This is a genomic window from Vibrio satsumensis, assembly GCF_050337435.1.
Lineage (GTDB): Bacteria > Pseudomonadota > Gammaproteobacteria > Enterobacterales > Vibrionaceae > Vibrio > Vibrio satsumensis.
In genome coordinates this window covers 1-57,671 of record NZ_JAKJSX010000009.1, presented here as the reverse complement: position 1 = coordinate 57,671, position 57,671 = coordinate 1, and the positions used below count along the sequence as shown (strand labels likewise).

General features: G+C 43.4%; 47 protein-coding genes, 1 tRNA gene and 1 pseudogene (1 of these 49 running past the window's edge). 16 read left to right on the top strand and 33 right to left on the bottom strand.

The window, feature by feature from the left end; translation table 11 throughout:
- The 5 genes from L4C44_RS12795 to L4C44_RS12775 all read left to right on the top strand — a co-directional run.
- Positions 1 to 161 carry the 3' end of a response regulator transcription factor gene (locus L4C44_RS12795; protein WP_428805174.1) on the top strand. 517 nt of this gene lie to the left of the window's left edge, so the window shows 161 of its 678 coding nt (coding positions 518-678); its start codon lies off the left edge, out of view; its stop codon occupies positions 159 to 161.
- Positions 158 to 1,456: a sensor histidine kinase gene (locus L4C44_RS12790; protein WP_285953253.1), complete on the top strand. Its 1,299-nt coding sequence runs from the start codon at positions 158 to 160 to the stop codon at positions 1,454 to 1,456. The genes L4C44_RS12795 and L4C44_RS12790 overlap by 4 nt, the downstream gene beginning before the upstream one ends.
- 127 nt (positions 1,457 to 1,583) lie before the next feature.
- Positions 1,584 to 2,528 carry a 1-aminocyclopropane-1-carboxylate deaminase/D-cysteine desulfhydrase gene (locus L4C44_RS12785; RefSeq protein WP_428805173.1) on the top strand — a complete coding sequence of 315 codons (945 nt, stop codon included), beginning with the start codon at positions 1,584 to 1,586 and terminating at the stop codon, positions 2,526 to 2,528.
- A gap of 190 nt (positions 2,529 to 2,718) precedes the next feature.
- The gene (locus L4C44_RS12780) at positions 2,719 to 3,456 is read left to right on the top strand and encodes a dienelactone hydrolase family protein (RefSeq protein ID WP_428805172.1); all 738 of its coding nucleotides are present in this window, start codon (positions 2,719 to 2,721) and stop codon (positions 3,454 to 3,456) included.
- Positions 3,457 to 3,632: 176 nt separating this feature from the next.
- On the top strand, positions 3,633 to 4,538 hold the full coding sequence (locus tag L4C44_RS12775; RefSeq protein WP_146492159.1) for a MalM family protein: 906 nt from the start codon (positions 3,633 to 3,635) through the stop codon (positions 4,536 to 4,538).
- An 87-nt stretch (positions 4,539 to 4,625) separates the two neighbouring features.
- Here the strand turns inward: L4C44_RS12775 and L4C44_RS12770 are convergent, their stop codons facing one another.
- The gene (locus L4C44_RS12770; RefSeq protein WP_428805171.1) at positions 4,626 to 7,439 is read right to left on the bottom strand and encodes a glycoside hydrolase family 3 protein; all 2,814 of its coding nucleotides are present in this window, start codon (positions 7,437 to 7,439) and stop codon (positions 4,626 to 4,628) included.
- Between the two features lie 142 nt (positions 7,440 to 7,581).
- Here L4C44_RS12770 and L4C44_RS12765 point away from each other — a divergent pair, with 142 nt between their 5' ends.
- Entirely contained in the window at positions 7,582 to 8,460 is an 879-nt protein-coding gene (locus L4C44_RS12765; RefSeq protein ID WP_428805170.1) for a helix-turn-helix domain-containing protein, read from the top strand.
- 314 nt (positions 8,461 to 8,774) lie between these two features.
- Here L4C44_RS12765 and L4C44_RS12760 read toward each other — a convergent pair whose 3' ends face one another.
- On the bottom strand, positions 8,775 to 10,106 hold the full coding sequence (locus L4C44_RS12760; RefSeq protein ID WP_019821079.1) for a carbohydrate porin: 1,332 nt from the start codon (positions 10,104 to 10,106) through the stop codon (positions 8,775 to 8,777).
- A 456-nt stretch (positions 10,107 to 10,562) separates the two neighbouring features.
- Positions 10,563 to 12,161 carry a glycoside hydrolase family 16 protein gene (locus L4C44_RS12755; protein ID WP_428805169.1) on the bottom strand — a complete coding sequence of 533 codons (1,599 nt, stop codon included), beginning with the start codon at positions 12,159 to 12,161 and terminating at the stop codon, positions 10,563 to 10,565.
- A gap of 547 nt (positions 12,162 to 12,708) precedes the next feature.
- On the opposite strand from L4C44_RS12755, the gene L4C44_RS12750 reads away from it, so the two are divergent.
- Positions 12,709 to 13,704, top strand: a complete 996-nt coding sequence (locus tag L4C44_RS12750; RefSeq protein WP_019821076.1) for a LacI family DNA-binding transcriptional regulator — start codon at positions 12,709 to 12,711, stop codon at positions 13,702 to 13,704.
- 90 nt (positions 13,705 to 13,794) lie between these two features.
- Here the strand turns inward: L4C44_RS12750 and L4C44_RS12745 are convergent, their stop codons facing one another.
- The 6 genes from L4C44_RS12745 to L4C44_RS12720 form a co-directional block, all read right to left on the bottom strand.
- Positions 13,795 to 17,238: a hypothetical protein gene (locus L4C44_RS12745; RefSeq protein WP_146492162.1), complete on the bottom strand. Its 3,444-nt coding sequence runs from the start codon at positions 17,236 to 17,238 to the stop codon at positions 13,795 to 13,797.
- 73 nt (positions 17,239 to 17,311) lie between these two features.
- Entirely contained in the window at positions 17,312 to 18,301 is a 990-nt protein-coding gene (locus L4C44_RS12740; RefSeq protein ID WP_017071889.1) for an ABC transporter ATP-binding protein, read from the bottom strand.
- Positions 18,302 to 18,311: 10 nt separating this feature from the next.
- Positions 18,312 to 19,265 carry an ABC transporter ATP-binding protein gene (locus L4C44_RS12735; RefSeq protein WP_019821072.1) on the bottom strand — a complete coding sequence of 318 codons (954 nt, stop codon included), beginning with the start codon at positions 19,263 to 19,265 and terminating at the stop codon, positions 18,312 to 18,314.
- On the bottom strand, positions 19,265 to 20,242 hold the full coding sequence (locus tag L4C44_RS12730; RefSeq protein WP_019821070.1) for an ABC transporter permease: 978 nt from the start codon (positions 20,240 to 20,242) through the stop codon (positions 19,265 to 19,267). The genes L4C44_RS12735 and L4C44_RS12730 overlap by 1 nt, the downstream gene beginning before the upstream one ends.
- A gap of 20 nt (positions 20,243 to 20,262) precedes the next feature.
- Positions 20,263 to 21,237 carry an ABC transporter permease gene (locus L4C44_RS12725; RefSeq protein WP_017071753.1) on the bottom strand — a complete coding sequence of 325 codons (975 nt, stop codon included), beginning with the start codon at positions 21,235 to 21,237 and terminating at the stop codon, positions 20,263 to 20,265.
- A gap of 55 nt (positions 21,238 to 21,292) precedes the next feature.
- On the bottom strand, positions 21,293 to 22,927 hold the full coding sequence (locus L4C44_RS12720; protein ID WP_017071752.1) for an ABC transporter substrate-binding protein: 1,635 nt from the start codon (positions 22,925 to 22,927) through the stop codon (positions 21,293 to 21,295).
- A 499-nt stretch (positions 22,928 to 23,426) separates the two neighbouring features.
- Between L4C44_RS12720 and L4C44_RS12715 the strand changes: the two genes are divergently transcribed.
- Positions 23,427 to 24,206, top strand: coding sequence for a type 2 periplasmic-binding domain-containing protein (locus L4C44_RS12715; RefSeq protein WP_146492163.1), 780 nt, complete (start codon positions 23,427 to 23,429; stop codon positions 24,204 to 24,206).
- A 117-nt stretch (positions 24,207 to 24,323) separates the two neighbouring features.
- Here the strand turns inward: L4C44_RS12715 and L4C44_RS12710 are convergent, their stop codons facing one another.
- The 6 genes from L4C44_RS12710 to L4C44_RS12685 form a co-directional block, all read right to left on the bottom strand.
- A complete protein-coding gene (locus tag L4C44_RS12710) occupies positions 24,324 to 25,577 on the bottom strand; it encodes a D-amino acid dehydrogenase (RefSeq protein WP_428805168.1) in 1,254 nt (417 codons plus the stop codon).
- Positions 25,578 to 25,802: 225 nt separating this feature from the next.
- Positions 25,803 to 26,729 carry a LysR family transcriptional regulator gene (locus tag L4C44_RS12705; RefSeq protein WP_428805167.1) on the bottom strand — a complete coding sequence of 309 codons (927 nt, stop codon included), beginning with the start codon at positions 26,727 to 26,729 and terminating at the stop codon, positions 25,803 to 25,805.
- Between the two features lie 255 nt (positions 26,730 to 26,984).
- Positions 26,985 to 28,199, bottom strand: a complete 1,215-nt coding sequence (gltS, locus tag L4C44_RS12700; protein ID WP_146492166.1) for a sodium/glutamate symporter — start codon at positions 28,197 to 28,199, stop codon at positions 26,985 to 26,987.
- 254 nt (positions 28,200 to 28,453) lie between these two features.
- Positions 28,454 to 28,544 (bottom strand) — tRNA-Ser (locus tag L4C44_RS12695).
- 180 nt (positions 28,545 to 28,724) lie between these two features.
- Positions 28,725 to 29,174: an L-alanine exporter AlaE gene (locus L4C44_RS12690; protein ID WP_048616306.1), complete on the bottom strand. Its 450-nt coding sequence runs from the start codon at positions 29,172 to 29,174 to the stop codon at positions 28,725 to 28,727.
- Between the two features lie 248 nt (positions 29,175 to 29,422).
- Positions 29,423 to 31,909, bottom strand: a complete 2,487-nt coding sequence (locus tag L4C44_RS12685) for a hybrid sensor histidine kinase/response regulator (RefSeq protein WP_489686895.1) — start codon at positions 31,907 to 31,909, stop codon at positions 29,423 to 29,425.
- A gap of 138 nt (positions 31,910 to 32,047) precedes the next feature.
- Between L4C44_RS12685 and L4C44_RS12680 the strand changes: the two genes are divergently transcribed.
- Positions 32,048 to 32,617 (top strand): UPF0149 family protein, encoded by a 570-nt coding sequence (locus L4C44_RS12680; RefSeq protein ID WP_017062064.1) that lies wholly within the window; start codon positions 32,048 to 32,050, stop codon positions 32,615 to 32,617.
- Between the two features lie 76 nt (positions 32,618 to 32,693).
- Here L4C44_RS12680 and L4C44_RS12675 read toward each other — a convergent pair whose 3' ends face one another.
- From L4C44_RS12675 to aspS, 18 genes are all read right to left on the bottom strand, one after another.
- Complete coding sequence (locus tag L4C44_RS12675) at positions 32,694 to 33,725, bottom strand: potassium channel family protein (protein ID WP_210442996.1); 1,032 nt, start codon at positions 33,723 to 33,725, stop codon at positions 32,694 to 32,696.
- 175 nt (positions 33,726 to 33,900) lie between these two features.
- Complete coding sequence (nadA, locus tag L4C44_RS12670) at positions 33,901 to 34,962, bottom strand: quinolinate synthase NadA (protein WP_017062067.1); 1,062 nt, start codon at positions 34,960 to 34,962, stop codon at positions 33,901 to 33,903.
- 210 nt (positions 34,963 to 35,172) lie between these two features.
- On the bottom strand, positions 35,173 to 35,955 hold the full coding sequence (gene ybgF / locus L4C44_RS12665) for a tol-pal system protein YbgF (RefSeq protein WP_146492168.1): 783 nt from the start codon (positions 35,953 to 35,955) through the stop codon (positions 35,173 to 35,175).
- Positions 35,956 to 35,988: 33 nt separating this feature from the next.
- Positions 35,989 to 36,531 carry a peptidoglycan-associated lipoprotein Pal gene (pal, locus tag L4C44_RS12660; protein WP_017062069.1) on the bottom strand — a complete coding sequence of 181 codons (543 nt, stop codon included), beginning with the start codon at positions 36,529 to 36,531 and terminating at the stop codon, positions 35,989 to 35,991.
- A gap of 111 nt (positions 36,532 to 36,642) precedes the next feature.
- Positions 36,643 to 37,995, bottom strand: a complete 1,353-nt coding sequence (gene tolB, locus L4C44_RS12655; RefSeq protein ID WP_060982374.1) for a Tol-Pal system beta propeller repeat protein TolB — start codon at positions 37,993 to 37,995, stop codon at positions 36,643 to 36,645.
- A 12-nt stretch (positions 37,996 to 38,007) separates the two neighbouring features.
- Entirely contained in the window at positions 38,008 to 39,075 is a 1,068-nt protein-coding gene (tolA, locus tag L4C44_RS12650; protein ID WP_146492170.1) for a cell envelope integrity protein TolA, read from the bottom strand.
- 13 nt (positions 39,076 to 39,088) lie between these two features.
- Positions 39,089 to 39,532: a protein TolR gene (gene tolR, locus L4C44_RS12645; protein ID WP_428805166.1), complete on the bottom strand. Its 444-nt coding sequence runs from the start codon at positions 39,530 to 39,532 to the stop codon at positions 39,089 to 39,091.
- A 3-nt stretch (positions 39,533 to 39,535) separates the two neighbouring features.
- Complete coding sequence (tolQ, locus tag L4C44_RS12640) at positions 39,536 to 40,219, bottom strand: protein TolQ (protein ID WP_010437896.1); 684 nt, start codon at positions 40,217 to 40,219, stop codon at positions 39,536 to 39,538.
- Entirely contained in the window at positions 40,209 to 40,646 is a 438-nt protein-coding gene (gene ybgC / locus L4C44_RS12635) for a tol-pal system-associated acyl-CoA thioesterase (protein WP_017104273.1), read from the bottom strand. Before ybgC ends, tolQ begins: the two co-directional genes overlap by 11 nt.
- Before the next feature lie 172 nt (positions 40,647 to 40,818).
- The gene (ybgE, locus tag L4C44_RS12630; RefSeq protein WP_060982372.1) at positions 40,819 to 41,121 is read right to left on the bottom strand and encodes a cyd operon protein YbgE; all 303 of its coding nucleotides are present in this window, start codon (positions 41,119 to 41,121) and stop codon (positions 40,819 to 40,821) included.
- Entirely contained in the window at positions 41,114 to 41,221 is a 108-nt protein-coding gene (gene cydX, locus L4C44_RS12625) for a cytochrome bd-I oxidase subunit CydX (RefSeq protein ID WP_000270284.1), read from the bottom strand. The genes ybgE and cydX overlap by 8 nt, the downstream gene beginning before the upstream one ends.
- A gap of 31 nt (positions 41,222 to 41,252) precedes the next feature.
- The gene (cydB, locus tag L4C44_RS12620; RefSeq protein ID WP_146492171.1) at positions 41,253 to 42,389 is read right to left on the bottom strand and encodes a cytochrome d ubiquinol oxidase subunit II; all 1,137 of its coding nucleotides are present in this window, start codon (positions 42,387 to 42,389) and stop codon (positions 41,253 to 41,255) included.
- Positions 42,390 to 42,403: 14 nt separating this feature from the next.
- Entirely contained in the window at positions 42,404 to 43,990 is a 1,587-nt protein-coding gene (gene cydA / locus L4C44_RS12615; protein ID WP_017630634.1) for a cytochrome ubiquinol oxidase subunit I, read from the bottom strand.
- Positions 43,991 to 44,541: 551 nt separating this feature from the next.
- Entirely contained in the window at positions 44,542 to 45,558 is a 1,017-nt protein-coding gene (gene ruvB / locus L4C44_RS12610) for a Holliday junction branch migration DNA helicase RuvB (RefSeq protein ID WP_017062078.1), read from the bottom strand.
- A gap of 103 nt (positions 45,559 to 45,661) precedes the next feature.
- Positions 45,662 to 46,273 (bottom strand): Holliday junction branch migration protein RuvA, encoded by a 612-nt coding sequence (gene ruvA / locus L4C44_RS12605; protein WP_017062079.1) that lies wholly within the window; start codon positions 46,271 to 46,273, stop codon positions 45,662 to 45,664.
- 92 nt (positions 46,274 to 46,365) lie between these two features.
- Positions 46,366 to 47,826 (bottom strand): methyl-accepting chemotaxis protein, encoded by a 1,461-nt coding sequence (locus L4C44_RS12600; protein ID WP_372383992.1) that lies wholly within the window; start codon positions 47,824 to 47,826, stop codon positions 46,366 to 46,368.
- A 191-nt stretch (positions 47,827 to 48,017) separates the two neighbouring features.
- Positions 48,018 to 48,539, bottom strand: coding sequence for a crossover junction endodeoxyribonuclease RuvC (ruvC, locus tag L4C44_RS12595; RefSeq protein WP_008219936.1), 522 nt, complete (start codon positions 48,537 to 48,539; stop codon positions 48,018 to 48,020).
- A 170-nt stretch (positions 48,540 to 48,709) separates the two neighbouring features.
- Positions 48,710 to 50,488, bottom strand: coding sequence for an aspartate--tRNA ligase (gene aspS, locus L4C44_RS12590; protein ID WP_146492174.1), 1,779 nt, complete (start codon positions 50,486 to 50,488; stop codon positions 48,710 to 48,712).
- A gap of 314 nt (positions 50,489 to 50,802) precedes the next feature.
- Between aspS and L4C44_RS12585 the strand changes: the two genes are divergently transcribed.
- From L4C44_RS12585 to L4C44_RS12555, 7 genes and pseudogenes are all read left to right on the top strand, one after another.
- Positions 50,803 to 51,708, top strand: a complete 906-nt coding sequence (locus L4C44_RS12585) for a DUF72 domain-containing protein (RefSeq protein ID WP_428805165.1) — start codon at positions 50,803 to 50,805, stop codon at positions 51,706 to 51,708.
- Positions 51,709 to 51,847: 139 nt separating this feature from the next.
- Positions 51,848 to 52,576, top strand: a complete 729-nt coding sequence (cmoA, locus tag L4C44_RS12580) for a carboxy-S-adenosyl-L-methionine synthase CmoA (protein ID WP_017062083.1) — start codon at positions 51,848 to 51,850, stop codon at positions 52,574 to 52,576.
- 186 nt (positions 52,577 to 52,762) lie between these two features.
- Positions 52,763 to 53,734, top strand: coding sequence for a tRNA 5-methoxyuridine(34)/uridine 5-oxyacetic acid(34) synthase CmoB (gene cmoB / locus L4C44_RS12575; protein WP_146492176.1), 972 nt, complete (start codon positions 52,763 to 52,765; stop codon positions 53,732 to 53,734).
- A 315-nt stretch (positions 53,735 to 54,049) separates the two neighbouring features.
- Positions 54,050 to 54,790, top strand: a complete 741-nt coding sequence (locus L4C44_RS12570; RefSeq protein ID WP_146492177.1) for an ATP-dependent zinc protease family protein — start codon at positions 54,050 to 54,052, stop codon at positions 54,788 to 54,790.
- A gap of 17 nt (positions 54,791 to 54,807) precedes the next feature.
- Positions 54,808 to 56,313, top strand: a complete 1,506-nt coding sequence (locus tag L4C44_RS12565; protein WP_248368991.1) for an inactive transglutaminase family protein — start codon at positions 54,808 to 54,810, stop codon at positions 56,311 to 56,313.
- Between the two features lie 3 nt (positions 56,314 to 56,316).
- Positions 56,317 to 57,297 carry an alpha-L-glutamate ligase-like protein gene (locus tag L4C44_RS12560; RefSeq protein ID WP_060982365.1) on the top strand — a complete coding sequence of 327 codons (981 nt, stop codon included), beginning with the start codon at positions 56,317 to 56,319 and terminating at the stop codon, positions 57,295 to 57,297.
- A gap of 121 nt (positions 57,298 to 57,418) precedes the next feature.
- Positions 57,419 to 57,671: pseudogene (locus tag L4C44_RS12555) on the top strand (helix-turn-helix domain-containing protein); the annotation flags it as partial.

Sequence of the window (57,671 nt, the reverse complement as noted above, 5' to 3'; positions counted from 1 at the left end):
GCGAAGATATCTCATACAAGCTATGGGAAGAAGACGAGCCCAACAACGATGTGTTACGTAGCCACATCTATCAACTGCGTAATCAACTCGACAAACCTTTTGACACCCCAATGTTGATTACCGTACCTAAAGTTGGATTCCGTTTGGAGCCATCGAATTGATCTTAAATGTTCTCACAAGCACCAAAACCTTAACTGGCCGCTTAGCGCTTTTCTTTGGGTTAATGGCCGTGATCGTATCTGCATTCGTCTATGTCGTTTTTGTTGCCGCGCTTTACATGTCAGAAGATCGGGTCGGTGAAAGACGCATCCTGATTGACCGAAATTATGCGGTAAGGTTATTTCAAGCAGGAGAAAGTGGTGAGTTAAGGATAGATGATCTGACAATCGCCTATAACGATCCTTCATTCATTCCTGCCAAATATTACAAGTTTATTAAAGATAAAGAGAGCTTCATTGGTGAAGTCGGCGAAGAGCCAGAATCTCGTATGGTGTATGTGGGAGAATACACTGACGAAGGAGAAACCTTTCCAATTATCCTGCTTTCCGAGATAGACCTTGTTGAGTTTGATGTTTCTGAACTCATGTACGCAACCACCTTTGTACTCACACTGCTTTCTATCTTGATTTTTGGCTTTGGTGCGTTGCTCTATCGCCTGTCTAAGAGGCTGATCGAGCCCTTCAACTCTCTTTCTGAACAGCTTGAGTCGAATAAGCTCAACCTCAATGAAGAGTTTGGTGTAAGCGATGATGCGGCAGTTGAGTTTCGTCAGTTAACAGACCAACTCAATCAATACCGTAGAGAGATCAACTCCTTGCTCAAGCGCGAACAAGCATTTGCTCGCTATTCAAGCCATGAGTTAAGAACCCCACTAACGGTCGCTCGTGGTGCGAATAAATTACTTTTAAGAAGCGAAACCACGGAATTTCAATCTCGCCAGGTTGAACGTATTGATGATGCTATTGTTCAGATGTCAGAGATGGTCGACGCCCTGCTCGGTTTAGTCCGTTATGAGAGAGACAGTGACGACGCACCTCTGCGCTTGTTTAGCCAGCAAGAGCTAGAAGCCATCATTTCCAAGAACTCATTACAAGCGGATGAAAAGGAAATCGAGATATCCTTACACGTTCAATCAGAACCAACTATTCAAGCCACCAGCGCAATAATGAATATGTTGATCGGCAACTTGTTGAGGAACGCCATTGCAGCGACTAATAGTGGTACTGTCACTATTAACCTGTCCCAAGAAAGTATCGTAATAGAAGACCAAGGCGAAGGCCTTCAGGAGCAATATAACCCGAATGGTCATGGATTAGGTTTATTGATTGTCGATGACTTGTGCCAACGCTTCCATTGGGGCTTTGAATTAGTCAACCGTAGTTCTGGTGGGTGCACTGCAAAAATCAGCTTGCAAACCGATTCAACCTCACCAATTATCGAGCGAACAAACTCGTAACGCAGAGCTCAATATCCAATGAAAACTTGATTTAGTTGGTTTACAGCACTCGCTCGCTACTAGATACTTACTAATCCTATTTGATATAAAAATGCTGGCTCTTTAGTCAGCATTTTATCTAAGTGCGATGAAACTAAATAATAGCCCTGTAACTCAGCATCAATACAATGAGCGCACCTTTTTCTTAAAGCGTGACGATCAGCTTCATTCCCATTTCTGCGGCAACAAAGCGCGTAAATTCATGAAGCTATTGGAAGACGAACATCCTGAAATAACAACCTTGATCAGCTATGGCTCTGCGCAGGCTAATTCTCTGTTCTCACTCGCGGCACTGGCAAAGATCAAAGGTTGGACGCTTGAGTTTTACGTCGACCACCTTCCCCAGTGGCTACAAGAACGCCCAATAGGCAACTACCGTGGCGCTATTGATCTTGGGGCTAAGGTTATTTCCGTTAAAGAGCTAGGCTCTGAACTTCATCCACAAAAGTACATTGAGCAAGTAAGACAACCAGGCGCCCACTGTATTGTTTTGCCAGAAGGTGGCCGCTCTCAGCTTGCTGAGTATGGTGTTAAGCAACTGGCGATGGAGATACTGAGTTGGACTCGCTTCGAAAACAAGCACGATTTTGTGGTTGCACTGCCCGCTGGTACAGGTAGCACAGCACTGTATCTTCATAAGCACTTAAAGTTGCACAACATCCCAGTCCTAACCTGCGCTTGTGTCGGCGGCGATGATTACCTAACACAGCAATTCAATGAACTTGGTGAAACCGATCACCCGCAGATCTTACCGCTCAAAACCAAGCACCACTTTGGAAAATTGTATCAACAGGATTATCAAACTTGGTTGGATCTACAAGAGCAAACCGACATCGAGTTTGACCTGCTTTACGACCCATTAATGTGGCAATGCTTAGAACAATGGCAAGCAGATAACCCGACCCAAACCATTATCTATATCCATCAAGGTGGCATCTTAGGTAATGAATCCATGTTGCCACGCTATCAGCGTAAGTATCCCGATATCAAAACCAGCAATTCCAACAGTGATAACACCAGTACAACTTGGTAATTTCTCTGATGCCCTAACCTTGCCCCCCCGAACAACCATAATGCTCTGCCACTGTGGTTGTTTATGCTCAAATTAGCCTAGCGACCCTTTCATTACTTCATCTATCAAAGCCAACCTAGCAATCTGGCGAGAATCGTCGTGTTATCTATACTTTCGATTGGAACGTCATTGTCATCGAAAGGAATAACGTATGCGAACACTCACTACGCTAGGTCTGTTTTCGGTTTTACTTCCCTTTTCAGCACTGTCTGGAGAAAACGTCATCTACCAGGTTGATGGCATGGAATATGAAGGTTATTGGAGTGAAGCCAGCGATCAAGCGCCCTTAGTACTTTTAATACACGATTGGGATGGTTTAACCGACTACGAGAAGAAGCGCTCTGAGATGCTTAATGAACTCGGTTACAACGTATTCGCCATCGACCTGTTTGGTAAAGGCATCCGCCCAACCGAAGTGAAAGACAAAAAACAACACACAGGCGAGCTGTATAGAGACAGAGAAAAAATGCGCGCGCTCCTCAATGCAGGAGCCTTGGAAGCACAAAGGCTTGGCGGTAACTTAGATAACAATGTGATGATGGGTTACTGTTTTGGTGGGGCTGCCGTATTGGAAGCCGCGAGAGCAGGAATTCCATCCAAAGCTTATGTCACCTTCCACGGTGGTCTATCGACACCAAAAGGACAAGACTACTCACAAACCAAAGCACCTGTTGTCGTGTTCCATGGAACGGCAGACGCTATGATCTCAATGCAAGATTTTGGCAACCTCGCAGCTGAACTTGAAACGGCCAAAGTTCCGCATGAAATGATCACCTACAGTGGTGCGCCGCATGCCTTTACTGTATTCGACTCAAACAACTATCAACAAGAAGCTGACCAAAAATCGTGGGAACGCTTTACTCAGTTGTTAAGTTCGGTATCTCGTTAACTTTCAATCTAAGTAACAGCTCAACTGAAGCCTGTTACCTAATTCGTACTAATTATTAGCGACTATTTCTTTAAATTTGGCGTTCGTCACTCAAAAAGAAAGCGCTTTCTTGTAATGTATCTCTATTATCAATTAGGCACTCTGAATCAGATATGCTTTTTTAACTGTGAGAAATTATGAAATATTTAGCAATACTACCAGCGGTATTCGCACTCAGCGCCTGTTCAACAGTGACAGAGTCACCGGTTAGCTACCACAAAACTTCTCCGGGGCTAGAGTCACTAAAAAATAACGAAAACTGCTGCGAAAATCTGAGTACCATTCAATATCAAAGCATTACGAACCCAGAAGAAATATCTGTTTCGATCACCACAGCAAGCCCTAAAATCGAGTTCAAATCTGGCCGATCCTTTGCTGGAGGGCTAAAGCTTCCTACAACACTAGATGCTATTCGTTTTTCAGTGACTTCAAATGCTAATTATTCAGCATTCGTTCCGTCACTTTTGGTCTTAGACAAAAATTACCAGCCGCTAGATGTTATTGGTAAAGAAAGCATCACATACCAGCCACTTAGCCTGCTTGATGGTGCACAATATGGCGCACAAATAGAACTGCAAGAACGTTACTTAAACGGCGAGGCTCCTGCTTACTTGGTCGTATTCACAACCAGCGAAGCACTCGCGGAAACAACTCCTGTCGAAAAACCAAGTGATATGGCGATACGCTCTGGCGATATCCAGGCAAACATCGCTCATAACACGGACTACGCCATCCCCCACGCTGCAATCGGGAAAGTCTCCTTTGATTTTAAATTCACAGCGGTAACCACCGTTGTTGAAGAACAAAACCGTCAAAATCGAGTTCAACAAATTATTCCAGAATCAACCGTAGCCCAATCAGATTTATTAACGGAAAATACACTGAATAAGAAAGAGGTTTATCAAACTCTTATAGAAAACTCGGTTTCATCTGGAGATTTTAGTGCAGCACTGACTTACGTTGAAGAATCTGAGCGATTAGGAATCGAAGGGATGCGAAACTCCTTTGTTGACGCGATGAAGCAATATCAAAAAGCACAATAACTCAGCCTCAAAGTAGTCGTTTATTTTCTCTCACTTTACCTCTTTTTGAGCAACGAGAGTTAAATAAACGACTGTTATCCCTCAGCCCTATTCAGGTATAAACGAAAATTCTAATTGCTCCAATTCTAAGCCTAATTTGATAAATTCAATATCCAAAGAATAAAAGCCTTTATCAAGCTTAACGGAGAGCCCCTCAACTGAAACTGTCTCGCCATTAGTACCATTCACTGATAGAGACATCGCGTACACGTTATTGAAACTCAAACTACACGCAGATTGAGCCAAAGTGCCGCTATCGTAATTAACAATACCTGCACATCGATACACACCAGCCTGTTTAACTTCCAAAACAATGCTACGGTTTTCTCTGATATTAAGTGGTAATACTATTGCACGTTGCTCTGCCGTCAGAGAGCAAAAGTCTCCATCAGCTTTACTCTGTTGTTTATTAAGATTTTGGGTCGCCTCAAAGCTCTTAACTGGATCAAAAGCGACTAATGGGCGCCCCATTGCTGGAGAGTCCATAATAAAACGACAAATATTCATCGCGCTTCGTTGCAACTCCCCTAAGCTCAACGTTCCGTTTTCAAGCGCCTGTAACGTATCGTCATTCGACACGTTATTTTCCGCACCATCATGCTCAACAACCATATACAGATCATTTTGAGAGCGAAGCATAAAGGATGTGTAACTTCGACTTTCAGAACCACCTTTGATTGGGTCATTCATTTTTGCCCACCAATCCGTCATCACTATCCCTTTATAACCCCACTCCCCACGAAGAATCGTAGTATTGAGGTCGTAATTGGATGCAGCCCAGTGACCATTAATAGGATTGTAGGAGGTCATAACACTCGAAGCTCCTCCTTGTTTTACCGCTATTTCAAAAGGCTTCAGATGAATCTCACGAAGCGCTCTCTGTGATACAACACTATCAACATCAAACCGTGACGTTTCTTGATCATTCGCCACCAAATGCTTGATTGTGCCAGACACTCCTGCAGCTTTAAGACCAAGAGTTTGAGATGCAGCTATTACCCCTGAGAGAAATGGATCTTCTGAGAAATACTCAAAATTTCGACCATTCAAAGGGTGGCGATGGATGTTAATCCCAGGACCAAGCAACGTATCAATATGATTGGCTTGCATCTCTTTCCCCACTAAATGAAATAGTTTCTCATTCAGCTCCGGGTTCCATGTACAGCCTAATAATGTACCAATTGGGACTTGAGATGCTTTATGTCCGCTGTCCATTCGGATACCAGACGGACCATCTGCAGCAGCAACGACAGGGATGCCTAAATCAAACAAGCTCGGCGAAACACCACCAAAAGCAGCAGCAGTACCAGGCGTCACCTTAGGACTGCACATACCTTCACCACGAACAATTGTCGCTAACTGCTTTACGGTCATTTGCGAGATAAATTCGTCAATGTCCGCTCGCCCCTGCTTAACATCCAGTAAACGAATGCCCGTATCTTCACTAAGAGGAATAGAACTTGGAAGCTCACTCAGAATACGTTTACTCAAATCTATAGTTCGTAGCGGCACAGATTCGTAATCGTAACTGTAAACACCATTTTCCACGTTGCCTTTGGGGATCAATCTCTTAAATCCGGTGACAGGAGCAAGTGCTTCCGTTAATTGCTCAACAACCAACAGCTCTTCTATTTTAACGCTCTCACTAACAAGCTTTGCTTGGCGAACACTTCCTCCTAGATAAAAGTGATATTCTCCAGCTTCAAGTACGTAACTATTTGGGTGTCCCGTTTTACCGCAGTCATCAAATGATGCGAAGGAAGATAGAGGACATGAAATTGTCAAACACACCGTTTCTTGCGGGTCCAAGGTCGGTGTTTTCACAAACCCGATCAGTGCTCGTGTTGGCTTACCAAGATGACCTTGAGGCGCTTCAACATACAATTGAACAACATCCTTGCCACTGTATTTCTCACCTATGTTTTTAACTTCAATGTCAAATACCAACTCTTGTTCAGAGCCAGAACCAAGAATCGTTAGCGCATTTAATTGATTGGAAAAGCGGGTGTAGGACAGCCCAAAACCAAACTCAAATTGAACAGCTTTAGGATTGAAAGTTTCAAAATACCGATACCCGACATAGATATCTTCTTGGTACAGATTACGCTCTTTATTTCCGAAGCTAGCGCTGGAAGGATAATCAGATAAAGAGTGCGCAATAGTGTCGGTCAAACGTCCACTCGGGCTAACATCACCTGATAAAACATCAGCTAAAGCATGCCCACCTTCCATACCTGCGGCCCAACTATACAGAACAGCCTTAATCGCAGCAGCACCTTTAAGTGAACTTGTCCATGACATATCGATTATGTTGGTCACGTTCAGTATCACAATGACATCATCAAAATATTCTGTCACTTTCTCCAACATTTGTATTTCTAGCGCGGTTAAATTGTAACTGCCTTGCTGCTGTGCATTATCTTGATCTTCACCCGCCGTTCGACCGATAAAAATAACGGCTTTGTTAGATTTGGCAACGGCATCCATCACAACTGAATTTGAAAGAGGCATTTCATCTTGAAACCAAGGTTCTGCTGCCCAACCACCTCCTCCGTCATTGAACGGGTTGTCCTTGACCCAACGTTTGTATACCTCCACCAAACTGAGATTAAGATTGATGTTTGGATTCTCATACAAGCCCTGTAATGCATTAACGGAATAAGGGACATTCACAGCTCCACCAGATCCAGTGCCACTTCGGTAGGTATCAATCTGACAGCGACCAAAAAGAGACACCGTATCACTAGCCTGCAATGGCAATATTGAATCACTATTTTTTAGTAGCACAATGCCCTCAGTAGCCGCTTGTCGACTTATGGGTGCAAGCTGCTTCTGTGCTTCGAGAATTTCCACAGTATTCATTTAAAGTCCTACTATTTTTTTACTTAGAGCAAAAATTTGACCTCTCGCTCTAAAAGTTAATATTGTCTTTGTTCAAAAAATAGTAATCTTAACCACGGCGTGTAACTACCAAATAAGCGACAGAAATAGGTAAAATAGCGACATGAAAACCAAGTTTAGACTCCAAAGTCATCAGAGATATCCTCAGATAAAATTTGCCTATGTCGATGGTCATCACGATTTCGACTTTGACGTACATAGCCATGACTTTTCTGAACTTTTCTTAGTTGTGAGTGGTAGTGGAAAGCATACGGTAGCTAGCCACACTTACCCTTTAAGTACAGGAGATGTATTTGTTATTAATGGGGATATTGAACATGGATTTTGTGAAGTAAATAAACTGAAGATTGTAAACTTGATGTTTGATACGGCATTGCCTTTTTTTGAGGTCCCTTCAATGCGTCAAATGCCAGGTTATCAAGCGCTTTTCAAGGTAGAACCAATTGCTCGACAAGCATCTGAATATCAAGCAAAGCTTACGTTATCACTTTCTCAGTTGAAACGAATCAATGGACTTCTACAACAAATCAAATCGGAATACGACAACGCAGAACAGGGGTTTGAAATCATATTGACGAGCACAATGCAGCAACTTGCGATAGAACTTGCTCGGCGATATCAAGAACAGACCCATAGCTTACCAAAAACAACCCTGGCATTGAGCCGTGCTCTCGCACATATTGACCGTCAATACAAAGAAGTAGGATTAGATACAGAAACCATTGCGCAAGCGGCCTATATCAGCAAGCGGCAACTAGAAAGGTTATTCAGGCAGTTTTTAAATACATCCCCAAACCAATACGTCAAAGACCTTCAAATTCGACACTCGGCATCCTTATTATTAAACGACAACAAAAGCATCCAACACATTGCTGAGTCTTGCGGCTTTTCTGACAGCAACTATTTCTCCAAATGTTTTAAGGCCCAAAATGGATGCAGCCCTCGCGAATTTAGAAAGCAACATTCTTCCCATAACTCATAACCCTTTCCCCCTTAAACCTTAAGCCTTAAGTCTTAAGTCTTAAGTCTTAAGTCTTAAAAGATTAGATATGTCACACATAAAAAAACCGCTCCTTTCGAAGCGGTCGATGAGTATCTTTGGCAAGAACACATTTGAAACGAAACTCAAATATGGAAGACTCATAGTAATAAAAATGAAACTCTTTGTGCTGCTAGGAAAGAGCTCAACTATTGCAATAAATAGGATATCGAGAACCTTGCCCGCCCTAAAGGCAAGGCCGTCATACCACTCCCCCGGTATGCTCGATATCACTTAAGACCCGAAGGTAAAAAATTCTACCACCACATGTCAGCTTGAATACCTACAACAAAGTCGCCCTCTTTACCCGTACCATCTTGCATTTCACCATCAAGGTAAGATGCCATGAAGCGAATTTCTGGAGATGGACCGAAGCCAGAGTGCACAACTAGAGTCGGTGCTACTGTTAGCTTGTAATCATAAGAATTCTTTGACTCACCATTACGGTCTTCGTAGTTGTACATGTAACCAGCTTCGGTAGCGATAAAGAAGTTTTCTGAAATTGGGAACGTTGGTCGCACCATTGCTGATACCCAGCCGTCTGTGTCACCATTGTCAAAATCGTTGTACTGGGTTTGAAGAGAGTGGAAAATATTCACACCATTTTCAAAAAAGTACCCACCCCATGCTAAAGCACGTAGCGATACATCGTTTTCATCAACAGCCTTCAAACAAGACGTACCACAGCCCGTGCCTGTCGTTAACCAACTTTGATAGTCGCTACCAGGCTTGTACGTGTTGTAAGTCGTAAGAGTACCGCCTAAAAGGTTACCTGAACCTAAGCCTTTACCAGCCTGCGCGATGTATTTTGTAAAACCTTTATCTGACAACCCAAAGACAGACTCAGTGTGAACAATTGCCGTCATTTCATAGCCATTCTCAGCGAATGCTTCTGGGCCATTACCAAAACCTAAATCGACCATATTGTCTGGCATATACTTAGCCATAGCGTGAAGCTCAACACTACCAAAGTTCACGCCAGCATGAAGTGCATGCATGATGTTGTTGCTGTCACCCCAGAAACTTGTATCGCCAGAGTCATCGCTTGCAATATAAGCAAAGTCCCACTTATTACCACCTAGCTCAACACCTTCAATACCAACACCAGTACCTGACATATCCGTGTAGAAAAAGTCGGTCATAAAGATGTAATTATCTTTACCATAAAAGCGCTTACCACCCCATACAACACCGGTTTCAGATACACCTTCAAACTCGACAAAAGTTTCTGCCATACCAATTTCGCTGTTGGTTGCATCGGCATTGGCACCAAGTTGGTTGGTTGCATATTCCGCATTGTTGGCTGCTGCTCGTGTTTTGATTCGAATTTTCTGACCACCGTCATTCTCAAAATTTTTCTGCAGTGCAACTTCAAAGTGGCTATCCGACTCAACACCCAATCGACCTAAACGCTCTTTAGATGCTGGGAACTTTGCTCGTTTAAAATCATCATTTTCACTGAATAGAACACCAGCACGGAAATAACCGTGAAATTCAAATCCATCCGATTTTTCGGCATGTACAGCAGGTGCAGTAGACAAGCCAGCTGTAGCGACTAAACAAGCAAGGGTAAGCTTAGAAAGTTTCATAATAACTCCATGTTCCAAATTATACTTTCACAAAGAAAGCGCTTTCTTTATTTTTCTTAAAAAAACCAATCGAACAGATTTAAAGAAGATCAAATCTAAGCCCACATTCACTATGCACTCTTAACCTTATTGGCTTTAACCGCTCAGTTGGTATGGAAAGAGTATAAATCGATCTCGTGAATATAAACCGTGATCAACCCCACCAAAGAAAGCGCTTTCTTGTGCGTGAGTCACAAAAATAGAGATGTTAAGTATTTTGTTTGAACAATCATGGAACCAAGTAAAATGTCACTGTTCACATATTAAAGACGAATTGCTCCGTTCAATCACTCAGAACCAGTTTCGAAATACACCGTCGGTTGTCTTCCTCAAATAATCGTCGAAATAAAAAAGGGAACATGCATTGTATGTTCCCTTTATATTCAGACTTTTATTCAAGCCCTTTTGTTAACAGGCTTACTTTTCAAATCGAATATTATCTAGTTTAAAACTCATTTCTCCTTGAGGCTCAAACACTAAAAGGTTAGTGATCATTTTTGGATCAGCTTGATTCCCACCAGCAAAACGGTTGTCTCTCTTTAAAATGTCAGCGATTGGAATACGTACCGTCTTCCATTCATTCATTGCTGATAACGGCACGGTATAGTCACTTGTTTTCGGCCAGCCGCTGTCCATCTTAACCAATAGTTCAACCCCATCAGCCATACTCTCAACTTTCAAATCAAAGACCAGTTCACCCGTTTCTTGCCAATGTGTCACATCTGTTACAGGAGAACGAAAATAGATATTTCCTGATCCTTCTTTCTTATTCACTTGTAGCACTGTTCCACGATCTGGTTCGGTCACTTCTTGATAGTCAACAATATCCAATGGATCATAGCTTGCATAAGCCAAGCTTGCGTTAAGAGTTTCGGTAAAAATCTCCAACGTTGGTCCATCAGCATAACTATCATCGGTTGCTAAGATCTCTGGAGCTTCGTGCCCTATCACTTGTATTGCATGTTCAGAGCGACTTGCACACCCTTTTCCTTTCCAACGATCAACCTTACAACGGTATACCTTGACCGAATCAACTAGCATTGTTTTCGGAAACAAACCTTCGTCGATGCCTTTATCATTTGCGTTCGCTGACCACGCCCCACCGACAGCCAAGTTCAATAACAAATGAAACTTTTCATCAAACGGAGCTGCTCCACTCGCATTAATGAGTTTCCCTTCTTCCGCTTCATATTGGCTGTACCATCCCTCTTGAGTTTGAGTCGCGTAATGAATATTGTCTACATACCAACGAATTTCACCTTCTTCCCACTCAATCGCGTATGTATGGAAGCCCTCAGTAGGGTTCACACCATTTGGCAATGTCGCGGCTTGCCCTTTATAAACATTGTCTGGCCAATTTCGTCCGTAATGTAACGTCCCGTAGATGCGGCTCTCTAGATCATCATTTTTCGCTCCCGCCGCATCTGAAAGTGTGTTTAGGTTAACCGCTTCCATAATATCGATTTCGCCAGAAGCAGCCCATGTACCATATTTATTGTCGGTTGGCAGCATCCAAATTGCGGGCCATGAACCTTGTCCACCAGGTAACTTTGCTCTGATTTCATAACGGCCATATTTGGTGTCACGCTTGTCTTTTGTGCTCAGTCTCGCAGAAGTATAAGGGAGTGTTTTAGTTGCTCCGCCAATCGTACCTTCGGCATTGTCAGGCCCAGTATGACTTTGCTTCAGCGCGACAATGTGTAAAAAGCCATCTTTAACAAATGCGTTATTAGAATCATCCGTGTAGCACTGTTGTTCATTGTTCCCTCCTCCCCAACAGTTCACTTCTAATGACCAATTACGTTTATTTAATTGCTCGCCTTCAAACTGGTCTTCCCACACCAATTGCCAGTCTGGACTTAAAGTAACTGGAGCATGGGATAGCACGATCGGTTTTTCAGTTTGAGCTAAGTCAGCACTTTCGGATACCGGCAGCTCTATCACCGTGCAGCCAGACATCAAAGCGGCAGAAATAAAAGACGTTAATATCTTTACCTGATTGGTTAGATCTTGCATTACAACTCCTTGTATCACGACTTTCTAAGCAGGCGACACGTAATATCGGAGCCCATAACAGAAAGTCGATAAATGAATAACTCCGCGATCATGGACCCAATATGCCATGCACGACTGTTTCAAAATGAGTATATAAAAGTGCATAGTTCAAAAAAGAGACAACGCTCACCTTAAGAAAGCGCTTTCTTGTTGAGTTTCACATTTTGCTAAATTTCATTGTGGTTTGTGTAGATTCTCAAGAATTTTTGTAACTTGATTATCTGCATAACACCTTAGAATCCCTTTATTCTCAAGCTTCTATTTTTTCTAGCTTACAACGAAGCTCAGAAAAACAGATTCACTTTTATTACAACATAAAGAAAGCGCTTGCTTGATATTAAAACGAGTATATGGAAATATTCGTGACCTTACTTTGTATGCTTAACCTTCAAATTTAGCGTTAAGCAGTTCAGAGTTTTTAAATATTAATCATTGGATTACTAGGCTCTTATTGATCACGAAGGTAATATAGCTTAGTTCACTCCTTGTAGAGATAAGGCCACTACCATTGATCACCATTAAAGAAGTATCTGAACTTGCTCAAGTTTCTCAATCAACCGTCTCACGAGCATTAAATGGTCACCCTACGGTAAAGGAAGCCAATCGCGAAAAAGTATTTAAAGCTATTGAGCAACTGGGCTACAAGCCTAATGCGTTTGCACAAGCTCTAGCCTCCAGTCGTTCAAATAGCATTGGCATGCTAGTTGGTTCGCTTGATGGGCCTTTCTATGGACCATTAATGCATACAGCTGAAGATACCGTTCGCCAAAATAATATTCACTTAATCGTTACAAGTGGCCAGGAATCACGAACCAAAGAGCTCGATTCTATCCAGTTTTTGCAATCTAAACTTGTGGATGGCCTCATTGTTCACTCAGACAAGCTCAGTGATGACGAACTGATCAAAATAGCGAAAGACAGTGAAACAATGATTGTTCTCAACCGTTTTATTCCTGAGATTTCTGATCGCTGTATTTACATTGATAATGAGCTTGGTGGCTACCTTGCAACGAAGCACTTACTTGAGAACGGCCATAAAAAAGTCGCTTGTATCACAGGCCAGTTGAGTAAAGTTGATAGTAGAGATCGCTTTCAAGGGTATCGAAATGCCTTGCTAGAGTTCGGTATCGAATACGACGCAGGGCTGTTTGTAGAGGGGCGCTTTGATCATCAAGGTAACCATGAAGCTGCGCGACGCTTGTTAGACCGAGACCCTGAGATCACCGCGATTTTCTGTCAAAATGACAACATAGCGCTTGCTGTATATGACGTAGCAGCAGAGAGAAACCTCATTATTGGGCGAGACCTTTCGGTCGTAGGCTTCGATAACGATACTCACAGCCAGCATATTCGTCCTCGCTTATCGACGGTCGATTTTCCTGTCCATGAAATGGGAGAAGAAGCTGCAAAAGGTGTTTTATCGTTAATTAATAAACGCGACTACCCATTGAAACACAAACTAACACCGACATTGATTGTGAGAGAGTCCGTGGCTAAGCTTTGATTTTTGTATATCAAACACCCTATTTTTTACACTTAAAAGAAAGGCTCTAAGTATTCACTTAGAGCCTTTTTATTTCACTTCAAATTAGAATTAGAGTAACTGGTGCTTTGAGAACACGACAACGACTTTCTCAATGAGACCACTACGAGAAAAGAGCTGTGAAGCCATTTCATGATTTAGCGTTAACGATGCAAATGCCTCACTTGTTCCGTCTTTAAACTGAACTTCAATACCCTGTGTTGGCTCATCATTGAGTTGGTAAATAAATGGTACCTGACAGTAAGTAAAAGCCAGTTGCCCAGCCTGAACAATAAAGCTCTGCATTTGTCCTTCAATATTTTGGCAGTCAAAAGTCGCCGCTTTTTGTAAGAACTCTTTAGGACTAAGAAGTGAAGGGTTAATTACAATTGTTCCATCAACGACCTCTAGACCTAGCTCGCCAAAACGGGTAATCACTTCTTCCTTAACTTGCCCTGTCATCCCTGGCTGCTGTGCTCCAGAGTGCTTTGGCGTATGAGAATACGGATCCGTCGGAAACGCACCGTAGTTTTCCGGCGTTTTGTTGAAACCAATACCGGCTCTCACTTTGTAATAGTAATCCGCTAATTTAAGAGTTTCCTGGCTATTAGAATCCATACTCCAAGCATGCTGATAGTTTTCTTGCACAGCTAGCAGCAACTTAGAAACCATATGCCAATAGATACAACCTAAACCTTCATAACCAAACATGGTTCCCGAACGTCCAGTAAAGGCTTTATGGTTGAATACACGCTCATACAAACTAGATACATGACAAAATTCATCATCACTAATTGACGGGTAATCGGCTTTAATTTCATCAATCGCAGCCTGAAGGAAACCTTTGTTTTCAAAACTTGAATTGAAGTGGTAAGAACCTTTGCTGTCTTGGTTTACTAATCGGTTATCTTTGGCAACAACCATCATGCTTAACAATTTGCTCTGATCAATGTCTTTAGCGTCTAAACAGTTTTTATCCATAAAAGAAGCCAGCTCACGGTCAGGGTAAAGCATGAAGCTGTTTTGATCAGCACGATACATGTCACTGGCAAACAATTTATCCAACAACTCAACCGCTTGTTTAGGTGATAATAGACCCGAACTTAATACTGCAACTTGCCCTTCTAGCATCGGGTAAAGCTCTTCAACCATTAAGCTCTCACCAGAACAACTCAAGATGTTATACGCATTGTACAAACCATCTTCACGCAAGTTGTTTGTAATCGTAGAATCTAGGACTTTTAAGCTCGCGCCCATCAATTGAACAATCGCTTCTTTCTCAACTTTCGTTTTCCCTGAGAATCCATTTACTCGGTACACGCGCTCACGATAATTAGCAGCGGATTTAGCCAGCTTAGTCAGCATTGCTTTACGAGTTTGACGAGTTACCGTATCTTGACGAATCTCTGTATTTGCCTCTGAAACGATCTGTGTAACAGAAGACATCCACTCAAACACTTCTTTGGAAATACTGTATGAAGATGGTGACTTCTCTAACAAACGCAGCATAAAGGCAACATAGCGACGCATGTAGTACAAGGTTACCATTGAGAGGCCGTTGCCAACGATAGCGTTGTTTGCATCATTCCATTCTGGACGTTGTGTATTGAGCCAAATACCACCATCAAGCACTAAGTTACTCAATTTCGCCAACAAAGGGACGAGTATCTTCTCCATTAAGTTGACCATATAAACTTCTTGGTCACCCGTCATCAACAAGCGACCGTCACTGCCTAAGCTCTTGACACGTTGCTCTGTCAATTCCTGCAGAACTTGGTTGAACTCTACGGTATCTTTAGGGTTGTCAAAGAGACCTTGAACTCCACAAAGCTCGTAAGGCACATTGGCATAACTAAAAATGTCACTTTCTAGTAATTCGATAAGGTCGCCTTGCTCAAATTTGTCTGCCAACTCAAGGAATTTTAATAGATAGATGATTTGATGATCGCCCCAGTAACCAATATTACTCCAAGGATCATCCGCCTCTAACAGTTCCCAATCTACACCATCTTTAGTAATTCGATACGGATTGTAGCCATCTACCGTTGAAGCATTAACAAACTTAGAGATGAATGATTTGATGAACCCTGGATAACTAAGTGCCATCGCTTCCCAGTTTTGGAAAATATCACGCCAGTTGCCTTGATAAGAAAGTAAGCGTTCGCCATTTTCATCTTTGAGCTTAATCTCATAGTGGTTCCAAGGGCGACTAGGGTCACCATGACGACGTCCAAAAGTAAGCGGTAGATACTCGTAGCTCAATCGAACTAATTGAGAATCTCCTGTCGCTTTAGCGCGCGAAACTAATTCGGAATGGCTGAAAACATCCCCTAACTGATCAAAAAAGTCTTGATGGCGGCCTGCTACCTGAGAGTTGGCCTTTTCCATAGTTTTAACTACGTCAGCCTTTTCTAACATATAGCCGTTTTCAAACACGCCACCACGCATGTTATTGAACAACACATTGGCATAATGGTGAACGCTGGTATTTTCTTCGGCTGTTATTTGCCACGCATCCGCACCAGACATTAATGTGATTAATTCATTTTGATTATCTGCAATGCTCTTTTCTAAAGCTAGTGCTAGGTTAGCAGGAACAGAGAGCTCAGATTGAAGCTGACAGATATCGGAATGAGTCTTGTCTATATCAGCGACAATCGACCAAACTTTGGTTTGATGTGCTCGCAGCGTCAGAGACTTATGAACTAAATAACTTCCTCTAATCCCTTTCGTTAAAGGTTCACTTTTAACCGCTCGACCTTTTCTGAACGCATTAACTTGAGCACTCGTCAATAAAATTTGGCTGCTTTCCGTTTCTAAGCTGAAGACTGTCGTCGCTAGCAAAGATTCAGCAGGGTCGGCTCTATCACTCAATTTCGCATACATGCTGAACAGAGCCAATGAACTACCATCAACTTGTTCATTCCACTTGTACGCATCAACTAATGCACTTCTTGTTTGAAGAGCTGATAACGGAGCACCTGAAGGAAGTATATTTTGTAAGCCATCTAGTGCTTCGACTTTACGCTCGAAGCTCGCTAGATTGGTCAGTTTTGAACGACGAATAAATCCGTATTTTTCACTCGTATTCCAGCTGTATTGGAACTGTAGTTGCAAAGTATGGTTTATCTCTTCAAATACGATTTTGTCTCCAATCGTATTTTTATAAAGATTGCGTTCAACATCAAAAATACCATCATGGAATGTATTAAACGGTTCCCAAAGTACAACCTTGTCGCCATGTTCAATACGGAAGATGGATTTTGAGCCGGTGTTTTCCGCATTTTCATGAATATGGTCAACAGACTTGTAAGGAAAAAGCGCATTTTCCGGACGAATGCGTCCAGCTGAAAGGCTGCCTGTTGATGAAATAAATAACCAGTGATCGCTCGACGATACAACGCTAATAAAGAATGGCGTCATTTGGTCAACATTAGAGATTTGGTAGTAACGCTCACCATCTAAATCAACGAACTTGCCATCGACCTCTGGTGTTAAGTTGTAGTCTTGTTTCATATCAAAATTCCAAAAATTCTTACACTTAAGTTTTGAAAGCGCTTTCTTTTTCGTTTCAAAAAGGATTTAAAGTTTACAAATGATGACAACGAGCAAAATGCTCTTCTGCAATTTGAGTCGGTTCTGGTATTGATTGCGTGCAAAGTTTGTCAGCTTTCATACAACGGCTTGCGAACGGGCAACCTACGCTACTTGGCTTCCAAGAAGGGATATCGCCTTTTTTCACGTTCATGTCACGCTTGCCCGATTTACCGACTTCTGGCACAGCTGACAACAACAACTGAGAATACGGATGTTGCGGGTTCTGAGTGACGTTGTCGCTATTGCCCCATTCGACCATATGTCCTACATACATCACCGCCGTTTTCTCAGCAAAATAACGCGCCGTCGCAATGTCATGAGTGATGTACATGAACGAAATACCATGCTTATCTTTCAAGTCAGCCATTAGGTTTAGGATTCCTAATCGCACAGACACATCAAGCATAGAGATAGGTTCATCAGCTAGGATAACTTCCGGGCTAACAGCAATTGCACGTGCAATTGCGACACGCTGTCGTTGTCCACCACTTAGTTCATGCGGGTACTTCTCTGCGGTCTCTTTAACTGGTGTTAGCCCAACCATTTCGAGCAATTCATAAACAAGGTTCGGAATCGCTTCTTTTTCTGCTCGTTTATGGATAAGTAAAGGTCGCGCAATATGGTGGTAAATCGTGTGTACAGGATTCAGCGAGCCAAACGGGTCTTGAAAAATCATTTGCACTTGGCGTGCATATTCAAGCTCACCATATTTTTCAATATAGTCAGACAGAGGCTCACCTTTGAATTCGATATCTCCAGCCGTCTTATCGTAAATTCGGGTAAGAATTCGAGCTCCAGTGCTTTTCCCTGAGCCAGATTCACCAACAATCGCTAATGCTTCTCCTTTACGTAGATCAAATGAAACATCATTTACGGCTCGCATCATATTGCTTTTGACTGACTGGCCAAGTGGGAAATCTTTTACCAAATTCTTAACTGATAAGATAACTTCGCTTTTATCAACGTTCTTTAAAGTATTCATAATCTTTCGCTCAAACTAGGTGACAAGATACGTGATGCCCGGTCGCAATAGCGCCCAAACGAGGCTCACTTTTAATGCACATTGAAATGCATTCGCCACATCGCTCTTGGAAGTTACATCCTTGAGGTGTATCCAAAAGGTTGACAGGATTCCCAGGGATCCCGTATAGACGTTCTTTTGGCCCATGAATAGTCGGAAATGAAGAGATAAGCCCTTTTGTATAAGGATGCTTAGGTTCACTAAATACCGTTTTCGCATCACCTAATTCGATAAGGTTACCCGCATACATCACGCCAATTCGATCAGCGATTTCGCCCATTAGGCTTAAGTCGTGACTAATAAACAGAATAGAGAATCCAAACTTACTCTTCAGCTCATACAGTTCATTCAAGATTTCACGTTCGACCACCACATCAAGTGCCGTTGTTGGCTCATCCATGATGATCAATTTAGGTTCCAGCGCCAAAGCAATCGCAATAACAACTCGCTGACGCATCCCTCCACTCAGTTGATGGGGAAAGCTCGACATTCTATCGCCATGAATCCCAACGGTTCCTAACAGCTCGACCGCACGATCGTGAGCCTGTTTATAAGGTATTTTTTTGTGCGCTAGAATAACGTCCGTTAGCTGCTCACCGATGGTAATAACGGGATTAAGTGAATTCATTGCGCTTTGAAAAACAATAGAAACGTCATTCCAACGGAAGTCACGTAACTGCTTGTTATTCATCTTTAAAACATCCTGCCCTTTGTAGAGTATTTCACCCTCAGAGATAAGCGCTGGTGCTTTATGTAAGCGTGATATAGCAAAAGCCAATGTACTTTTACCGCAACCAGATTCACCGGCAATACCGAGCGTTTCACCGGGCGCAATGGAAATACTAACGTCATTAACGGCTCTTGCTACGCCATTAGGAGAAACGTAATCAACACACAGGTTATTAATTTCTAATAGATTGCTCATTATAGGCCTCGGCGTTTATCTGCTTCTTTTTTAAGTTTGTGCCACAGTTTGATGTGTGGGCCCGTACGTAATTTAGGGTTGCTCACTTGGTCAATAGACATGTTAATCAATGCGAGTCCACCACCAGTAATCGCTAACGCTAGTGCAGGCACCAGCATTTCCCACCATGCACCGGTATATAACGATGAAGAGGTCTGTGCCCAATACAACATAGAGCCCCAACTCACCTCTGTTGCATCACCTAAACCTAAAATACCTAGACCAGCTTCGGAGCCCATTGCGTAGATAACCGTGCCTAGGAAGCCACCAAAAACAATCGAAACTAAGTTTGGTAAGATCTCGACTAAAATAATGCGGATTTTTGATTCCCCCATCACCTCTGCAGAAATGATGAACTCTTTGCTTCTAATTGCCATGGTCTGTGCACGAATCACCCTAGCCCCCCAAGGCCAGGAGGTTATTCCTAACAACACGGTAATAACCAGCGAACCGACCTGCCCTAAGAATGCGGCGAGAACAATCAGCAAGGGTAATTGTGGAAACACAAGAAATACGTTAGTAATGAAGTTCAAGCGTTCATCGACTTTTCCACCAAAGTAACCAGATGAAACCCCAACTAGCACTGCTATTGTCATGGCTATTACGCCCGCAGAGATCGCAACAGTAAGCGACTTTCTTGCTCCAAATAGAACCTGGCTATATACATCACGTCCGCTACGAGTCGTGCCCATAATATGCTCAGAGCTTGGTGCAACATGTGGACGTGCTACGCGCTTTTCTGGGTTATGAGTCGATAATACAGGTGCAAATAACGCCCCGGCTAAGACAATCGTAAGTAAAAAAGTACCTATAATGGCCGGGGGGTTACCGTAGAAAAATGCGTAAGCTTTACCGAGAGTTTTCTTTACGTTTTTCCACGACCATTTTGGCTCACGTACTGGCATATTCGGCTGGTTAGCGGTTTTTTGAGTGTCCATTAAATTATCCATCATGCGCCTCAATTCGAGATTCTAGGGTCAAGCCAGACATATAGGAGGTCGGCAATAAAGTTAGCGGTTAGTACCGCTGTCACCAAGATAAGAAGAATGGCTTGGATAAGTGGGTAATCACGAGCAACGATGCCTTTAAGAAGGATGTTCCCCAAGCCTTGGTAGTTAAAAACCACTTCGGTCATGATTGAACCTGCGAATGAGAATCCGATTGCCATTGCAATAGCGGTCGCAACAGGAAGGATGGCATTTCGACCAGCATAGCGAGACATAACACGATAACTACTCAAGCCTTTGGCCTCTGCCATCGTTACGTAATCCTCACCCAACACGTTGATCATCGCATTACGCATATTGAAGACCCATGTTGCGATACCAACCAAGACCATTGAGCCCATAGGCAACACAGCGTGTTTGGCCACACTAGAAATAAACTCCCATGTAAAACCTGGCTCTAACGATGGGTCATAGGTGTATGCCAAAGGCAATAGTTCAAGTTTTAAACCGAAGAAATAGAACAACAGTAACGCGGTCACGATGTACGGGAAATTACTAATAAATGCCAAAACTGGCGGAACAATTTGTCCAAATAGCCCTTCACGTCGATACGATGCATACGTACCAATACTGACACCAATGATGAGAGCGACAATCAACGAACCAAGCGCGAGAAACATAGTCCACGGCAGTGCCATAGCAAGGACATCTGAGACACTTACAGGAAACATAAGTACTGATGGCCCCAAATCCAGAGTAAATACGCTTTTCATATAAGCGAAGTACTGTTCGAAAACATTGCCATCAACAAAACCGTACATTTCTCGAACAGCATCCATTTGAGCAGGATCCATTCGACCTTGAGCTGCAGCGAAAAGAGCATCAACAGGATCACCTGGCATTAGGCGAGGCAACATGAAATTAAACGATATAGCGATTAAGAAAGCGGTAAAATAGAAGCCAAATCGGCGAATTAAAAACGACATAAAAATCTTTTAACCTAGGGGCTACAACCTAAGCTGTAGCCCTCTCAAAAATAACTTACTTAAGGTGTAGATTGTTGAGAATAATTACTCTCTTACCACCGTCGTACCATACTGGCTGTACGTATGGGTCTTTTTCACTTGGCCAACCAACAATATGTTTAGTACTGTATTGGAACCAAGTTGGGTTAGAAAATAGAGGGATAAAGGGAAGGTTTTCAGCGGTAAACTCCTGAAGTTCACTCAACACTTTCTCTTGCTGCTCTGCATCACCAATTTTGCCGAAGCTGTCGATCAATGCGTCGATTTCTGGTGAATTAACACCGTGACCAGCATGCCAAGTTTTTCCGATTCGAGACGTTGAGAAGTACTCTTGGTACGCCAAGATTGGATTTGTCGCTACCATTGACCAGTTAATTGACATGGTATATTTGCTTTCTTTCAAATTGCTGTCATATACCGCCCAATCCACGGTCTTAACGTTTGCTTTCACACCCACTTCTTCAAAGTATTCAGATACCATCTGAACCACTTGGATCCAGTCGGTCCAACCGTTTACAACCTCAATATCAAACTCAACCGTTTCCCCGTTTGCTTTGTCGCGGAATCCATCACCGTTTTTGTCAACTAAGCCCGCTTCATCAAGTAAAGCGTTTGCTCTTTCAACATCGTACTTAGTTAGATAGCCATATTTCTTAGATACATTTTTATCAATGTGCGTTTCGTATAGCTCACCGATGCCACCAGCATTGAAGTTTGCAGTCGGATAACCGTAGGCAGCAATATCAACGATGGTTTCACGATCAAGTGCCATAGAAAGTGCTTGTCGTACTCTTAGGTCATCAAATGGCGCTTCTTTGGTATTTACGTAAAGGTGGATCGCATCATTCGCTGGATACCAAAAATGGTTATTTTCTTTATCCATATCGACAAATGTTGACTCAACGTCAGCAATAAAATTTGAACCCCAATCAATCTCACCTTTGATTAAGGCAGGTTGGATCTGAGAGTTGTCATTGTAAGAACGGAAGTTGATGCAATCTAAATAAGGTCTATTTTCTAAATAGTAATTTGGGTTTCGGCACAGCTCCATCTGTTGCGGTTTAATGTATTTAACCGTCGTCATTGGGCCACTACCTACCGGGTTAAGGTTGGTAAACGTTGTCAGCTCTTCAACTTTCGACCAAATATGCTTTGGTACAATATGGTAGCGCTCTAAGTTCCAAGCAAATGTAGAATCCGCTTCCGTCAGCTCAAACACGACAGTTCGCGCGTCAATAGATTTGATTTCTTTTAAGTTACCTGAAGACCAAATACCTTTCTGGTCAAAAGCTGGTGCCTCTTTAGTCAACATAAAGCTAAAAACAACGTCGTCTGCAGTTAACTTTGAACCATCAGACCACTTCAAATTCTCTCGTAACTTAAGCGTCAATGTTTTCAGGTCAGTTGAATACTCAACCGACTCAGCCAGGCGATAATCAACATCACCTGTCATGTTGTTGAATACGACCAATGGCTCAAACATTACCCCATGCAGTAAGTCTTTAGTTGTATAAGGGTTAAAGTTTTCAACAAAGCCAGTATTGATAATTGGCACCGTTAGTGTACCACCCTGCTTAACTTCATCTGCTTGTACAGAGGCTCCGAATAAAGCTCCAATGGCGAGCGAAGCAATCAATGTCTTTTTGTGCATCACGTTGTCCTTTTAATGATAATAACCAGAAAGAAAGCGCTTTCTTTTAACTTTAAAAAAAGGGGGTGTTTTCGTATTCACTATCGGCTACTTGCATCAAGAAACCGCTTTCTTTAGGTGAATAATAAGCCGATAGAATGATTCTTCAACTTACATTTCGGTGAAACGAACCATAGATCACAAATTTAGAATAGATTGAGAATAGAAATACACAACAGTGCCATTCGTCACATTAATTGTTTACTAACACGAAAAATAAATTAAAAACAATAAGTTAAAATCCACCAATGGTACTCCATCGTCTTCCCTAATCATCGAATCTCTCACCCATCAATAAACTTATGTGCTTTCTTTAAAATAGCCTTTCCATCATGATTCCCAACATTCATAAACTGTATCTATATATGGTTCTCTCAAAAACAAAAGAAAGCGCTTTCTTGAGTGCCGAACCTATGTCAGCATACCAGTCATGAAATGTAAGTTACCCCTTAGGACAACTATGTTTAACTTTTGGAATGGCAATAAATCAGGTAAAAGACAGCACTATGAGTTGGAGCTAATTCATAGCTTGTTGAATTGGGATCCGAACGAACCTATTGTCGTTCACAGCGATAATACTGACTTTCCAAGGGCTGAGGATGAAGGAAATATATTCCGCAAGAATTATGATGTACTCGTCACGGTGGCGGGAAACCGTAAATTTGCGGATAAGCCTACAATCAAACTCAACTCTCCAATTTGTAAAGGCTTACTAGGGCACCGTATCCTAATAATTAGGGAACAAGATCAACCCACATTCCATAATATCAACAGCAATAAACTGAAATCACTTATCGCTGGAATTCCTGCCACATGGGCTGATGCTGAGCTGTTTAGAGCAAATGGATATCGAGTACTAGAGCAAGGAACGTTACCAGAGACTCTTAAACTTCTCTCAGATAAAAAATGTGATTATGTGTCACTCGGTGCCAATGAAGTAGAAAGCATCTACCAAGAACACACCAATTCTCTGAATGGGTTAGTCATAGAAAAAAGTATTGTGCTTTATTACCCTCTTCCACTGGTCTTCTATGTCCACCCAGACAAAGCACAACTAGCTCAATTACTGGATGACAAACTGCAAGAACACATGCTCAGCGGTAAGTTTGATTCACTATTTAACCAACATTTTGGGGACGTAGTGAGATCCATTGGATTAGAACATCGTAAAGCTATTAACCTGGTAAATAAGGAGCTACCGCCAGAGCTAAGGTCATTTAAGTCTCAATTCATCTCGTGATTATAAATAGAAGAAACTTAAAACCATGCACCTAGATTTACAACATTAGGAGCATCCTATTTATGCTCCTAATGTCGCTATCATCAAGCCATAGGCAAGATAGCTAACGGCTTGCTTTTACATATAGCGATGGATACTTAAGTCATCAGTTTTAATATCACTGGCTGAGCCACTGACCACGCTTGCCAAGATCTTTCCTGAGCCACATGCCATTGTCCAACCTAATGTTCCATGGCCTGTATTGGTAAATAGATTCTTGATAGGCGTCTCGCCGATTATAGGCGTACCATCTGGTGTCATTGGCCTTAACCCTGTCCAGTATTCTGCCTTAGAGAAATCCCCCGCCTGTGGGAAAAGATCTTTTATCACCATATCAATCGTGGCTTTGCGTTTTTCTGGAATCAGGTAATTGAAACCTGCAAGTTCTGCCGTCCCTGCAATGCGAATACGATCATCAAATCGCGTCATCGCTACCTTGTAGGTTTCATCCATAATAGTCGAGGTTGGTGACTTATCTGCATTCACGATCGGTAGTGTTAGTGAATAACCTTTAACTGGATAAACCGGGATCGACAAGTCGACTTGTCTCAACAGACCTCGAGAATAACTGCCTGATGCAACTACGTAAGCGTCCGCTTTGAATACACCTTGAGTCGTTGTAATACTCTCGATGTTTTGATTCTGATGATTCAAACTTACCACTTCAGTATCAAACACGAACCTAACACCAAGTTGCTTGGCCTTCTCAGTCAGCGCTAAACAGAACTGATGACAATCACCGGTTTCATCATGAGGTAAATATAAGCCGCCCACCAGTTTGTCTTTAACGTCCGCTAAACCCGACTCCACTGATAGACACTGTTCAACATCAAACAGCGAGTGTTTGATTCCACTCTCTGTTAATAGCTTCATATCCTGCTGAATCGCATCGAGTTGCTTCTCGCTTCGGAATACTTGCAAGGTGCCTTTCTGCCTGCCCTCATAAGCCAAATCTTCACTGGTTCTTAGATGAGTGAGACACTCTCGACTGAAGTTTGCCACTCTTAACATGCGTGACTTATTCACGGCGTACTTGGCTTCATTACAGTTGGCCAGCATCTTACTCGCCCAAGTAACTAATTCCGGAGAAAGTGACGGTTTCACTTTTAAAGGAGCGTGCTCTTGGGTAAGCCATTTCATTGCTTTCAACGGAATCCCAGGCGCCGCCCATGGTGAAGAATAGCCGTAAGAAATCTGCCCTGCATTCGCAAAGCTGGTTTCCTTGCCACTACTATCTTGACGATCAATAACCGTCACCGAGTGGCCCTCTTTCGCCAGATACCAAGCACTGGTCAAGCCAATAACACCGCTGCCAATCACAATTACTTCCATTCTCTTCCCCTAATGTCCGACAAGGCCAAAATCTGCCGAACACAGCTGTCAGTCTAAAACTCGTTTCGTTAATGATTTGTAACTTATTCCGCACGTGTTGACTTAACAATAGAGATGGTGTTGATAAAATGTCAATTCTAATTAAAAACTAATTCGGCAGTTTGAAACTGTGATATTGGCGGTATTTGGGAGCTTAGGAGGCCTCGCTAAATAAATCGATTAAGCCTAGATATTGTAAGCGTCATGACTCAAGAAAGTAGCATTTTCAAGTAAGAAATCTAACAAGGTTTCGGCCTGTAGCGTGAGAGCGCGACCTTTCAAAGATTGAACTTTCACCGTCGCCTTCGATAGCATCTCCAACTCGGTCGCAACCACTTCAATCTGTCCTGACTTGATCTCATCGATCACAGTGAGCTTAGGCATAAAAGTTACGCCTAATCCAGCTGAAACAAAGTTAGTCAGTGCGGTCACCGAATTGGTTTGAAGCTTTGGCTGCAAGGTAAGGTGGGAGATTTGTTCGGCCTGCTTTACGAGCCTCCCCATACCGGTCGAGTTATCGATCAAGGCGAGAGAAGCGTCTTGAATATCTTGCATGACCACAGGCGCTTCTTTCATCGTAAGAAAGTGCCCCTTCGGAGCAATCAATTCGAGCGGATGACTGCGTTCAACGTGGGAGTGTAGTTTAGGGTGAGGTGCAGACGCATAGGTGATCGCGAAATCGATTTGTTGATCTTCCAACATCTTGACTGCATCCAATGCACCAGCAATCTCAATAGAAAGGTTAATATCAGGGTATCGAGCCATGAAGGTTTGCATAGGCTTTGACACCAAGTTGGTAATAAATCCTTCACCGATGGCAATACTGACATTGCCGCCCTTGAGGTTTTTCAACTTAGTTAGACGAGCCAGTACCGCCGTTTCACTACGAACAATAGAACGGTAGTAATTCAACAGTTCGTTGCCCGCCTCAGTCAGCAGTGATTGACGATTGTTGCGTTCCCATACTTTGATTTCCGCTTGCGCTTCAAGCTGTGTCAACATTCTACTCATTGCCGCGGGGTCAACATTCATCATCTTAGATGCCTTACGTAACGACCCATATTTCGATAAAGCATTAAGGTATTCCAGCGCGCGGATATTAAAGTGGTGCATTCAACTTCCTTGTGATTTAACTAACACTTAATCAAGCGTCTCACAAATTGAGTAGCAACATGTATTCCAATTTATCAAGTTCGTAACTGAGCTTACTAACTTGTGCACCGAGTCACTTCAAGCCACTACATCAAAGGCTGATATAGGTGTTTTTTTAGCTTGCTGTAGATAAAACAAAGGCGACGACTTTCGTCATCGCCTTTATGGTCATGAATCAGGTGCTAGTCTCAAGCAGTTAACAACCCGTCACTTCACTTACAGACCAACAAAGAAACTAATCACTAGCGCGTTGATCAGATCGACAAAGAAACCACACACTAATGGCACCACGATAAATGCTTGTGGGCTTGCGCCATAGCGGTGAGTTACGGCTGTCATGTTAACAATTGCTGTCGCAGTCGAGCCTAAAGTGATACCACCGAAGCCTGAGCATATCACCACAGAGTCGTAGTTTCGTCCCATCAAGTAATAAACGACGAATATCGTAAACAGAAGTGAAAGCAAGATCTGGATACTCATGACCACAGAGATATAGCCAAACAACCCATCAAGATCCCAGATACGCAGTCCCATCAAGGCCATGGTCAAGAACATACCCAAACAGATGTCAGAGATCATCGCTAAGCCTTTGCGGCCTTGAGCGATTTTCTCTTGTGTACGACGCTTCTTAAACAGTGCGCGACCGACGTTTCCGATTAAGATACCTGCGATCAAACAGCTAACGAATAACGGCAGTTTCAACCCCATTGAGTCAATAACTTCACTTAAGCTATAACCCAACATAAGTGTCAGGTTTAGAATCAACCATGCCCACAGAACGCCATAGTGGCTTAGCTCTGTTTTTGTCTCACTCTCTTGGTATGCACCAACCGTCACCTCTTCTTCATTAGAAGGGCTCACTTTGTGTTTATTGAGTAGGTAGTTGGCAATCGGACCACCAATCACACACGCTGCAATCAAACCAACCGTGTTGGAAGCCACACCGAGCTCTAGCGCGTTAGCAATACCAAACTCTTCCACAAACATTGGCGCCCACGCTAGTGTCGTACCAACACCGCCAATTAGACTGATAGATCCTGACAACAAACCCGCTTTCGCGTCCATACCAAAACCCGACGCGACAGCCATGCCAACAACGTTTTGAAGGACAATAAAAGTCGAAGCGAGACAAAGCAGGATAAACAACGGCCGCCCGCCCTTAACTAAAGTCTTAATATCCGCTTGAAGTCCAATACCAGCAAAAAAGTAAAGCAGCAAAAAGTCTCTGACATCTAGACTAAAGGTGATTTGGATTTCAAAAATATAGTAAAGCGCTGCTACGGTCGCTGCGCAGACAAAGCCACCAATCACAGGCTCTGGCAGTGAATACTTTCTTAATACTTCAGATCGCTCAATCAAACCTTTACCGATAAACAGTAACGAAATCGCGATCGTAAAAGAGAGCATTGGAGAAACTAGGGTTTCTGTCATGGGACTATGGATTCCTAATAGTTAGATTATTCATAATATTGCGTACTATTAATAATCTAGATTCATGCCAAAAAATCAAGCGATTATCGATGATAAAAACACCTAATATGGTTGATTCTGCGACGGTATTAATAGAGGTAATAACTATAAAGAAATGATTAAAGGAACAGATACTAGGGAGATATACAGGTGAGGTGGAATATAGGGGCTCTAAAACGAGAAAACCCCAGCATTTCTGCTAGGGTTTTGAATAGTGGTGGAAGGATGGGGATTTGAACCCCAGATACGCTATAAACGTATACTCGCTTTCCAGGCGAGCGCCTTAAGCCACTCAGCCATCCTTCCACAAATTGTGTGTTGAGCATGTCACTCAACGAGGCGCTACTTTATTGATTCTGCTTGCTTTGGTCAAGGGGCATTCTCAAAAAAAGTGCCTTTTTCGGTTTGTTCGATTACAAATTAACTCATTAGATCAAAAACAAACCAAATTTCATTCTTTCACTACACTTACGCTTGTTGCTTTTCTTAAGCTTGTTGATAGTAGCCTGGAACTCGAAACCATTTACGACACATATCTAGGAAGTAGCCGTAAAGTACGCCCATACCGCACGAGATAACTGCATTACTGGTTACAGCCGTCACGATCTGGTCGCCTGAAGCACCTACTGCCAACAAAATACCTGCATACACAGGAGACTGGAATAACACGTATGCCATCAAATCAGACAAATTTTTCATCAATGAGCTTTGTGAAAGTTTAGCACCATTGCGCAAGAACCAATCACGAAAAACGCCATAAGGCCAAGCGATAGCAATGTTTACCGGAATAGATAACGTTCGAGAAGCAAGAGATTGCTCAAACGTCATACCAGAAATAAACACTTCTACAATCATGCCTGAAATAAAACAGAAAACGACCATAGCAAATGTATCCGCAGCTGCGTTTCGAATACAAAATGGACCACGAGACTTCATTGACGCCAAACCTAAAATATATCACTGCCTATTGAGTGAATTAGCAACATATAAACAGGGTGTATTTACACCCTACCAGATAATGTCGCTATTAAATCATAAGATTAGCAGTCATACATTCCAAATTAAAAATCAAGTTGTAAATTAACAACCAAAAACCTCTTCAAAAGCAGTAGCTTCCACCAAAAAATCAAACCAAGGTCAAATATTGGACGATTCGTCATTTACTTACCGTAATTAAACAACATTTAAGCCATCGGTAGATTTACAGTAATGATATTAATGACATCTTGTGTAGGTGGTGATCCTAAAGAAACCTGCTCTAACGCTTTATCGACTTGATAAGTAAGTTCAGCGTTGTTCATAGGTTCAACGTGGACACGTAGACTCTCTAGTGCAAATTGAATCAGTTCTAGGTTGTTGTCTTCTAGCGCCACATACAGCGTCACTAATAGCTCTTCAGTGTTATCTTTGTTGCGAAGATCAGGTTTAGGCAATGACTCGCTTGTACTTTTTGAATCGTGTTGTTTTACGTCTTGGCTTTCGAGCTCATCCGCTTTTACGTCATGGTATTGGTAAAGCTTATTTGAATAGCGGAACAAGGCATCATCCAGTTCACGCTCATCAATCGGCTTAGCGATAATATAATCCACACCCGCCCCCAGCATACGCTCGCGAGTCTCTTTAAAGACATCAGCCGTACAACCAAACACCAATACCGATGACACATCACCTATCAAAGCACGAATAGCAGTGGTTGATTCAACACCATCCATCACTGGCATATGGTTATCCATGAGTATCAAATCAAAGCGCTCAGCAACCGCGGCTTGTATCGCTAACTCACCATTCTCGACGCTCTTACAAATGAATCCTTTACTGCTCATGAAAGTTTCAATGATCACCGTGTTAGTTCGGTTGTCCTCAACAATCAATACTTTTAAGCCGGAGTAGTCCAGTTTCTTGTGTGGCAAGCTCTCTATTTCACCAGGCTGACATGGCTGAATCTTCAAGCGAACATCAAAGCTAGTGCCTATCCCCTCTTCACTGGTAACGGTGATACTGCCATCCATCAGTTGGGCAATTTTCTTCACAATCGCTAAGCCAAGACCAGTACCGCCAAAACGCCTTGTAGTGGAAGACTCCGCTTGTTCAAACGGTTTAAAAATACGCTTTTGAGCTTCTTTAGAGATACCAATTCCTGTATCACGAACTCGAATACTAAGATAGGTGTCACTCCCGTCTACGACTTCTTTAAGGTACACCTCAACAAAGCCTCTGGAGGTAAACTTCACTGCGTTGTTCAATAAATTAAACAAAATTTGGCGAAGGCGGGCTTTATCTGAGAAGTACCAACGACCAGAAGGCACCTCAGAGTACACTTTGAATTGAAGCCCTTTCTCGGAAGACAATGTGTAGTAAACACTGTTAATACTGCCGATGATCGAATCAAGCGGGAAACGTGTTTCATCAAGATCCAATCTACCCTGCTCGATCTTCGAGAAGTCTAATATCTCGTTGAGAAGGGTCATCATATGATCGCCGGACTCATACAAACTCTTGAGATGCTTCTCTTGTTCAGAATTTAGAGGTGTTTTTAATAAGATCTGAGCAGTACCCAACACCCCATTCATAGGGGTACGAATTTCATGTGACAGGGTCGCAAGGAAAGCGGTTTTAGCATTGGTAGATGCTTGTGCTTTCACTTTTTCAGCTTCGAGATACACCGTCTTCTCATTGAAGGTTTTAATCAGGTGGCCGATCTCATCGTGGCTTGAATAATCAACGTCAATCACTTCACCGGCCTTCGAACTGTTTACTTGAGTGGCAATGTTGGTGATTGGACTGATTAAGTAACGGTTAAGTAAGTAATAACCCGCCATCACACAGAGTAGTAACAAGGGTACAATACCGCCCTCAATACTCATTACCTGACGAAACACCTCGTCCGCTACCCGTGACTTGGAGTTCACCACATCCACTTGCCAACCGAAGTCACCAAATTGATTGCTACTGATGTAGATCCCTTCAACGAGATTGAAGTTATGGGACACCAACACTTGATTGAGTTTATCTCTGAGCATAATACCAAGATTGTACTCTTCGGCGTGGTTCTTGATGAAGCCAAGCAGCTCTTCAAGCGAGAGATCCACCGTCGCAACGCCGGAAAAAACGCCTGCATAGTAGTAAGGGGATGAAGCAGTGATCATCCGTACGTGCGTGTAGGGATCAATATACACGTCGCTCCAAGAGATCGTTCCTTGTTTTTTATTGGCTACAGAGGTGTACCAATACTCTTCTTGATACGGGGTATTTTTAGGATTGTTGTAAGAAAACAACTGGTCAATCTTGCCATCGTCTGCTTTATTGAAAAAATGACTATTAAGGAGCTTTTTAGAATCAAGCGCATAAGGCTCTGGCCAAATACCTGCGCTAACGATCGTATCATCGCTCGCTGCCAGCATTGACTTCAGTAGCAGAGTGACGTCATCACCGTTACGATGCGCTTGTGCAAATCCCACTAAACTATCAACAAAGCCTTGAGAGCTGCTGAGTGGCTCTGTAATCAATGCGGATAATAGTTGCGTACGTAAGTCGAGGTTTTGTTGTAATTTGGCGCGCACAGGGGATTCTACGACGTAATACGTCACACTACCGACAATGGCAATAAACATCGCAAGGTATAATCCAAGCGCTACCATGCTTTTTTTCTTTAAAGACGACCGTATCTGCATAATTCTTTTATTGTTTTCTTTTCTGTTAAACCTAGTGTTTATCATCCATGACATCAAGCCTTTTTATATTGAAGCTTGATTGGCACAAGTTCATTGGTACTATAAGCGCAAATATGTTCCCTTTTACGGTACCTCACTTTGACTTTACAAGATATTCTTGCGCTTCCAGAGTTGGAAGGAAAGCTAATCACAGAACACAAAACAATGGGTTTTGTCACTGCAATGGCAGCGGCACCGAATGTGTTAACCCCGCATGAGTGGCTACCGTTCTTATGGGGTGGCGAAGAAGTCGCGCCTTTTACGGATGGTGAACAGCTAGAAAGCTACATTGAAGTTATCATCGAACTTTGGAATAAAACTCGCCCAGAACTGATTGAAGGTACTTGGGTTTGGCCTGAAGCTTGTCAATTAGACGACGAAGAAGTGGTTAACACTGCCGCTCGTGATTTTTGTGAAGGCTTGCTTCAAGGCTGGCAGATTGCTCGTGATGATTGGGAAACGCTAATGCCTGAAGAGAGCGAAGACAACGCGCTTGTTGGTGGCGTATTACTTTCACTGAGTATGCTTTACGATCCAGAAACTTCAATTGCTACGCTTGCAGAGCAAGGCATCGAAGGCCTAGAGCAGTTCGAAGAGATCTTTAACGCTGTTCCTGTCATGCTTTGCGGTCTAACTCAACGTGGTATTGCACTGGCTGAAGCTCAATAACAGTGAGTTTTATACTGCCAAAAAGGCCTCATTATGAGGCCTTTTTTAGTTTTCAGACAAAGTGAAAATAGTGGCTTTAGAAGCCTTTCCAATCGAAGTCATCAATGCGCTCATCAGCAATATAAAACAGCTTAGTGCCACTACTTACCACTTGGTCTAATTCTGGGTTGAGTTCAATACCACTCCCCGTATCAATCGCGATCAGCGTTGCTTGATACTTCTCTTTAAACACAGAGAAAATAGGCGCAACGGTGACAGGCTCGGCGTCTTCAGGGAAATACGTTGAATACTGCGTCATGCCTCTTGTTGAGCTCAATAACTCTTGATGAAGCGCACTTGATCCTGGGTCTACCGCAGCCTTTGCTAACATCTCAGCACCCACCGCTGGAATACATTCTGAGTTAGGGCAATGCTTGTGCAATAAATCGCTCAGCGCTTCGTCTTTAAAGTAAACAAGAAGGTGTGCCTTAGGGTTTCGGTTGGCGCAGTAAAGCGCCGCAGACAAAGTAATATCGTCTTCTGGGTTATCAATCAAGATGCAACTAGCAGACTCAATGCCCGTTTTCTCCATCTCTTTGCCATCGGTGTAGCTGTTTACTTTTACGAAATTGATTTCACCAGGTAACGGGTTCTCGATATCTGAACGAGTGCATAACACGATTGGTCTCTTACCCGTCTCTTCGTGTTGTAGCATGCGGATGAGATGAATGGTTCTTTGCTCATTCCATCCAAGCATCAAAATGTGGTTGTCCACTCTAACTCTCCTTTTTCCTAGCAAGCCCGCTCGCCAATATTCAACACCTTCTGTTGCTACCTTACCAAGCAAAGCCGCGAAAAGACTCAGTCCACCCGGAATCACAAACAATATAACTATCCATTGTCCTGCCTCTGTCGTTGGTGATAAATCACCGTAACCCACCGTAGACGCAGTCACTACTAGGTAGTAAGCGAACGTGGTAAACGAGCTGGTTAGAGCTGTTTCACCCGCTAAATACAAACTCGACCACGACAGAAATACGTAGCCTAAGAAGGTGAACAGTAAGTTTTTTCCATTCAAAACAAAGATATTTGCTTTGACCCAACGTTTGAGTTGTAACCAGATTATCATTCGAGCCTCAAATCCTTTGTTCTTACTTACATGCTAGAAAAAATACGCGATATCAACAAGATGTATCATAAGAAAAAGATACATGACCACAAAATTGATATTAGCGGCCTATACTCAGGCACAAAAAAACCAGCACTATTGGCTGGTTTTTTTGTTGATTAGATAAAAGAACGACTTACGCGTTACCTTTTACCTGCACATTTAACTGCTCTGCGAAATCTAGCATGCGGTTCAAAGGGATAAGAGACTTTACACGTAGCTCGTCAGAAACGAAGATTTCGTGTTGCTCACCACCATTCTCAAGTGCGTTTTCAATCGCTTCAAGGCCGTTCATTGCCATCCAAGGACAGTGTGCACAGCTACGACACGTTGCACCAGCACCCGCTGTCGGCGCTTCAATCAGCTCTTTTTCAGGAACCAATTGCTGCATCTTGAAGAAGATACCTTTGTCTGTCGCCACAATCATCTGTGGATGAGGCAGCTCTTTTGCTTTCTTGATCAGCTGGCTTGTTGAGCCTACAGCATCAGCCAGCTCAACCACGCTTGCTGGTGATTCTGGGTGTACCAAAATAGCCGCTTCTGGGTATACCGATTTCATTTTTTTCAAAGCATCAGCTGAGAACTCATCATGAACGATACACTCACCTTGCCAAAGCAACATGTCAGCGCCGGTTTGATTTGCGATGTAAGAACCTAGGTGACGGTCTGGGCCCCAAATAATAGGTTTGCCTTCAGCGTCTAGGCTTTCAACGATTTCTAAAGCGATGCTCGACGTAACCACCCAGTCTGCACGAGCTTTGACAGCCGCTGAAGTGTTCGCGTATACAACCACGGTGTGGTCAGGGTGAGCATCACAAAATTCTGTAAATTTGTCAGCCGGACAACCAAGATCAAGCGAACATTCAGCTTCGAGTGTTGGCATTAGAATGCGTTTTTCAGGAGTAAGAATCTTTGCAGACTCACCCATGAAACGAACACCAGCGATGATCAAAGTGCTTGCTGAATGACGGTTACCGAATTTAGCCATTTCTAATGAATCGCCAACGAAACCGCCAGTTTCTTCTGCCAGAGCCTGAATTTCAGGATCGGTGTAGTAGTGTGCAATTAGAACTGCATCTTTTTCTTGAAGTAGTTTTTTGATGTTTGCGATGTGGGCCTGTTTCTGAGCATCGCTCAATGGAACTGGCTTAGGCGGAAACGGGTAAACTGTATCGATTTTATCTAGTATATGACTCATTGCTCTTGCTCTACGCAACTTCTTCCGAGAATTAGAGTATTCTACACAGGACAGCGATTGGGATCAAAAAGGATTGGTTGCAAGCGGTGGCTAGCTAATGCTTAAAACGCATAAACAAGGCGACGTGTTGGCACCACAAAGAAGATAAGTAAACATCAAACGGAAGTAATCAGGTATAAAAAAGAGGCGCCTAAGCACCCCTATTTTGTTTTACAAGTGGGTTTTGGCCACTTTAGCCGAAGCACTGTTTGGGTACTCGGTTACGACTTGTTGGTAATATTTCTTAGCTTGCGTCGCGTTGTTGTTGCGCGCAGCTATGTCACCAAGCTTAACCAGTGCATCTGCTCGCTTGTTTGAGTCTTTGTAAGACACAACAGCAGCGAAGCTCTTCACAGCTTCTTTATCTTGCTTCTTAGCGAAATAAAGCTGGCCTAACCAGTAATGTGAGTTAGGTGTGAAGGTTGAATCTGGGAAGTCTTTTTGAAACTTTTGGAATGCTGCGATAGCACCCGTGTAATCTCGTTGCTTTAGAATCATATCTACAGCATTTTGATAAGCGGTTTGCTCATCCACATCAGTACTAAACGTACCAGAAGCGTCTTTAGAGCCTTCGCCCACCGCCACTGCTACCGTTGCTGTTCCTGCTGCTTTCACCTCGCCTCTCACGCGATCCAGTTCAATGAACAATTCACGCTGACGCTCTAGCATTTGCTTCATATCGTAACTATTTCGTTCCAGCTCACCGCGAAGTTCACTGATCTCCAGTGCCATATCGTCGATTTGCTGTTGCATTTGAAGTTGGACGAGGTTGCGATTTTGAAGCAGACGCTCTAAACGCTCAATATCTGATTCGTTAGATGCTGATCGAGAGGAAGATGATGAATTGGTTGCGGTGCTATTGAGATCGGATACTGGAGCTGGTGCAGCGAACGTGGTGTTCGCTGCACTTGCCAGTAACGAAAGCAAAATGACTCGCTTTGTGTTACTGAACATGAGGCAATTCCTCAATTATATAGTCTACTAAAATTAGTAAACTAGTACTGCGCGACGGTTTTTAGCGTACACATCTTCAGATTGACCTAGAAGAAGTGGCTTCTCTTCACCGTAGCTTACGATAGAGATTTGGTCAGCTTGAACACCTAGAGCTTGTAGGTATTTCGCTACAGCTTGTGCACGGCGCTCGCCAAGTGCGATGTTGTACTCAGGAGTACCGCGCTCGTCAGCGTGACCTTCGATAGTAACGTTCATGTCAACGTTTTTAACTAGGTAAGCTGCGTGAGCTGCTAGCATTTCTTCGTAATCGCCAGCGATAGTAGAGTTATCGAATGCGAAGTAGATTGTTTGAGTTTCACGTAGCGCTTGCTCTTTAAGCTCTTGCTCAGACAGTTGACCGTTAGCGTCAATTGGCGTTACAACAGTTGTGTCTACGTTGCCTTCTGAACCTGAAGTTGTTTGGTTGCTTTCTGTACCAGATGTTGCAGATGTTGCTTCATCAGTTGAGCTACATGCCGTTACTGCCATCACTGGTAGTGCAATCATCAAGCCTTTAAGAACTTTGTTAAGTTGCATCTTTTTTTCCTTACGTTATCAAACTTAGTTTCTACAGCGACTAAGTGCTATAGATAGTTAATTGCCACAATAGTTAACACTATCAATAGCTAAAAGAATGTATCAAATTAACTAGAGAAACGGTGACCACGCTGGCGCTCTTACGCGTCCGTTGGTTGCCGGTAATCTAGCTTTAAAACGGCCATCGATAGAAACCATCGATAGTACGTTAGTTTTGTTGTAAATAGAGCTATAGATAACCATACCTCCATTCGGTGCAATACTTGGAGATTCATCTAACAATGTTTTTGTTAGTACCTGAACCGCACCTGTTTCCAAATCTTGCTTAGCCAAGTTAAAACCTGAGTTACTGCGATTCACCATGATCAGGAATCGACCATCAGGGGTGATCTGGCCACCTAAGTTTTGGCTACCTTGCCAAGTAATACGAGATGTCGAATTATTTGACAAATTTACATTATAAATCTGTGGTTTACCACCACGATCCGATGTGAAAATAAGAGACTTGCCATCTGGGTGCCAGAATGGTTCCGTATTATTAGAACGGCCACGGGTAATTTGTGTCAGCTTACGGCTAGCAAGGTCAAGTGTGTAAACCTGCAGGCTACCTGTTTTCGACAATACCAATGCCAATGTTTTACCATCTGGTGAGAATCTTGGCGCACCATTGTGACGAGGGTATGACGTCACTTTCTCACGCTCACCCGTGTAAATATTCATGATGAATATTTCCGCTTGGCCATTTTGGAAACTCACATAAGCAAGTTTCTTACCGTCTGGTGACCATGCTGGTGACATGAGCGGTTGCTTAGAACGAAGAACTAAACGCTCGTTAAAGCCATCGTAGTCAGCAACACGAAGTTGGTACGGGTATTTATCTTTGTCGTTAACGACCACGTAAGAGATACGAGTTAAGAACGCCCCTTTTTCGCCGGTGAGTTCTTCATACACTAAGTCAGAGATGCGGTGTGCATACTCTCGCAAGCGTTTACCAGGCACTGTCGCTTTTTTGTTGAACAACACGTGGTCTTTAGAAAGTACCAATTGGCCTTCATCGCTTAGTGCGCGGCTTTGTCCTTTAGTCAATTGACCACGAACAATGTCGATCAGTTGGTAGTTCACCACATACTGCCCTTCGGCATTTTTAGTGATACTACCTGTTAGCAATGAATCAACGCCTAGGTTAGTCCAAGCATCAAAGTTGACCTCAGATTCGCTATAAGGCGTTTGAGGCATTTTGCTTGTTGCAACCGGGCTGAATTTACCACTGCGTTGTAAGTCAGAAGCGATAACGGCTGATACATCGTGTGGCAATGGTCCCGCGCCTTCCCAACGGAAAGGGACAATAGCGATAGGTCGTGCAGAGTTAATACCGTCTGTAATAACCAACTCCAGTGCCGCATGTGCGAACTGGCTGCTTGTCGCTATTAAGAAAACAAAACTCAGTAATAGTTTCTTTAACACAAGTTCGTCCTTTTACTCTGGTGATACAGTTAAGTTAATGTCTTTCAGTGAGTTCACAATGTCTGGGTCTTTAGGCAATGGATAAGATTGCACTTGTGCCACAGCACGTTTGGTTGCTGCACATAGACGGCTATCACCATCTAAGATACTCAAACTACCCAATATCGCGTTAGAGCCGGTTGGAATTAGCTTAAGGTTCACTCGGCACGAACGCCCTCGATAGCTGTCTTCTAACAACAGGTTCTGTTGAATCAGTTGGGTATAGATAGCACCGTAACGTTGAGCTTCATCACTGATAAATTGTTGCCTTGCTGAAGAGTTTTGAGTCGCTTCAGTTTCAAGACCAGCAAAGATATCGTTCAATGCTGCTTCTTGCTGTTTACGCTCTTTTTCTGCTTTTGCTGCAGCTTCTTTTGCCTTACGGGCTTTCTCTGCTGCGGCTGCCGCTTCTTTCTCTTTCGCTATGCGTTGCTTTTCAGCGCGTTCAGCAGCTTCTTTCTCTTTACGAGCTTTGTCTGCTGCCTCTTTCGCGGCTTTCTCTTTTGCCACGCGTTCTTGTTCCGCTTTTGCAATCGCCGCTTCTTTGGCTTTACGCTCGTTCTCGGCTTTCACTAACGCAGCTTCTTTTAGCTTGCGATCAGCTTCGGCTTTAGCGGCTTTCTTTTTCTCTTGCTGTAAACGCGCTTCTTCAACTTTGCGTTGTTTTTCTTTCTCAACTCGGCGCTTTTCCGCTTCACGAGCCGCTTTAGCTTCCTTAGCTTGCTTTTCTTTCAGCTTACGAATATTTTCTTCTTCAGCTTTACGATTCTTTTCAAGTCGTTCGCTTTCACGTCTTAGTTTGTCTAAACGCTCTTGCTCTTTCTTACTCGCCGCTTCTCTTTGTTGACGAATCTGTTGAGCTTGCTGGCGAACCAACTGAGGATCAATCACCACAGCTTGAACCATCTGCCCTGTAGGCTTTGGCTCTGACATCGTGAAATCCGCTCCCCAAATGAGCGCAACGAATAAAATGACGTGCAGCCCAAGAGAAATAAGAAGCGGTGATCTGAAATTATTGGATTTTTTATTATTCGCTTTCATGAATGCTACGGAGCTATTCCCTTATATCCGTTAAAAGGCCAACCTTTGGCACACCTGCACGGCTTAATTCATCAAGTAATAAAACCACTTCAGCGTATGGCGTTGCGGCATCACCACCTACCGCCACTGGAGAGTTTGGCTTCAAAGACAACTCAGCTTTCACTCGGACGATAATATCTTCCATGGATAAGCCACGTTGTACTTCTTCGTCATTAACACTCAAGCCAAACTCACCGTCTTTGTTCACTTCAACGATGATGAAACTCGCGTTGTCGTCACCCAATAGATCTTGTGCCGACTTAGCCGTTGAAGCCTGAGGCAACTCAACGTCAACGCCCTGAGTAACAAACGGTGAAGTCACCATAAAAATGATCAACAAAACAAGCATAACGTCGATGTAAGGTACAACGTTAATCTCTGCTGTCATTTTGCGTTTTTTAGGTTGGTATCCAGCCATCTATTATTCCCTGCCAGCCATCGCTTGACGGTGAAGAATACTGTGGAACTCTTCAGAGAAAGTCGCGTAGTTGTGCTCTAGCTTGCCTACTCGGCTACTGAAGCGGTTGTACGCCATTACTGCTGGAATTGCAGCGAATAGACCCATTGCTGTTGCGATCAGTGCTTCTGCAATACCAGGGGCAACCATTGCGAGCGTAGCTTGCTTCACTTCACCTAATGCGATGAATGAGTGCATGATGCCCCAAACCGTACCAAATAGGCCGATGTATGGACTGATAGAGCCAACGGTCGCCAAGAAAGGTAAGTTAGTTTCTAGTTCATCGACTTCACGAGCAACAGCAACGCGCATCGCACGGCCTGTGCCTTCCATAATGAAGTCAGGTGAAGTTGCATTCGATTTACGAAGGCGGGCAAACTCAGTAAAGCCTGCGTAGAAAATTTCTTCAGTACCAGAAAGCTCGTCTTTGCGTTTATTGCTCTCTTGGTACAATTTTGCAAGATCAACGCCTGACCAAAATTTATCTTCAAACACTTCTGTTTGTTTCGAAGCTTGAGATAATACTTTACTTCTTTTGATGATCATCGCCCAAGAAACAACAGACATGCCCATAAGAACTAGCATGACCATTTTAACTAATAAACTAGCTTCTAAAATTAGGCCTAAGATTGAGATTTCAGCAGTCACTATTCGTTAGCTCCGTAAGAATAAATGTTGGCATTGCCTTTGGTTTCATTTTTTGATTGTCGATACATGCTACCTTAACCATTGCTTTACACAATGCTTTGCCATCAGGATTTACGATCTCTTGACAGAAGACCAAGGTAGCTCGCTTCAACTCGTAAATATTTGTAATGACTTGTAAAGAATCATCAAGACGCGCGCCTTGAATAAAATCAATGTCCATATGTCGGACTACAAAACCGATGTTTTGTTCTAACAATACTTGCTGAGAAACGCCAATTGAGCGCAGCATCTCAGTTCGAGCGCGTTCGAAAAACTTAAGATAGTTTGAATGGTATACAACACCACCTGCATCGGTGTCTTCGTAATACACTGTCACTGGCCACGTAAATGGCTTAGATAATCCCTGCAATTTGATACCACAATTCAAAACGATAAAGATCTCACTATAACCTAACTCCTTATCATTAATAGTATATCGCTGTGAATTTTTTGATTTAACAGACGAAAAAAAAGGCCATCTGTATAAGATGACCTCTTTTTGGCTAAAAACCCAACAAGTATAAAGATTCACGTTGTAATGAACCTAAATCCTTTGCCTTTTATAAAAGGCGCAGCACCGTTAGGTAGAGCAAAATTGTGAGTGAAACGTATGGGCTAAACAATAGCTGCCACATCCAAGCTCTTGGCTTAAATCCGATACCGTAAACCATGCTTGAGCATACTGCCCAGATAAACATTGGCCCGATGATCGCGTTAAAGCCACCGATGCTTGTCGCATACGCTTCAGGATCCCACATCACTAAACCCACATGCATAAAACCCAATACTAGGGATAAAGCTCTTAACAAAGTCTTATCCATTGGTTGATGCAGCTTAGCAACTTGCTCTGCGAGATTACTCACTGTCTTTGTCCATCATTTCTGAATGCTCTAGCCATAGAGCATTAATGATGCCGAATGCACATGCTAGAAGTACACCCAAAATCCATGCGAAATACCACATAAAATTTCTCCTAAGTTATTTCACTTCTAGCTTAGTAAGCTGAAACGTCGTTATCTTCGATGTGTTTCTTATCTAGACGACCGAACATTTTGTAGTATGTCCAAGTTGTGTAGCCAAGAATCACAGGAACCATTACCGCCGCAACTGCGGTCATAAGACCAAGCGTTAGCTCACTCGCTGTTGAATCCCACATAGTCAAACTATGGTTAGGGTTCAGGCTAGACGGCATTACAAATGGGAACATTGCAAAACCAGCCGTTAAAATAACACCAGCGTTAGATAGACTTGAGAACAAGAATGCGAAACCACCACGCTCAAAGCGAGATGCAATCACAGCAAGCAGTGGCATTGCTACACCAAGGATCGGCGCCGCCCACATTGCAGGATACGTTTCGAAGTTTGTCATCCAAGCACCCACTTGAAGTGAGACTTCTTTGTTTAGTGGGTTTGAGTCAGCAAACGTATCGATAGTGCTCGTGATTACATAGCCTTCGATAGATTGAACCCAGAAGCCACCAATAACGAACAGAACAATTGCAATTAGACCAGTGATCTGAGCAACGTTACGAGCTCGGCGATGCAGATCTTCTGTTGTCTTCATTTGAAGCCATGTTGCACCTTGCATTACGAACAACATTAGAGCCAACACGCCACATAGTAATGCAAACGGGTTCAACAGAGCGAAGAACGTACCGTGGTACTTTGACATCATTAGACTGTTCAGATCAAATGGCACACCTTGTAATAGGTTACCAAATGCAACACCAAAAATGATTGGGGGTACTGTGCCACTAAAGCAAAGTGCGTAGTCCCAAGTTTTGCGCCATTTTGGGTCTTCAATCTTAGAACGGTAGTCAAGTGCAAGTGGTCGTAACCAAAGCGCAGCTAACGTCGCGTACATTGCGAAGTAGAAGCCAGAAAACGACGTTGCGTAAACCAGCGGCCATGCAGCAAATAATGCACCACCAGCAGTGATCAACCAAACTTGGTTGCCATCCCAGTGAGGGGCAATAGTATTGAGCATAATACGACGTTCAGTGTCGCTCTTACCGATAACAGGAGAAAGAGCGGCAACACCCATATCGAAGCCATCAGTTACGGCGAAACCAACCAGTAAAACACCGATCAATACCCACCAAATGAGTCGTAAGCTTTCGTAATCAAACATTAATATTCCCTCACTTATACTTCAACTGAACGGCTAACTTTGTCTTCAACAGAGTTATCGTTTTGTTCGAAGTGGTAACGGCCTGTCTTCAAGCTACTTGGACCTTTACGTGCGAATTTCAGCATTAGGTAAACTTCAGCAATCAAGAACACTGTGTACAATGCCAGGATAGCGAATAGAGAAGTCCAAAGCTGTTCAATAGTTAGTGCTGATGCAGCAACGTTAACCGGTAGGATTTCACCAACCGCCCATGGTTGACGACCAAACTCAGCAACGAACCAACCTGCTTCAATCGCAATCCAAGGCAGTGGGATTGAGAATAGCGCAGCTTTAAGTACCCATGGTTTCTGTTCGATTTTCTGACGACACGTTTGAACAAACGCAGCACCGAATACAAACAGCATGATGAAGCCACAAGCAACCATCAGACGGAATGACCAGAATAGAGGCCAAACTGTTGGGATTGAATCATCCGCAGCCATTTGGATTTGGTCTTCTGTTGCATCAACAACGTCGTCTGTGTAGCGCTTAAGAAGTAGACCGTAACCTAGGTCACCTTTCACTTCATCGAACGCTGCCATGTTTTCTTCAGACTTATCGCCCGCACGTAGTTTCTCAAGTAGTTCGTATGCGTACATACCTGTACGGATGCGATCAACGTGGTCATCACGTAGGTCACGTAGACCCGTTACTTCTTTATCAAGAGAACGCGTTGCAATAATACCCATTACGTAAGGGATCTTAATTGCGTAGTCAGTATCCATTGTTTCTTGGTTAGGAATACCAAAAACAGTAAATGCTGCTGGTGCTTCTTCCGTGTGCCACTCTGCTTCTACAGCAGCTAGCTTCACTTTTTGAACTTCACCAAGCTCGTAACCAGATTCATCACCTAGTACGATTACTGACAGGATCGCCGCCATACCGAAAGATGCTGCAATCGCGAAAGAACGACGAGCAAAGGCAAGGTCACGACCTTTAAGAATGTAGTATGAGCTGATACCAAGGATGAACATCGCACCCGTTGTGTAACCAGACGCTACTGTGTGTACGAATTTAACTTGCGCTACTGGGTTTAGTACAACTTCAGCGAAGCTCACCATTTCCATACGCATAGTTTCAAAGTTAAATTCCGCACCCACTGGGTTTTGCATCCAGCCGTTAGCTACCAAGATCCAAAGCGCAGAAAAGTTAGAACCAAGTGCTACTAACCATGTTACCGCTAAGTGTTGACGCTTCGACAATCTGTCCCAACCGAAGAAGAAAAGACCAACAAAAGTAGACTCTAGGAAGAATGCAACAAGCGCTTCGATAGCCAGCGGAGCACCAAAGATGTCGCCAACATAGTGAGAATAGTAAGACCAGTTAGTACCGAACTGGAACTCCATGGTTAAGCCTGTCGCTACACCAAGAGCAAAGTTAATACCAAACAATTTACCCCAGAACTTAGTCATGTCCTTGTAAATTTGCTTGCCAGTCATTACATAAACTGACTCCATAATGGCAAGTAGAAATGCCATACCTAGTGTCAGTGGAACAAATAGGAAGTGATACATCGCTGTAAATGCAAATTGCAATCGCGACAGATCAACAACATCAATCATGGTAACTCCTTTGTGTCGGCTGAATGACACTTGTGTGATTATTCACCGCAAAAATCCATGTTAAAACAATTTATATGATTGTTATTACAAATTGAAATTTGTAGCAAAAACGTACCGTTATAGTTAGATTATTGTTAAGCATGAGCTAATATAGCTGGCGCTAATATTACTGGTAAAATCAGTATGTTTCAAAAGATTTATAGGAGAAGCCTGCGTTGATTTGTATCAATTTTATTCACGCAAATTAGAGGTATTTTTGAACAATCATGACTAAAATCACACCAATTTGAGCTCTGTTAATAACAGCGCATGATATCTGTGACAAAAGCTCAGCACTGCCTCAACATATAAATCACAACTACCTATAAAGTATTAACAAAATTTATGACAACTTATTTCAATTTTTGTTAGCCAAATCAAACCTGAAATCAAAGTTTTCATTTTTGAAAGCTCTATTCGGCATTTTTATCGATTCGCGCAAAGAGTTGTTATTCAGTAAAATGCAAAAAATCCCAGCGCTTATGCAACTGGGATCTTTAAAAATGAATAATTTAACGATTAGACGGCTTATCTATACCGAAGTGTAAATAGGCTCTGTCAGTTGCGATTCGACCTCTTGGTGTTCTTTGTAGATAACCTTGCTGAATCAAGTAAGGCTCTAACACATCTTCAATGGTGTCTCTCTCTTCACCAATCGCAGCAGCCATGTTGTCGATACCAACCGGACCACCGCCAAACTTCTCCATGATCGCAAGCAGAAGCTTTCTGTCCATGTAGTCAAAACCCTTAGCATCGACATCCAACATGTTTAGCGCTTTATCAGCAACCTCTGGGCAAATATGTCCGTCGCCTTTCACTTCCGCATAATCGCGAACACGGCGCAGTAGACGGTTAGCAATACGTGGCGTACCACGAGCTCGGCGAGCAACTTCTAGCGCCCCTTCGGACTCCATAGAAAGACCAAGGCAATCAGCACTGCGCTGAACAATGTTTTGTAGGTCTTCAACCTTGTAGTACTCAAGACGCTGAGTAATACCGAAGCGGTCACGTAACGGCGATGTCAGTGAGCCAGCACGAGTGGTTGCGCCAATCAAAGTAAAAGGAGGAAGATCGATCTTGATAGAACGCGCCGCTGGGCCTTCGCCAATCATAATGTCTAATTGGTAGTCTTCCATTGCTGGATACAACACCTCTTCAACCACAGGGCTTAAACGGTGAATCTCATCAATGAAAAGGACATCATTTTCTTCAAGATTGGTCAGCAGCGCCGCTAGGTCACCCGCTTTTTCTAGAACAGGGCCTGAAGTGGTACGAATGTTGACATCCATCTCATTGGCAACAATGTTCGCCAACGTGGTTTTACCCAAACCTGGAGGACCAAATATCAACAGATGATCGAGCGCCTCATTACGCAGTTGTGCCGCTTTGATGAAAATCTCCATCTGGCCACGAACGTGATCCTGGCCTTGATAGTCGGCAAGTGCTTTAGGGCGTATTGCACGATCAATGACATCTTCATCTTTGAATACTGGGTTATCCGGTGCAATAAGGCGATCGGCTTCAATCATAAATTCTGCTATTCCTAACTATACTCTTGTTGACTCTGCGCTTCTTGACTCTGTGTAAAGGCAAAGTGAATGAGTCTATTTTGTCGAACAAGTATATCGGGTATTAAACCATCGATTTCAGAGCTTCGCGAATCAACTGTTCGCTGGTCATGCCATCTTTAGCCACTTGAGAAACCACCTTAGAAGCTTGAGTCGGCTTGTAGCCTAATGCAAGTAGTGCACTTACCGCTTCTTCTTCCGCGTCGTGAACGGTTGGCATAGAATCAATAGGAGCAGCATCCGTCGCTGGAGTAAACAGATCTCCCGCGCCCCACCCTTTCAGTCGGTCTTTCATTTCAACAACCAGACGTTCTGCGGTTTTCTTACCCACACCCGGAAGTTTAACCAGCGTAGAGATATCTTCACGCTCAACACTCTGCACAAACTGGCTCGCAGTCATGCCTGAGAGGATGCCAAGGCCGAGCTTAGGACCAACACCATTTGCTTTGATGACTTCACGAAACAGCGCACGTTCTTTAACTGTGTTGAATCCGTAAAGCAGTTGTGCATCTTCACGAACAACAAAGTGAGTGTAGATAATTGCCTCTTCGCCAACATTTGGTAATTCATAAAAACAGCTCATTGGCATTTGAACTTCATAGCCAACACCACTCACTTCGATTAGTAATTCTGGTGGCTGTTTTTCTATTAATGTACCGCGTAGACGTCCGATCACAATTCACTCTCTTGATGGAATATAATTTGAGGGACAGAATATAAAAGAACTGGATGCTTATCCAGTTCTTTGTGTTTGTTAGGATGATTTATTTAAGCTTGCTTTGCTTGGGAGACCACGCGATTCAGGCTTTCAACCAGTTCCTTGACTGATGTAACATGCCCAGTCAATTCTGAGCCGTAAGTGGCCACTAAACCTGAAACGGATTTGGTTTCTGCAACACTCTGTGCTACTTCTGAACTCGCAAGATCGAGTTCTTTCAATGAGCTCATCTGCATCGCCATAATATTGGTCAGTTGGTTTACATCAGTAGAAATGGTTTGCACCTCAGAGATAATGCCGTTCATTTCATTGGCCGTAGTTTCAATGATCGCTCTACCATGTTCCACTTCTTCTTTACTTCGGTCTAATAAGGTTCGAATTTCTATCGCGGAGTGACTGCTTTTCGCCGATAACTCTCTCACTTGGTCTGCAACTACCGCAAAACCTCGTCCTTGCTCACCAGCGCGTGCCGCCTCTATTGCTGCATTAAGTGCTAATAGATTGGTTTGCTCAGCAACCGAGGTAATCAAATCAGCGACTTTCATGATCTCTTGATTACTTTGAATGATCTGGCTGATTGCACTGGTTGAAGCTTCTAGTGATTCTGAGCTCTTCTGCGCTTTCGTTCCCACGGCTTCGCTACGCTCTTTTAGCTCACCCACAAATGAGTTTGATTCTTCGATACCTTGAGTCATTTGGTGCAATTGTTGGCTCATCTGTTCTGCTGCACTCGCCTGAGATTCGCAATTGATGTTCAGCACCTCAACTTGAGCATGCAGATCTTGCGACTGCTGGTCCAAGTGAACAGATACGCCCTGTAAGCTTTCAGAGTTTGAGTTAGCTTGCTCAAGGACAATCGAAAGTCGTCCTTCGCTTTGCGTCGCTTGATTGGCAACGTGTTGGCTTTCTGAAATCGCATCTTCTGCCATTTCAATCGCCACCTCTTTTTGCTTAGCGGTAAACGCTTGAGCAATACAGATCACCACCAGCGGCATGATTACACCAGACCAGGTTTCAACGACCACGGCTTCCGGAGTAAGTACTAACTGCGGAAATTCAAAGCCATCAAGGTGAGCCGACGTCATCATCAATGACACGCCAATCACTAGCCCACTCCATACCAAGGCGATAATGCGTGTTCCCGATAAGAAAAAAGCGACCACTAACAAAGGAACCCAATAAGCCTGAGTCGATGCCACCACACCACCGCTTTGGTAAATGATATTCAGCGCGTGCACTGCCATGCCGACAAAGCCAAAGTTCAATGCCAAGCTAGGCTTTCGGGTAATGCGTAATAGAAGTGCAGAGGCTAATTCAAAGGCGATAAGAAATACGGAAGTGGCAACCAGCAGCTGCTCTTCATGCTTGGCCCACTTGATGAGGCTGTAGACACCCACAAAGAAGGCGATAAAAGTGAAGAGTAATAAGATATCGGCTTGTCTGACTTCGTTGTTACTCCACCCATTATTTTTGGGTAGAAATAGCGCGCGCCACAGCTTGATTGGGTTCATCAGTGATCATCCTTGATTGACTTGTAAGACCTCTGATCAATGTTAATAACATGTTAAATGATACGCAATGTTATTATTTGGTTTGTGTTCGAAAGATCTCATTTCATCAAGGATTTAAGAGCGTCTTGCTTTGAGCTAAACGAGGCGTAGGCTCATGGAATGCAAGCTTTTAGAAAGCAGAGGGATGGGACTTAACGGTAGCGCCCTTTTCTCGCGCCTGTCGCCTTACCTGCCAGTGCTATCAAGGTTTTATTAGTGTTGGCGTGAGTGATCGCTACGCCTAGAGCATCGGCAGCATCGGCCTGTGGTTTAGCCGGTAACTTAAGCATGCTCATCACCATGTTTTGAACCATCGACTTATCAGCACCACCATTGCCTGTCACCGCTTGTTTTATTAAACGAGCCGCATACTCATGGACGGGCAGATCAGCATTCACCGCAGCCACTATCGCACTGCCACGAGCTTGTCCAAGCTTAAGTGCAGAATCCGCATTCTTCGCCATGAAGACCTGCTCAATAGCGAACACATCCGGCTGAAACTGAGTGATGATTTCGCTCACACCGGCGTAGATTTGTTTAAGTCGACCCGGCAGTTCTTTTTCAGAGGTGCGAATACAACCGCTACCTAAGTAATATAGATGACGACCATTTTGACGAATCACGCCATAGCCGGTAATACGAGAGCCAGGGTCAATCCCTAAGATAATAGACATAATTTCAAATACTGATTATTTATACATGCTTTATGAGCTTAGTATATCGAACGCAAAAAAAAATGCCCGTCAAATTAACGGGCATTTTCTAATTACTGACAGGTCTGGCTAATGAATTAAGAGCTCTCTATCAACTAGGATCTCTTCATCAACAAGAAAAGATAACAGGCTTACGCTTGCTCTTTTTTCTCTGCCAATTTAACTGCGATTGCTAGCTCTTCCAGTGATGCTGGGTTCGCTAGGCTTGGCGCGTCTGTTAGTAGACATGCTGCAGCTGTTGTTTTCGGGAATGCGATAACGTCACGGATGTTCTCAGTACCACAAAGTAGCATTGCTAGACGGTCAAGACCGAATGCTAGACCAGCGTGTGGTGGCGTACCGTACTTAAGCGCTTCAAGTAGGAAGCCGAACTTCTCTTGTTGCTCTTGTGCTTCGATACCTAGGATACCGAATACCGCTGTTTGCATTTCTGCGTTGTGAATACGTACAGAACCGCCGCCTACTTCGTAGCCGTTGATTACCATGTCGTATGCATCTGAATTTGCTGCTGCTGGGTTCGCTTTAAGCTCTTCCGCGTTCACACCTAGTGGTGATGTGAATGGGTGGTGCATTGCGTGTAGGTTACCTTCGCCGTCTTCTTCGAACATTGGGAAGTCAACAACCCACAGTGGAGCCCATGCAGATGTGTCTGTTAGCTCTAGATCCGTACCTAGTTTAAGACGAAGTGCGCCCATTGCTTCAGCAACGACGCCCGCTTTGTCTGCACCGAACAGAATGATATCGCCAGATTCAGCTTGAGTGCGATCTAGAATACCGTTGATTACGTCTTCGCTTAGGAACTTAGCAACTGGAGATTGAATACCTTCCATGCCTGCAGCACGGTCGTTAACCTTCATCCAAGCTAGGCCTTTCGCGCCGTAGATGTTTACGTGTTCAGCGTAACCGTCGATTTGCTTACGAGTTAGCTTAGCACCACCTGGAACACGAATAACCGCTACGCGACCTTTTTCGTCGTTAGCTGGGCCAGAAAATACTTTGAACTCAACGTCTTTAACCAAGTCAGCAACGTCAACTAGCTCTAGTGGGTTACGTAGATCTGGCTTATCAGAACCGAAACGACGAATCGCTTCAGAGAAAGGCATTACTGGGAATTGGCCTAGTTCAACATCTAGAAGTTCTTTCCACATATCGTGAACAAGCTTCTCAGTCACGTTACGTACTTCTTGAGAAGTCATGAAAGATGTTTCGATATCGATTTGAGTAAATTCAGGCTGACGATCAGCACGTAAATCTTCATCACGGAAACATTTAACGATTTGGTAGTAACGGTCAAAACCAGACATCATCAGCAGTTGCTTGAACAGCTGAGGGGATTGAGGAAGTGCGTAGAAGCTACCTTTGTGAACACGGCTTGGTACTAGGTAGTCACGAGCACCTTCTGGTGTCGCTTTCGTTAGTACTGGCGTTTCGATGTCTAGGAACAGGTTCTCATCAAGGAAACGACGAACGAAGCTAGAAGCACGTGCACGAAGCTTGATACGGTCGCTCATTTCTGGACGACGAAGATCGATGTAACGGTACTTAAGGCGCTGCTCTTCAGAGTTCGTTTGGTTGAAGTCTAGTGGAAGCGCTTCTGAACGGTTGATGATCTCTAGACCGGTCGCGTAAAGTTCTACTTCACCAGTAGCCATGTCTTTATTTACTTGGCTGTCCGGGCGAACACGTACTTCACCAGTAAACTTGATACAGAATTCATTACGCAGTTGGTTAGCGATCGGGAAGATATCTTTCATATCTGGATCGACAACAACCTGAACGATGCCTTCACGATCACGCATATCAATAAAGATAAGACCGCCTAAATCACGGCGACGGTTTACCCAGCCGCACAATTCTACAGTTTGTCCCGCCAGGGACTTGTTCAGGTTACCACAGTAATGGGTACGCATAATGAATTTCCCAATCTCTTAATTATTTACTAGTTTCCAAGCTGTCTGTGGTCATTCCACACAACAGAGCAAAGGAACATTTATACGCGGAAACTCGCTTAAAATCGACCTTCCACATTCGAATTTATTGTGTTTTATCTGGCTTTGCTGCTTTTTAGCCCATCAAGTGCGCAAAGATTCATCAAAACCGAAAAAATTGCGATAATTATATCTCGAAAGTACCTTAATCAGCAAAACTCTCGTAAAGTAGATTTTCGTTTAAACCCAAAAACTTTTTGTAATGTCTGATGGCGTGATGAATAACGGTGTAATAGATGGATGATCGTGTAATAACAGCAGAAACTTTACCTCTAAGACTTGGATTAACCATGTGGTCTCATTCTGAGTGGCAAAGTCAGTTCTACGGAAAAGGAACAAAGCCTGCTGAACGCTTAGAGAAATACACACAAGTTTTTCATACTGTGGAAGGCAACACGACCTTTTACGCTACGCCGAGTATGTCGACCGTTCATAACTGGAAAGCCGCCAGTCATGATGATTTCAGGTTCACTTTCAAGCTACCTAAATTCATCACCCACCAGCAGCAACTCAGGCACTGCCAAGCAGAGCTCAAAGAGTTCTTGATGACTATGTCGCCACTCCACGACCGCATTGGTCAATGGACGATTCAACTGCCACACAGCTTTGAGCCCAGCATGCTGCCTGCCCTACAAAAGTTTTGCACCTTGTTCCCAAAAGATATGCAGCTTGGTGTCGAAGTTCGACACTTGGGTTTCTTTGATAAAGGCGATGCTGAAAAACGCTTTAATCAATGGCTGGTCGAAGAAGGTATTAATCGCATCATTATGGATAGCCGCCCCGTGTTTTCCGCGCCACCAACCACAGAAGCGGTGTTCGATGCACATCAGAAAAAACCGCGTGTCCCCGTTCATGCGATTGCGACCGCCAATAACCCGATGATTCGATTTATTGGTCACCCTGACCAAGCGTCAAATATAGAATTTTTCAAACCTTGGTTTAGCAAAATCCCCCAGTGGTTAAGTGAAGGCAAACAACCATACTTAATGATCCACACCCCAGACAACAATCATGCGCCTGAACTTGCCATCGCTATTTACGAGCTGTTGCAAAAGCAAGTGTCTGAAAATACGTCATTATTATTGCCTGACCTGGCTCAGTTTCCTGCTCAGAAAGGCAATAACCAAATCTCGATGTTTTAGCCCCTCACCTATAAGTAACTTCGAACCTTGAGCTAAATCTCAGTTTTCGTGACAGCCGCGCTTTTTTTACGTAAAATACGCCCCCTTTTATTTGGTACGAATTTTGTGCCAATTACGCTGACTGTCGAGAGAAAATGCCATGAGCAACACAGACAATATCTTTTCCGCTCCTATTGATAAAATTGGAGACTTCACCTTTGATGCAAGGGTTGCTGAAGTATTTCCGGATATGATTCAACGCTCGGTGCCTGGCTATAGCAATATCATCTCTGCAATCGGCATGCTTGCTGAGCGCTTTGTAAAGCCACATTCAAATATTTACGACCTTGGCTGCTCGCTTGGTGCGGCGACACTTTCTATGCGTCGTCACATTCAGCAAGAAGGCTGCACGATTTTCGCTATCGATAACTCAGAAGCCATGGTTGAACGCTGCAAATTGCACGTTAATGCTTATCGCAGTGACACACCAGTAGAAGTGATTGAAGCCGACATTCGCGAAGTCGAAATCAAAGACGCTTCTGTTGTGGTGCTTAACTTTACGCTGCAATTTCTGTCTCCGGACGATCGATACGCTCTGCTTGAAAAAATTCATGCAGGCTTGCGCCCGGGCGGGATCTTAATCTTGTCTGAAAAATACGTATTCGAAGACGAAAGCTCAAATGAGCTGCTTATCGACCTGCACCATGATTTCAAACGTGCTAACGGATACAGCGAGCTAGAAGTAAGCCAGAAACGCAGCGCAATTGAAAACGTGATGCGTCCGGATTCGATCCCTGTTCACAGAGAACGATTTGATAAGATTGGCTTCTCAAGCAGCGAAGTCTGGTTCCAATGTTTCAACTTTGGTTCAATGTTCGCGATAAAGTAAACATTTTCGGTTACGTAACAGTCGCGACACCTTTAGCACGTACTAAAAGGTCATCCTCAAGAGCGAGGAACGAGCGAGTTGGGGATCTCTTATCAAACATGATAAACGAGATTCCCTAGCATGTTTGTCCACACTCTTAATCGAGTGACAAATTTAATTTCTACACCACCAACTCAGTGAAAACCTATGTTTAATTTTGCCAATTTTTATCAACTTATTGCCCAAGATACTCGCCTTCAGCCGTGGCTCAATGTTCTGCCACAGCAACTGACAGATTGGCAAAATGCAGAGCACGGTGACTTCGACCGTTGGTTACGTGCACTAAACAAGATCCCACAAGGTGTACCAGACCAAGTTGATCTGAAGAACTCAGTGACGATTGGCAGCTCAACACCATTTCACACAGGTGAGCTTAAAAAGCTAGAAAGCCTATTAAAGACGTTCCACCCATGGAGAAAAGGCCCTTACACCGTTCACGATATTCATATCGATACTGAGTGGCGTAGTGACTGGAAATGGGACCGTGTGCTTCCACATATATCCCCATTGAAAAACCGTTCGGTTCTCGATGTAGGTTGTGGTAATGGTTACCACATGTGGCGCATGCTGGGTGAAGGTGCTCGCTTAACGGTTGGTATCGATCCTTCTCATCTATTCTTGGTTCAGTTTGAAGCGATTCGTAAGTTGATGGGCGATGACCAACGTGCACACCTATTACCTCTAGGTATTGAGCAACTGCCAAAGCTAGAAGCCTACGACACTGTTTTCAGCATGGGTGTTCTGTACCACCGTCGTTCGCCACTTGATCACTTGATTCAACTAAAAGACCAATTGGTATCTGGCGGCGAGTTGGTGCTTGAAACCCTAGTAATTGAAGGCGATGAAAATGCGGTACTGGTCCCTGTTGACCGTTACGCACAGATGAGAAACGTGTACTTCTTCCCTTCAGCTCGTGCACTGAAACGCTGGCTTGAACAAGTTGGCTTTGAAGACGTACGTATCGTTGATGAAAATATCACGACAATTGGTGAACAACGCACAACAGAATGGATGACACACAACTCTCTGCCAGATTATCTAGATCCGAACGATCCAAGCAAAACGGTTGAAGGTCACCCAGCGCCAAGACGTGCGATTTTGGTAGCAACAAAGCCATAGATTCTCTGCCCACAAAGCAGTGGCATATTGAGTAAATAAAACACGAGCCTATATAAGGCAGCAAAACAACGGCTTGCCATGGTCAAAAAGTCACCGTTGATTTCGCGGTGAACATTTGCTTCCTGAGCTCACGAATTGAACAAAAATTGACTTACGTTTAATAAGTGAGCTATTTCAAATAGCAATAATTGGCGTAGCGCTCACATTGCGATTCAATATGACCAGACTCTTACAATAGGATGCTTCACGCATCCTTTTTTGTGGGCTAAACTTCTAAATAGTCTGAACTATTCTCTAATTCTCAAAGGTTTTTTTATGTTTAAGCGATTATCGCCGATTGTGGCGGTTGGTTTGCTCTCTGGCTGTACTCTGACAAACGGTGCAGCCTATCACCAAGAAACTCTCGACGCTATTTCCCGCTCAGAGACAAACATCGCAAATAAAGTTCAAAATCTTGAACTGCAACTAAGCAATCAAAGTGATTATATTGAAAGCTTAGAAGACGAAATCACTCTCCTTTCTAGTCAATTAGATGTCCATCTAACCAATATGGAACACAAAGTTATTGAAGAACTAGAGGAAGAAGAACCTGTCGTCGTTGCAGCCGCTCCTGTCGCTCCTACGTTACAACCAACCATCCTTGGCGGCATCGAAAAAGTGTCTATCGACTCAATCAAGCAAAGCTTCGATGCTCGTGTGGATACAGGTGCAACCACCTCTTCTCTAAATGCTGTCGATATCAAAGAGTTCGAACGTAACGGTAAGAACTGGGTTAAATTCCACCTAGACGACAAAGCACAAGCTGAAAAAGACCAGAAATGGATTGAAGCGCCTGTTTTACGTTATGTGAAAATCCGTCAATCAACGAATGATCAGACTGAACGTCGAGCTGTGATCGAATTATGGGTGAAAGTTGGAAAAATCCATGAAAAAGCGCAATTTACATTGGCGGATCGCTCTCAAATGAGTCACCCTGTATTACTAGGGCGCGAATTTATCAAAGACATAGCGCTAGTGGATGTAAGTAAAAAGTACGTACAAACGGAAGTTAAATAACAATAGTAGGGTAAGCTATGACGTCAAGAATTCCATTTTATATCTCTATATTCCTGCTTATCGTGGCAGGTATAACACTGAGTATGTTCAGACATACCACCTACGGTGTACCTTGGACTCCTGGGGAAACCAGACAGGTTTGGGACATTGAAGCTCGTATCGAGTTCAATGCGGTTGGTAAAGAAGCAAAAGTTTCACTAGCAGCTCCTCACACTCAGTCTAATTACACACTTATTGGTGAATCAGCTTCGTCACCAGGTTACGGCATCTCTTACTTGAACACAGAATCAGGTCGCCGTGCAGAGTGGTCTATTCGCCATGCTGATGGCCCTCAAACTATCTACTATAAGACTCAATTCCTAGTCGATAACCAAGCGAAAGTTGATGCTATACCACCAGAAGGCGAAATCACACAACCAAGCTTTGATGGTCCTGAAGAAGCTGCTGCGTTGGCATTGATTGACAGAGCAACTAAACGCTCAGCAGACAACATCACTTTCACTCGCGAACTTATCAAAACGCTTAATGACCCAGACAGCCAAAACTCAGCGCTGATTCTGAATAACATGAGCAAAGTTGAAGCGACACATAAGCTACTTTCAGCAGCAAACATCCACAATAAAGTCGTTGGCGTTATCGAGCTAGAAGATGGACGTCGTCGTCAATCTATTCAGCAAATGAACCAGATCTGGGATAACGACCAATGGGTTCTATTCTCTCCAGAATCAAGTGAACAACAAGTTCAGCCAAATCTGCTTATTTGGGATGAATCAAACGTTTCTCTACTGGATGTGGTTGGCGGTCAGAACAGTAAAGTTCACTTCTCTATGATTGCGCAGGAGGTTACTCCTACTGAAGCAACCAATAGCAAAGTCTCTGCTGATCAACTGTTAAACCTTTCAATTCACAGCCTACCGCTAGAAGAGCAAGCGATGTTCAAAACCATCATGCTGATTCCTATCGGTGCTCTGATTGTTGTATTCCTGCGTGTCATCATTGGTTTAAAAACGTCTGGTACCTTCATGCCGGTTCTGATTGCAGTAGCCTTTGTACAAACACAATTGGTAACGGGCATTGTCGGCTTCCTACTGATTGTTGGTACGGGTCTTATTATTCGAAGCTACTTGTCCAAACTTAATTTGCTACTGGTCGCCAGGATATCCGCCGTAATCATCACGGTAATCATGATTATCTCTGTGTTTACTGTAGTCGCATTTAAAGTGGGTCTAACAGAAGGTCTGTCTATTACGTTCTTCCCAATGATTATCCTATCTTGGACTATCGAACGTATGTCTATCCTATGGGAAGAAGAAGGCGCGAAAGAAGTAATGCTACAAGGTGGTGGTTCTCTATTCACTGCGGTTCTTGTTTACTTAGGCATGACTAACCCGTTCATTCAGCACTTAACGTTTAACTTTATTGGTTTACAGCTTGTTATTCTAGCGACCATTTTGCTACTAGGTAACTACACAGGCTACCGTCTAACAGAGCTTCGTCGCTTTAAACCGCTAGCGGAGGACTAAGTTATGTTTGATCAATTTACTTCACCGTTTAAGTTGAAAGACAAAGGCATAATGGGAATGAACAAGCGTAACCATAGTTATATTGGTCGCTACAATGATCGTTCCAAGTATCCACTCGTTGATGACAAGCTTAAGACTAAGATCATTGCTGAACAGGCTGGCGCTACTGTGCCAAAACTGATTGGCGTTATTGGTCATCAAGCTGAAGTAAAAACAATCCACAAGATGGTAAAAGAGTGGCCGGGTTTCGTAATCAAGCCGGCTCAAGGTAGTGGTGGTAAAGGTATCCTTGTTGTGATCTCTCACAAGGATGGCGTTTACACCAAACCATCGGGTTCGACTATCAATGAAGAAGATGTAGAGCGTCACATCAGTAACGCTCTCGCGGGTCTTTTTTCACTTGGTGGTAAGAACGATGTAGCTGTAGTAGAAAACCTCATCAAGTTTGACGAGTGTTTTGATGGCTTCAGTTACGAGGGTGTACCAGATGTACGAATCATCGTATTCAAGGGCTACCCTGTTATGGCGATGATGCGTCTATCTACTTCAGCTTCTGATGGCAAAGCTAACTTGCACCAAGGTGCTGTGGGAGTAGGTATTTGTATAGCTACTGGCAAAGCCGTTCGTGCGGTTCAGTTTGACCACCCAGTGACTCATCACCCAGATACAGGGAAAGAGCTGGCGCTACTACAAGTGCCGCATTGGGAAAAGCTACTAACGCTTGCATCAAGCGCTTGGGAAATGACAGGTCTTGGCTACATGGGTACTGACATGGTTTTAGACCAAGAAGAAGGTCCGATGGTACTTGAGCTAAACGCACGTCCTGGATTAGCAATACAGATTGCAAACGGCGCTGGTTTACTACCTCGCTTGCATCATATCGAAAACCTAGGCACACCTGCTGAATACCCAAAACCAGCAGAGCGTGTTGCATACGCCGCTAAACAATTTGGTGTTCACGGTAACGAGATTGCTCCAAACTAGGCCCATCTAAATTAAAGCAAAACGACTGAGTAAGTAATTCATACTGAATATAGCTCATTAAAAAAAGCCGCATAATGAACTGACCCCCAATAGTTGGACACCAATTATTGGGGGTCTTTTTATGTCCAAATATAGCCGAGAGCTAAAATGTATCATTGCTAAGCAATACTTAGATGGCACGTCATCTCTCTACTTAGCAAAACAATATTCAATTTCTTCAAGACAGATACGGTATTGGGCTCAAGTCTTTGCCATCCATGGTACTGATTCATTTTTACCAACTAACCATGCGGCTACTGCTCAGACAAAACGAAAAGCATTGAATTTAATGTGGACGAATGAATGGTCTCTCACGCACACTAGCGCAGTATTAA

Excerpts from the sequence above, each read along its gene's own strand:
- L4C44_RS12785 (WP_428805173.1), top strand. The coding sequence starts at position 1,584 with ATGAAACTAAATAATAGCCCTGTAACTCAGCATCAATACAATGAGCGC.
- L4C44_RS12780 (WP_428805172.1), top strand. The coding sequence starts at position 2,719 with ATGCGAACACTCACTACGCTAGGTCTGTTTTCGGTTTTACTTCCCTTT.
- L4C44_RS12775 (WP_146492159.1), top strand. The coding sequence starts at position 3,633 with ATGAAATATTTAGCAATACTACCAGCGGTATTCGCACTCAGCGCCTGT.
- L4C44_RS12770 (WP_428805171.1), bottom strand. The coding sequence starts at position 7,439 with ATGAATACTGTGGAAATTCTCGAAGCACAGAAGCAGCTTGCACCCATA.
- L4C44_RS12765 (WP_428805170.1), top strand. The coding sequence starts at position 7,582 with ATGAAAACCAAGTTTAGACTCCAAAGTCATCAGAGATATCCTCAGATA.
- L4C44_RS12760 (WP_019821079.1), bottom strand. The coding sequence starts at position 10,106 with ATGAAACTTTCTAAGCTTACCCTTGCTTGTTTAGTCGCTACAGCTGGC.
- L4C44_RS12755 (WP_428805169.1), bottom strand. The coding sequence starts at position 12,161 with ATGCAAGATCTAACCAATCAGGTAAAGATATTAACGTCTTTTATTTCT.
- L4C44_RS12745 (WP_146492162.1), bottom strand. The coding sequence starts at position 17,238 with ATGAAACAAGACTACAACTTAACACCAGAGGTCGATGGCAAGTTCGTT.
- L4C44_RS12740 (WP_017071889.1), bottom strand. The coding sequence starts at position 18,301 with ATGAATACTTTAAAGAACGTTGATAAAAGCGAAGTTATCTTATCAGTT.
- L4C44_RS12735 (WP_019821072.1), bottom strand. The coding sequence starts at position 19,265 with ATGAGCAATCTATTAGAAATTAATAACCTGTGTGTTGATTACGTTTCT.
- L4C44_RS12730 (WP_019821070.1), bottom strand. The coding sequence starts at position 20,242 with ATGGACACTCAAAAAACCGCTAACCAGCCGAATATGCCAGTACGTGAG.
- L4C44_RS12725 (WP_017071753.1), bottom strand. The coding sequence starts at position 21,237 with ATGTCGTTTTTAATTCGCCGATTTGGCTTCTATTTTACCGCTTTCTTA.
- L4C44_RS12720 (WP_017071752.1), bottom strand. The coding sequence starts at position 22,927 with ATGCACAAAAAGACATTGATTGCTTCGCTCGCCATTGGAGCTTTATTC.
- L4C44_RS12715 (WP_146492163.1), top strand. The coding sequence starts at position 23,427 with ATGTTTAACTTTTGGAATGGCAATAAATCAGGTAAAAGACAGCACTAT.
- L4C44_RS12710 (WP_428805168.1), bottom strand. The coding sequence starts at position 25,577 with ATGGAAGTAATTGTGATTGGCAGCGGTGTTATTGGCTTGACCAGTGCT.
- L4C44_RS12705 (WP_428805167.1), bottom strand. The coding sequence starts at position 26,729 with ATGCACCACTTTAATATCCGCGCGCTGGAATACCTTAATGCTTTATCG.
- gltS (WP_146492166.1), bottom strand. The coding sequence starts at position 28,199 with ATGACAGAAACCCTAGTTTCTCCAATGCTCTCTTTTACGATCGCGATT.
- L4C44_RS12690 (WP_048616306.1), bottom strand. The coding sequence starts at position 29,174 with ATGAAGTCTCGTGGTCCATTTTGTATTCGAAACGCAGCTGCGGATACA.
- L4C44_RS12685 (WP_489686895.1), bottom strand. The coding sequence starts at position 31,909 with ATGCAGATACGGTCGTCTTTAAAGAAAAAAAGCATGGTAGCGCTTGGA.
- L4C44_RS12675 (WP_210442996.1), bottom strand. The coding sequence starts at position 33,725 with ATGATAATCTGGTTACAACTCAAACGTTGGGTCAAAGCAAATATCTTT.
- nadA (WP_017062067.1), bottom strand. The coding sequence starts at position 34,962 with ATGAGTCATATACTAGATAAAATCGATACAGTTTACCCGTTTCCGCCT.
- ybgF (WP_146492168.1), bottom strand. The coding sequence starts at position 35,955 with ATGTTCAGTAACACAAAGCGAGTCATTTTGCTTTCGTTACTGGCAAGT.
- pal (WP_017062069.1), bottom strand. The coding sequence starts at position 36,531 with ATGCAACTTAACAAAGTTCTTAAAGGCTTGATGATTGCACTACCAGTG.
- tolA (WP_146492170.1), bottom strand. The coding sequence starts at position 39,075 with ATGAAAGCGAATAATAAAAAATCCAATAATTTCAGATCACCGCTTCTT.
- tolR (WP_428805166.1), bottom strand. The coding sequence starts at position 39,532 with ATGGCTGGATACCAACCTAAAAAACGCAAAATGACAGCAGAGATTAAC.
- cydX (WP_000270284.1), bottom strand. The coding sequence starts at position 41,221 with ATGTGGTATTTCGCATGGATTTTGGGTGTACTTCTAGCATGTGCATTC.
- cydB (WP_146492171.1), bottom strand. The coding sequence starts at position 42,389 with ATGTTTGATTACGAAAGCTTACGACTCATTTGGTGGGTATTGATCGGT.
- cydA (WP_017630634.1), bottom strand. The coding sequence starts at position 43,990 with ATGATTGATGTTGTTGATCTGTCGCGATTGCAATTTGCATTTACAGCG.
- ruvB (WP_017062078.1), bottom strand. The coding sequence starts at position 45,558 with ATGATTGAAGCCGATCGCCTTATTGCACCGGATAACCCAGTATTCAAA.
- L4C44_RS12600 (WP_372383992.1), bottom strand. The coding sequence starts at position 47,826 with ATGAACCCAATCAAGCTGTGGCGCGCGCTATTTCTACCCAAAAATAAT.
- ruvC (WP_008219936.1), bottom strand. The coding sequence starts at position 48,539 with ATGTCTATTATCTTAGGGATTGACCCTGGCTCTCGTATTACCGGCTAT.
- aspS (WP_146492174.1), bottom strand. The coding sequence starts at position 50,488 with ATGCGTACCCATTACTGTGGTAACCTGAACAAGTCCCTGGCGGGACAA.
- L4C44_RS12585 (WP_428805165.1), top strand. The coding sequence starts at position 50,803 with ATGGATGATCGTGTAATAACAGCAGAAACTTTACCTCTAAGACTTGGA.
- cmoA (WP_017062083.1), top strand. The coding sequence starts at position 51,848 with ATGAGCAACACAGACAATATCTTTTCCGCTCCTATTGATAAAATTGGA.
- cmoB (WP_146492176.1), top strand. The coding sequence starts at position 52,763 with ATGTTTAATTTTGCCAATTTTTATCAACTTATTGCCCAAGATACTCGC.
- L4C44_RS12570 (WP_146492177.1), top strand. The coding sequence starts at position 54,050 with ATGTTTAAGCGATTATCGCCGATTGTGGCGGTTGGTTTGCTCTCTGGC.
- L4C44_RS12565 (WP_248368991.1), top strand. The coding sequence starts at position 54,808 with ATGACGTCAAGAATTCCATTTTATATCTCTATATTCCTGCTTATCGTG.
- L4C44_RS12560 (WP_060982365.1), top strand. The coding sequence starts at position 56,317 with ATGTTTGATCAATTTACTTCACCGTTTAAGTTGAAAGACAAAGGCATA.